This window comes from Salinibacterium sp. ZJ450 (assembly GCF_011751885.2).
Lineage (GTDB): Bacteria > Actinomycetota > Actinomycetes > Actinomycetales > Microbacteriaceae > Ruicaihuangia.
The window spans coordinates 2,683,218-2,739,686 of the sequence record NZ_CP061771.1 but is presented as its reverse complement, the minus strand read 5'-3'; the positions used below and the strand labels follow the sequence as shown (position 1 = coordinate 2,739,686).

At 65.5% G+C, this 56,469-nt stretch carries 59 protein-coding genes and 1 pseudogene (1 of these 60 cut by a window edge); 28 read left to right on the top strand and 32 right to left on the bottom strand.

Annotated features, from left to right (window positions below):
- Positions 1-378 precede the first annotated feature (378 nt).
- The gene (locus tag HCT51_RS13190) at positions 379-1,131 is read right to left on the bottom strand and encodes a hypothetical protein (RefSeq protein ID WP_166878782.1); all 753 of its coding nucleotides are present in this window, start codon (positions 1,129-1,131) and stop codon (positions 379-381) included.
- 166 nt (positions 1,132-1,297) lie between these two features.
- On the opposite strand from HCT51_RS13190, the gene HCT51_RS13185 reads away from it, so the two are divergent.
- Both HCT51_RS13185 and HCT51_RS13180 read left to right on the top strand, forming a co-directional pair.
- Complete coding sequence (locus tag HCT51_RS13185; RefSeq protein WP_166878778.1) at positions 1,298-2,335, top strand: alpha/beta fold hydrolase; 1,038 nt, start codon at positions 1,298-1,300, stop codon at positions 2,333-2,335.
- A 239-nt stretch (positions 2,336-2,574) separates the two neighbouring features.
- Entirely contained in the window at positions 2,575-3,348 is a 774-nt protein-coding gene (locus HCT51_RS13180) for a hypothetical protein (protein WP_166878773.1), read from the top strand.
- A 305-nt stretch (positions 3,349-3,653) separates the two neighbouring features.
- Here HCT51_RS13180 and HCT51_RS13175 read toward each other — a convergent pair whose 3' ends face one another.
- The 9 genes and pseudogenes from HCT51_RS13175 to HCT51_RS13135 form a co-directional block, all read right to left on the bottom strand.
- On the bottom strand, positions 3,654-3,893 hold the full coding sequence (locus tag HCT51_RS13175; protein ID WP_191413624.1) for a putative acetyltransferase: 240 nt from the start codon (positions 3,891-3,893) through the stop codon (positions 3,654-3,656).
- Between the two features lie 216 nt (positions 3,894-4,109).
- Positions 4,110-5,118, bottom strand: a pseudogene (locus HCT51_RS13170) (LLM class flavin-dependent oxidoreductase).
- 271 nt (positions 5,119-5,389) lie between these two features.
- Complete coding sequence (locus HCT51_RS13165) at positions 5,390-5,821, bottom strand: alpha-hydroxy-acid oxidizing protein (RefSeq protein WP_370626832.1); 432 nt, start codon at positions 5,819-5,821, stop codon at positions 5,390-5,392.
- 132 nt (positions 5,822-5,953) lie between these two features.
- Positions 5,954-7,315: a chloride channel protein gene (locus tag HCT51_RS13160; RefSeq protein WP_166878769.1), complete on the bottom strand. Its 1,362-nt coding sequence runs from the start codon at positions 7,313-7,315 to the stop codon at positions 5,954-5,956.
- A 632-nt stretch (positions 7,316-7,947) separates the two neighbouring features.
- Entirely contained in the window at positions 7,948-8,775 is an 828-nt protein-coding gene (locus tag HCT51_RS13155) for a DMT family protein (protein ID WP_224760489.1), read from the bottom strand.
- A gap of 257 nt (positions 8,776-9,032) precedes the next feature.
- Positions 9,033-9,659, bottom strand: coding sequence for an FMN-binding negative transcriptional regulator (locus HCT51_RS13150; protein ID WP_166878762.1), 627 nt, complete (start codon positions 9,657-9,659; stop codon positions 9,033-9,035).
- 13 nt (positions 9,660-9,672) lie between these two features.
- Complete coding sequence (locus tag HCT51_RS13145; protein WP_224760488.1) at positions 9,673-10,569, bottom strand: EamA family transporter; 897 nt, start codon at positions 10,567-10,569, stop codon at positions 9,673-9,675.
- Positions 10,566-11,201: a helix-turn-helix domain-containing protein gene (locus tag HCT51_RS13140; RefSeq protein WP_166878758.1), complete on the bottom strand. Its 636-nt coding sequence runs from the start codon at positions 11,199-11,201 to the stop codon at positions 10,566-10,568. Before HCT51_RS13140 ends, HCT51_RS13145 begins: the two co-directional genes overlap by 4 nt.
- A gap of 55 nt (positions 11,202-11,256) precedes the next feature.
- The gene (locus tag HCT51_RS13135; protein WP_166878754.1) at positions 11,257-12,114 is read right to left on the bottom strand and encodes a PhzF family phenazine biosynthesis protein; all 858 of its coding nucleotides are present in this window, start codon (positions 12,112-12,114) and stop codon (positions 11,257-11,259) included.
- Between the two features lie 354 nt (positions 12,115-12,468).
- On the opposite strand from HCT51_RS13135, the gene HCT51_RS13130 reads away from it, so the two are divergent.
- The 4 genes from HCT51_RS13130 (at position 12,469) to HCT51_RS13115 (ending at position 17,210) form a co-directional block, all read left to right on the top strand.
- Complete coding sequence (locus HCT51_RS13130) at positions 12,469-13,485, top strand: magnesium and cobalt transport protein CorA (protein WP_166878750.1); 1,017 nt, start codon at positions 12,469-12,471, stop codon at positions 13,483-13,485.
- 585 nt (positions 13,486-14,070) lie between these two features.
- Positions 14,071-14,823, top strand: a complete 753-nt coding sequence (locus HCT51_RS13125) for a CPBP family intramembrane glutamic endopeptidase (protein WP_166878745.1) — start codon at positions 14,071-14,073, stop codon at positions 14,821-14,823.
- 651 nt (positions 14,824-15,474) lie between these two features.
- Positions 15,475-16,623 (top strand): zinc-dependent alcohol dehydrogenase, encoded by a 1,149-nt coding sequence (locus tag HCT51_RS13120; protein WP_166878741.1) that lies wholly within the window; start codon positions 15,475-15,477, stop codon positions 16,621-16,623.
- A gap of 14 nt (positions 16,624-16,637) precedes the next feature.
- Complete coding sequence (locus HCT51_RS13115) at positions 16,638-17,210, top strand: hypothetical protein (RefSeq protein ID WP_166878737.1); 573 nt, start codon at positions 16,638-16,640, stop codon at positions 17,208-17,210.
- 177 nt (positions 17,211-17,387) lie between these two features.
- On the opposite strand, the gene HCT51_RS13110 is transcribed toward HCT51_RS13115, so the two are convergent.
- The 5 genes from HCT51_RS13110 to HCT51_RS13090 form a co-directional block, all read right to left on the bottom strand.
- Positions 17,388-17,681: a hypothetical protein gene (locus tag HCT51_RS13110; protein WP_166878732.1), complete on the bottom strand. Its 294-nt coding sequence runs from the start codon at positions 17,679-17,681 to the stop codon at positions 17,388-17,390.
- Positions 17,682-17,839: 158 nt separating this feature from the next.
- Positions 17,840-18,148 carry a DUF7882 family protein gene (locus HCT51_RS13105; RefSeq protein ID WP_166878728.1) on the bottom strand — a complete coding sequence of 103 codons (309 nt, stop codon included), beginning with the start codon at positions 18,146-18,148 and terminating at the stop codon, positions 17,840-17,842.
- A 754-nt stretch (positions 18,149-18,902) separates the two neighbouring features.
- Complete coding sequence (locus HCT51_RS13100; RefSeq protein ID WP_166878723.1) at positions 18,903-19,094, bottom strand: hypothetical protein; 192 nt, start codon at positions 19,092-19,094, stop codon at positions 18,903-18,905.
- Between the two features lie 294 nt (positions 19,095-19,388).
- Positions 19,389-20,201: a hypothetical protein gene (locus HCT51_RS13095; protein ID WP_166878720.1), complete on the bottom strand. Its 813-nt coding sequence runs from the start codon at positions 20,199-20,201 to the stop codon at positions 19,389-19,391.
- A gap of 296 nt (positions 20,202-20,497) precedes the next feature.
- Positions 20,498-21,082 (bottom strand): TetR/AcrR family transcriptional regulator, encoded by a 585-nt coding sequence (locus HCT51_RS13090; protein WP_166878717.1) that lies wholly within the window; start codon positions 21,080-21,082, stop codon positions 20,498-20,500.
- 154 nt (positions 21,083-21,236) lie between these two features.
- Between HCT51_RS13090 and HCT51_RS13085 the strand changes: the two genes are divergently transcribed.
- The 4 genes from HCT51_RS13085 (at position 21,237) to HCT51_RS13070 (ending at position 23,075) form a co-directional block, all read left to right on the top strand.
- Positions 21,237-21,449: a hypothetical protein gene (locus HCT51_RS13085; protein ID WP_166878714.1), complete on the top strand. Its 213-nt coding sequence runs from the start codon at positions 21,237-21,239 to the stop codon at positions 21,447-21,449.
- A gap of 17 nt (positions 21,450-21,466) precedes the next feature.
- Positions 21,467-21,736 (top strand): hypothetical protein, encoded by a 270-nt coding sequence (locus tag HCT51_RS13080; protein WP_166878711.1) that lies wholly within the window; start codon positions 21,467-21,469, stop codon positions 21,734-21,736.
- 38 nt (positions 21,737-21,774) lie between these two features.
- Positions 21,775-22,005: a hypothetical protein gene (locus HCT51_RS13075; protein ID WP_166878709.1), complete on the top strand. Its 231-nt coding sequence runs from the start codon at positions 21,775-21,777 to the stop codon at positions 22,003-22,005.
- Positions 22,006-22,133: 128 nt separating this feature from the next.
- On the top strand, positions 22,134-23,075 hold the full coding sequence (locus HCT51_RS13070) for a PhzF family phenazine biosynthesis protein (protein WP_370626967.1): 942 nt from the start codon (positions 22,134-22,136) through the stop codon (positions 23,073-23,075).
- Here HCT51_RS13070 and HCT51_RS13065 read toward each other — a convergent pair.
- Both HCT51_RS13065 and HCT51_RS13060 read right to left on the bottom strand, forming a co-directional pair.
- Positions 23,065-24,102: an NAD(P)H-dependent flavin oxidoreductase gene (locus HCT51_RS13065; protein ID WP_166878703.1), complete on the bottom strand. Its 1,038-nt coding sequence runs from the start codon at positions 24,100-24,102 to the stop codon at positions 23,065-23,067. The genes HCT51_RS13070 and HCT51_RS13065 overlap by 11 nt on opposite strands.
- Positions 24,099-24,707, bottom strand: coding sequence for a flavodoxin family protein (locus HCT51_RS13060; RefSeq protein ID WP_166878700.1), 609 nt, complete (start codon positions 24,705-24,707; stop codon positions 24,099-24,101). Before HCT51_RS13060 ends, HCT51_RS13065 begins: the two co-directional genes overlap by 4 nt.
- Before the next feature lie 83 nt (positions 24,708-24,790).
- Here HCT51_RS13060 and HCT51_RS13055 point away from each other — a divergent pair, with 83 nt between their 5' ends.
- Positions 24,791-25,402 (top strand): TetR/AcrR family transcriptional regulator, encoded by a 612-nt coding sequence (locus HCT51_RS13055; RefSeq protein ID WP_166878697.1) that lies wholly within the window; start codon positions 24,791-24,793, stop codon positions 25,400-25,402.
- A gap of 12 nt (positions 25,403-25,414) precedes the next feature.
- On the opposite strand, the gene HCT51_RS13050 is transcribed toward HCT51_RS13055, so the two are convergent.
- From HCT51_RS13050 to HCT51_RS13020, 7 genes are all read right to left on the bottom strand, one after another.
- Positions 25,415-26,023 carry a GH25 family lysozyme gene (locus HCT51_RS13050; RefSeq protein ID WP_224760487.1) on the bottom strand — a complete coding sequence of 203 codons (609 nt, stop codon included), beginning with the start codon at positions 26,021-26,023 and terminating at the stop codon, positions 25,415-25,417.
- Between the two features lie 211 nt (positions 26,024-26,234).
- A complete protein-coding gene (locus HCT51_RS13045; protein WP_166878694.1) occupies positions 26,235-26,972 on the bottom strand; it encodes a hypothetical protein in 738 nt (245 codons plus the stop codon).
- Positions 26,973-27,029: 57 nt separating this feature from the next.
- The gene (locus HCT51_RS13040) at positions 27,030-27,365 is read right to left on the bottom strand and encodes a hypothetical protein (RefSeq protein ID WP_166878691.1); all 336 of its coding nucleotides are present in this window, start codon (positions 27,363-27,365) and stop codon (positions 27,030-27,032) included.
- A gap of 30 nt (positions 27,366-27,395) precedes the next feature.
- Positions 27,396-28,145: a hypothetical protein gene (locus HCT51_RS13035; RefSeq protein WP_166878689.1), complete on the bottom strand. Its 750-nt coding sequence runs from the start codon at positions 28,143-28,145 to the stop codon at positions 27,396-27,398.
- Positions 28,146-28,241: 96 nt separating this feature from the next.
- On the bottom strand, positions 28,242-28,424 hold the full coding sequence (locus HCT51_RS18765) for an SHOCT domain-containing protein (RefSeq protein WP_224760486.1): 183 nt from the start codon (positions 28,422-28,424) through the stop codon (positions 28,242-28,244).
- Between the two features lie 95 nt (positions 28,425-28,519).
- Positions 28,520-29,005 (bottom strand): VOC family protein, encoded by a 486-nt coding sequence (locus tag HCT51_RS13025; protein ID WP_166878686.1) that lies wholly within the window; start codon positions 29,003-29,005, stop codon positions 28,520-28,522.
- A 148-nt stretch (positions 29,006-29,153) separates the two neighbouring features.
- A complete protein-coding gene (locus HCT51_RS13020; protein WP_166878683.1) occupies positions 29,154-29,519 on the bottom strand; it encodes a hypothetical protein in 366 nt (121 codons plus the stop codon).
- A 169-nt stretch (positions 29,520-29,688) separates the two neighbouring features.
- Here HCT51_RS13020 and HCT51_RS13015 point away from each other — a divergent pair, with 169 nt between their 5' ends.
- On the top strand, positions 29,689-30,396 hold the full coding sequence (locus HCT51_RS13015; protein WP_208322550.1) for a DUF4386 domain-containing protein: 708 nt from the start codon (positions 29,689-29,691) through the stop codon (positions 30,394-30,396).
- Here HCT51_RS13015 and lepB read toward each other — a convergent pair.
- From lepB to HCT51_RS13000, 3 genes are all read right to left on the bottom strand, one after another.
- The gene (gene lepB / locus HCT51_RS13010; RefSeq protein WP_166878680.1) at positions 30,383-31,105 is read right to left on the bottom strand and encodes a signal peptidase I; all 723 of its coding nucleotides are present in this window, start codon (positions 31,103-31,105) and stop codon (positions 30,383-30,385) included. The two genes, HCT51_RS13015 and lepB, sit on opposite strands and share 14 nt — an antisense overlap.
- 90 nt (positions 31,106-31,195) lie before the next feature.
- Positions 31,196-31,414 (bottom strand): hypothetical protein, encoded by a 219-nt coding sequence (locus HCT51_RS13005; RefSeq protein ID WP_166878677.1) that lies wholly within the window; start codon positions 31,412-31,414, stop codon positions 31,196-31,198.
- Positions 31,415-31,533: 119 nt separating this feature from the next.
- Positions 31,534-32,220 (bottom strand): TetR/AcrR family transcriptional regulator C-terminal domain-containing protein, encoded by a 687-nt coding sequence (locus HCT51_RS13000; RefSeq protein WP_224760485.1) that lies wholly within the window; start codon positions 32,218-32,220, stop codon positions 31,534-31,536.
- Positions 32,221-32,369: 149 nt separating this feature from the next.
- Between HCT51_RS13000 and HCT51_RS12995 the strand changes: the two genes are divergently transcribed.
- On the top strand, positions 32,370-33,314 hold the full coding sequence (locus tag HCT51_RS12995) for an oxidoreductase (RefSeq protein ID WP_166878674.1): 945 nt from the start codon (positions 32,370-32,372) through the stop codon (positions 33,312-33,314).
- On the opposite strand, the gene HCT51_RS12990 is transcribed toward HCT51_RS12995, so the two are convergent.
- A complete protein-coding gene (locus HCT51_RS12990; RefSeq protein WP_166878671.1) occupies positions 33,290-33,856 on the bottom strand; it encodes a dihydrofolate reductase family protein in 567 nt (188 codons plus the stop codon). The two genes, HCT51_RS12995 and HCT51_RS12990, sit on opposite strands and share 25 nt — an antisense overlap.
- A gap of 181 nt (positions 33,857-34,037) precedes the next feature.
- Here HCT51_RS12990 and HCT51_RS12985 point away from each other — a divergent pair, with 181 nt between their 5' ends.
- From HCT51_RS12985 to HCT51_RS12940, 10 genes are all read left to right on the top strand, one after another.
- Positions 34,038-34,472 (top strand): sensor domain-containing protein, encoded by a 435-nt coding sequence (locus HCT51_RS12985; RefSeq protein ID WP_166878668.1) that lies wholly within the window; start codon positions 34,038-34,040, stop codon positions 34,470-34,472.
- A 121-nt stretch (positions 34,473-34,593) separates the two neighbouring features.
- The gene (locus HCT51_RS12980) at positions 34,594-35,241 is read left to right on the top strand and encodes a response regulator transcription factor (protein WP_166878665.1); all 648 of its coding nucleotides are present in this window, start codon (positions 34,594-34,596) and stop codon (positions 35,239-35,241) included.
- A 23-nt stretch (positions 35,242-35,264) separates the two neighbouring features.
- Positions 35,265-36,227 carry a GmrSD restriction endonuclease domain-containing protein gene (locus HCT51_RS12975; RefSeq protein ID WP_370626830.1) on the top strand — a complete coding sequence of 321 codons (963 nt, stop codon included), beginning with the start codon at positions 35,265-35,267 and terminating at the stop codon, positions 36,225-36,227.
- Between the two features lie 68 nt (positions 36,228-36,295).
- Positions 36,296-37,015: an NUDIX hydrolase gene (locus HCT51_RS12970; protein WP_166878662.1), complete on the top strand. Its 720-nt coding sequence runs from the start codon at positions 36,296-36,298 to the stop codon at positions 37,013-37,015.
- A 151-nt stretch (positions 37,016-37,166) separates the two neighbouring features.
- Positions 37,167-38,900 carry an ABC transporter ATP-binding protein gene (locus HCT51_RS12965; RefSeq protein ID WP_166878659.1) on the top strand — a complete coding sequence of 578 codons (1,734 nt, stop codon included), beginning with the start codon at positions 37,167-37,169 and terminating at the stop codon, positions 38,898-38,900.
- Between the two features lie 2 nt (positions 38,901-38,902).
- Positions 38,903-40,948 carry an ABC transporter ATP-binding protein gene (locus HCT51_RS12960; RefSeq protein WP_166878655.1) on the top strand — a complete coding sequence of 682 codons (2,046 nt, stop codon included), beginning with the start codon at positions 38,903-38,905 and terminating at the stop codon, positions 40,946-40,948.
- A gap of 338 nt (positions 40,949-41,286) precedes the next feature.
- Positions 41,287-42,183, top strand: coding sequence for an ABC transporter substrate-binding protein (locus HCT51_RS12955; protein ID WP_166878652.1), 897 nt, complete (start codon positions 41,287-41,289; stop codon positions 42,181-42,183).
- A gap of 5 nt (positions 42,184-42,188) precedes the next feature.
- Entirely contained in the window at positions 42,189-43,118 is a 930-nt protein-coding gene (locus HCT51_RS12950; RefSeq protein WP_166878648.1) for an amino acid ABC transporter permease, read from the top strand.
- On the top strand, positions 43,115-43,882 hold the full coding sequence (locus tag HCT51_RS12945) for an amino acid ABC transporter ATP-binding protein (protein ID WP_166878644.1): 768 nt from the start codon (positions 43,115-43,117) through the stop codon (positions 43,880-43,882). The genes HCT51_RS12950 and HCT51_RS12945 overlap by 4 nt, the downstream gene beginning before the upstream one ends.
- Positions 43,883-43,973: 91 nt before the next feature.
- Complete coding sequence (locus HCT51_RS12940) at positions 43,974-45,815, top strand: glycoside hydrolase family 15 protein (RefSeq protein WP_166878640.1); 1,842 nt, start codon at positions 43,974-43,976, stop codon at positions 45,813-45,815.
- A 6-nt stretch (positions 45,816-45,821) separates the two neighbouring features.
- Here the strand turns inward: HCT51_RS12940 and HCT51_RS12935 are convergent, their stop codons facing one another.
- On the bottom strand, positions 45,822-47,219 hold the full coding sequence (locus tag HCT51_RS12935; RefSeq protein WP_166878637.1) for an MFS transporter: 1,398 nt from the start codon (positions 47,217-47,219) through the stop codon (positions 45,822-45,824).
- A 187-nt stretch (positions 47,220-47,406) separates the two neighbouring features.
- On the opposite strand from HCT51_RS12935, the gene HCT51_RS12930 reads away from it, so the two are divergent.
- The 3 genes from HCT51_RS12930 (at position 47,407) to HCT51_RS12920 (ending at position 48,717) form a co-directional block, all read left to right on the top strand.
- Positions 47,407-47,850 (top strand): DUF7144 family membrane protein, encoded by a 444-nt coding sequence (locus tag HCT51_RS12930; RefSeq protein WP_208322551.1) that lies wholly within the window; start codon positions 47,407-47,409, stop codon positions 47,848-47,850.
- A 119-nt stretch (positions 47,851-47,969) separates the two neighbouring features.
- Positions 47,970-48,413, top strand: a complete 444-nt coding sequence (locus HCT51_RS12925) for a DUF6325 family protein (RefSeq protein WP_166878634.1) — start codon at positions 47,970-47,972, stop codon at positions 48,411-48,413.
- 70 nt (positions 48,414-48,483) lie between these two features.
- Positions 48,484-48,717, top strand: coding sequence for an SHOCT domain-containing protein (locus HCT51_RS12920; protein ID WP_370626828.1), 234 nt, complete (start codon positions 48,484-48,486; stop codon positions 48,715-48,717).
- Between the two features lie 79 nt (positions 48,718-48,796).
- Here the strand turns inward: HCT51_RS12920 and HCT51_RS12915 are convergent, their stop codons facing one another.
- Positions 48,797-50,488: an FAD-dependent oxidoreductase gene (locus HCT51_RS12915; RefSeq protein WP_166878628.1), complete on the bottom strand. Its 1,692-nt coding sequence runs from the start codon at positions 50,486-50,488 to the stop codon at positions 48,797-48,799.
- Between the two features lie 151 nt (positions 50,489-50,639).
- On the opposite strand from HCT51_RS12915, the gene HCT51_RS12910 reads away from it, so the two are divergent.
- Both HCT51_RS12910 and HCT51_RS12905 read left to right on the top strand, forming a co-directional pair.
- Positions 50,640-53,249: a DUF4062 domain-containing protein gene (locus HCT51_RS12910; RefSeq protein ID WP_166878623.1), complete on the top strand. Its 2,610-nt coding sequence runs from the start codon at positions 50,640-50,642 to the stop codon at positions 53,247-53,249.
- Positions 53,246-54,100, top strand: a complete 855-nt coding sequence (locus HCT51_RS12905; protein ID WP_166878620.1) for a hypothetical protein — start codon at positions 53,246-53,248, stop codon at positions 54,098-54,100. The genes HCT51_RS12910 and HCT51_RS12905 overlap by 4 nt, the downstream gene beginning before the upstream one ends.
- Positions 54,101-54,122: 22 nt before the next feature.
- On the opposite strand, the gene HCT51_RS12900 is transcribed toward HCT51_RS12905, so the two are convergent.
- Together HCT51_RS12900 and hrpA are read right to left on the bottom strand one after the other, a co-directional pair.
- Positions 54,123-54,779 carry a Pr6Pr family membrane protein gene (locus HCT51_RS12900; RefSeq protein ID WP_166878617.1) on the bottom strand — a complete coding sequence of 219 codons (657 nt, stop codon included), beginning with the start codon at positions 54,777-54,779 and terminating at the stop codon, positions 54,123-54,125.
- Between the two features lie 55 nt (positions 54,780-54,834).
- Positions 54,835-56,469, bottom strand: partial view of an ATP-dependent RNA helicase HrpA gene (hrpA, locus tag HCT51_RS12895; RefSeq protein WP_191413621.1) — the end only. It continues 2,154 nt past the right edge of the window; only the last 1,635 of its 3,789 coding nucleotides appear in the window; its start codon lies beyond the right edge, outside the window; its stop codon occupies positions 54,835-54,837.

Sequence of the window (56,469 nt, the reverse complement as noted above, 5' to 3'; positions counted from 1 at the left end):
GCAGAACGATGTTGCTCAGGAAGATCTCCGGAGGACAGTGCCTGAACGGCGCCCGGAGAACCGGGTCCGGTCAGAACTTCTGAGATTCTGGACTGTCCGAGTTGGTCGGCGCGACCGCACGACCGAAGAGGCGACAGCGGACCGCATCGTCGAGAAGGTTTAGCGGCAGGAGAGACAGGTAGGCCTCGCCCTCGGGCGAGGCCTACCTGAACCATACGCAACTCATGAGACTGGAGCGCGGACCTGTAGAAGACCCGCGAAGGGACCGCCGGCTAGTGCTGCGATCCCCACTGGTTCAACGGGAACGGAATTGGTGCCCGTTCATGGTCCGGCGGGGCACACGGCGAGTCCTGAGCGTGGGCGCTGACTAGGGAAGGATCAGTGAAATCGGCCCACGAGCCGCACCAACCACTGGCGCCTGAGCTCGATCCAGACTGCGCGAGCGGAGGCGACCACGTCGCCGCGCTCGTCGAGGAGAGCGCTGGCCGTCTGGGTCGATCGACCGTGGTGTTCGACGGTCCACCCGACAGCAACGAGACGTTCACCGAGGAACACATCGCGGTTCCGGTGTGCTGTCAGGGTGCCGAGCAGACCGACCCGATGCTCAAGCAAAGACGTCGCCGGGTAGCTGGGGCAGTCGAGAGCGCCCCAGACGGCTTCGGGATGCACGACGCCGTCCGTGGCGTCCCGCTCGAGTGGCACGAACGGGGCCGCGAGCACATCGCTCCGGTTCGCTAGCGGCCCGGGTGTGACTGCCAGTCCGTCCCGACGCTCGGGCCCGCACACCACGCAATTCGACAATAAGTGGCGGGCGCCCTGGAGGGGACTTGCGGCACGCGCCGCCTCAGCATCAGCGAAACTGGGCCTAACGGGCGGGATCATCGTGAACGGATCGACTCGTCTGACCTCCGCGACGCGTTGGTGGTCCGAGTCGGTGACCGAGGCGGTGAGTCCGTCGGTATCCATCTCCACCTCCAGTGGGCTCTCGAGGGGTATCGGCCGGATCAGGCGGACGCTTGCCGTGCCCCCCAGGGTTTCGGCGATCGTGCCGGCGGCGAATCCGCCGTTGGCGCTCTTGGGTGGGCCGTTGAGACGAGCGTCGAGACGCAGCGTGCTGGTCGTTGTTCTCATACCGATAGCAAACAGCGGCAGGTCCGCTCGCCTCATCCCCGGAACCGGCCAACCTGACATGGCCGGATCCGGCCATGTGAACGGCGCCCAGGACGCCCGGGTCAGGTCAGGCCTGTGGTGCGACGACCATGCTTGACATCGAGCATCCGCTCTCTAAGATCCGGGTATGACGGCGGATGATCAGGTCGTACGGCACACCCAGGTCGATGACCGTACCGTGGCGTGGTCTTCCATCGGTTCCGGAACGCCACTCGTGATCGGGGGTTGGTGGGCCAGCCACCTGGCGCTGAACTGGGAGGATCGCGCGTTCCGGATGTTCGTGCATGCCCTGGCTCGCCGGCACACCGTCATCCGCTACGACCGTCCCGGCACCGGCCTGTCCGATCGCGACGGACCGCCTCCGGTCAGTCTCAGCGATGAGCTGGCGGCCCTGGCCGGTCTCCTCGAGAAAATCGATTATCCCCGCCTGTCCTTGTTGGGCGCTTCGGCAGGATCCGCGGTCGCCTCGGCTTACGCCGCACAGAATCCTGAGCGTGTGGACCGACTGGTGCTTTACGGCAGCTATCCACGCGGTGCGGACATCGCCTCTCCGTCCGCGCGAGAGCTAATGGTGTCGATCGTCGAAAAGCAATGGGGGCTCGGGGCGCGCGTCCTGGCCGACGTGTTCCTCCCGAACGCGACAGCCAATGACCGGGAAGAGTTTGCCCGGTTCCAGCGACGGTCCGCCTCACGTGAGGCAGCGTCGACGGCGCTGCGCGCTGTGTATGAGATGGACTCGACCGCGTACCTCTCGCGCGTGCGCGTACCGACCCTAGTGCTGCATCGGCGAGACGACCGGGCCATCCCGTTTGCACTCGGCCGCGAAGTCGCCGACACCGTGCCCGGCGCGACGTTCGTGGAGCTGAACGGCGAGGACCACTTCCCGTGGTTAGGCGACAGTCTCGCCGTGGTCGATGCGATCGAACGCTTCCTCGGCGGCCTGCCGCAGCGCTCACCGGCCGAACAGCACACCCCGGCTACCCTCACCATTCGTGAGCGCGAAGTGCTGACGCTGGTCGCCCAAGGCTTGACCGACGCTCAGATCGCCGACCGGTTGGTCCTCAGCGCGCACACGGTCCATCGGCACGTCGCCAACGCGCGCACCAAGCTCGGCGTCCCATCTCGCGCCGCCGCAGCGGCCTGGGTGCTGACCCACCCGCGTTGAATTCGCCGTCGGCCAGCCGCGTATCCGCCCGTTGGTCAGCCACGGGCAATGCAACCGATCGGGCGCATTGAGCCTCCGGCTCTCGAGCATGGCAAATGAAGGTGCACTGTGCGCCGCCTGGTGTGGCTCCGCGCTGAAGGAGGTTCCCTGTTATCGTCCGGCTATGACGAGCGAGCTGTTTGGCCGGGCACCCGCCGAGGTGCCGGGCCAGCCGCCAGCCGCCGGCCGCTAAGTGGCAGTTGGCGGCGATCGCCGGGCTCGTCATCGGAGTGATCACCGGGATCCTCATCATGGGAGACATCATCCTCGACACCCTGCTCCCCACCCCACCCATCATCGAGTCCATGGAGGGGCTCGGACGCTACACGGAGGAGCTGATCACTTTCCATATCGAGCGGAACGGCATGCTGGACGGCGGCCCCCGCGTCGTCGGCATCTTCACACTCGAACCCAACCTCACAACTGACGAGGAGCAACGTGTCGTCGACGCCGTCGAAAAATGGTCCGAGTGGCAGAGCTTCCGCTACGCGTTCGGTGACTTCGCTGTCGTCGTCAAGAACTCACAGGGCATCGCTCTGTACCGCGGGAGCGAGCGCGGCGAACGCATCGAACCCAAGCGGTTTAGGAACCCAGTTCGTAATCGCAGGGTTGCCGCGGCAGATGGGGCTCCAGCCCGTAACGCACCACGATCTGCGCAATCATGCCTGGGTCACTCCGTGCCCGGTCCGGCCTGCGGTCGGCAGCTGTCGAAATGCTCGCCCGGCGACACCCCCCCATCGGGGGGCAGCCTGCGGAATCGCCTACGTGGTCTAATTCAAACCACCCAGGAAATAGCACCCCGCTCGGTCAAGGAGGACTGCGCATGTGCCTCTTCACCCGTTCGGAGCGACTTCGCCGCCTCCTCGCTGGTGCCAAGCCAGATGGCCCAACGTGGGAGGTTCGCGACGAGGTCGCTTTCGGATATGTTCACCTCGCAGGTGTCGTCTACGTTGCGCTTGTCGGCAGAACACTGAATCTTGCGGTGGAGGTAGGGCAGTCGTTGTCGTTCGCGCGCGCCATTCGGCTGGTTGTCTCGCATCGAGAAGGCGGCGGCCGTGGAAGCCCGACCACTTTGGAAGTGATTGCTCCTGCAGGCGCCGCCAGGGCGCAGCAGTGATCCATTGATCCCGCCGATCGATGCCCGTGGAGCGTCCCGCTCCCGGCAACATGTCCGGCGGCCTCAGCTTCAGTCGGACCTACGGTGCGGTGGTGGTGATGGTGATGGTGATGGTGATGGTGATGGTGGCGGCGGTGGTCGTGCTGGCGGCGGAAGGGCCGGTCAGCCCAGCGGCGGGTACCGCGGCGCGCGGCGCGGCGAAGGGGGCGGCACCGCTTTCGCGGCGGTCACATCGTCTAGCAGGATGGCGACCAGCCCGCGCGGCGTTTCCACCACGCATTCACCGTCGCTGCACTCCCGCAGGTAGCCGACAGCGTCGGTGAAGCCGCCGGGAATCCGCTTGCGCACGGTCATCCGCGTTCCCAGAGGTGCATTGCGGATGAACTCGATGGCGTCAGGCATGGCCTCAGCCTAAGCGCGTCCATCGCGCTCGGCGAAGGGCGCTCAGCGGGGCTCGACGTCGACCCACTCGTCGCCGATCGGCACGGCAACACCACCATCGTCAATGGCCCAATGAGTGCCCGTTCAGGCCTCCGTCTTTCGGGCGGCCCGCATTTCTCAGTCCAACTTCCGGTGAGCACTTCAATTCTCAGGAGCGTTCCGTATTTAGAGCCAGTTCTAAAGCGCTCGGGCTGGCGTCGTCCCAACCAGGCCCGCCGCCTGCGCCAGCAGTTCTACCGAGCGCAGCTGCTCGGCCACGCCCTGAGTCTGGTGCGCCACAATCAGCTCATCCGCACCGGCATGCGCTGTGAACGTCGTCAGGTAATCAATCACCGCGTCCGGCGTCCCAACAGCCGAGTACTTCATCATCTGGGCTATCTGCTGGCCTTGCGGGGAGTCCAGAATCAGATCGGCCTCGTCATCGGTGAACGTCCGGCCCCTGCCCAGCATCAGGATTACCCGCGCACGCAGCGTCGCGCGGAACATGTCCTGCGCTTCGCCGTCGGTCTCGGCCGCCACGACGTTTCACGCCGACCATAACGTGGGGTTTGTCGAGCTGGGCGGATGGCTCGAACTCGCGCCGGTAGGCGGCGACCGCGTCGTGCAGCGCATTGGGCGCGAAGTGTGAGGCAAAGGCATAGGGCAGGCCCAGTGCGGCGGCGAGCTTGGCGCCGAACAACGATGAACCCAAGATGTATAGCGGAACATTGGTGCCCTTGCCCGGGATCGCCTCCACACCGGGCACCCGGCTCGGGCCGGTCAGGTAGCCCTGCAGCTCGAGAACGTCCTGAGGGAAACCGTCCGACGACCGCGGATCGCGGCGCAGCGCCCGCATCGTGTCCTGGTCACTGCCGGGCGCACGCCCCAACCCCAGATCGATCCGCCCGGGGTGCAGGGTCTCCAGTGTTCCGAACTGTTCGGCAATGGTCAGCGGCGAATGGTTAGGCAGCATCACTCCGCCCGCGCCAAGACGGATGGTTTCGGTGTGTGCTGCCACATGCGCGATCAGCACGCTGGTGGCCGAGGAAGCGATCGAAGACATGTTGTGGTGCTCGGCGTACCAGATCCGGTGGTAGCCCAGTTCCTCTGCCCGCTTCGCCATCGCGACGCTGCCCGCGAAACTCTGTGCAGCGCTCTGCCCAGGTCCTATCGTCGCCAGGTCAAGAATGGAAAGCGGAACAGTCAAGATATACCGGTCTTTCATCGAGGGTTGCGCCGAGTAGACGCGGGGCAGGTGTCCCTAGACAGGTAACCCCAGTTGTTGATCGGATATTCCGGCCGCGAGGGTAGCCGAAACCGCAACCGGGTTGTTGCCAGTCTCAGCAGCAGACGAGTACTCAAAACCGCATTTCTTGGTGATTGGCCGATGGTGGGCACCGCGCTTGTCAGCACCCACCATCGAACCGGAAATCAAGCCTTGATGAAGAACCCCTCCGGCGCTGTGATGTCGTCCGGGCTCAAATCCTTGACTGACTTGTGCCTAGGCCGACAAGTGTCCGCTCCAGACCGCTTTCCATCATCCGAAGGATGTCGAGGACACCCTGCTCGCCGCCTGCAGCGAGCCCCCACAGCCATGCGCGGCCGAGCAGCACGGTGTCTGCGCCCAGCGCGAGGGCCTTGGCGACATCCATGCCGCGGCGGATTCCGCCGTCGAACCAGACTTCTGCCTGGTCGCCGATCGCTTCCGCGATCGCGGGGAGCACCCGGATCGACGCGTACGTGCTGTCGAGGTTGTTCCCGCCGTGGTTGGAGACGACGATAGCGTCTGCTCCGATGTCGATGGCGCGTCGTGCCTCGTCGGAGCGGAAGAGGCCCTTCACGACAAACTTCCCGCCCCATTCCTCGCGGAGCCATTGCACGTCGTCCCAAGTCGGGACCTGCGTCTGCATCAGCCCACCGTAGATCTCCCCGAAGCTGGGATCCCGTCCGGGTCCGTTGGCTGAGTTGGGAACCGTCAGGTTCGGGATGCCGCCCCCGAAGACGAACCGCGCGAGCCATCCTGGTCGGGAGAGACCCTGAGTTCAAACGTCGGGAGTGATGGCGGGCGAAGCCGTTCGACGCAGGCGCGTCCCCGGGGGCTCGGGAAGCCGGCTAGTCACAACGTGCGCGACGACGACCGCCACGATGACTAGCGGCATCACCTGGAGAGCGTCGCTGGTGAGCAGCAGGGTGGCGAGCAGGACACTAGTGAAGGGAAGTTTCAGCATCGACACTGACATGGCGCCGATACCGATTCCGACCGCCGGCACGAGCGCCATGCCTGGGAGATGGGAGGCCATCACTCCGATCGCGCCCCCGATGAACATGGCGGGGAAGACGGGCCCGCCGCGGAACGCGCTCAGGGAGAAGCCATAGGCGAGCGCCTTGCAGGCGATGAGCAGTGCGAGTGCGCCGATCGACCAGGTTGCGGCACCGGAAATGAGCGATGGCAGGGCGGACTGGCCAGAAAAGAGCACCTCCGTGGCATCCTTGCCCGTGGATTGCGAGAACACGATTGCCAAGGCAGCGACCATCAGGCCGAGCAACGGCGTTAAGGCGAGGCGATGGGCGTCGACGTACGGCCGCACCAAACGGGCGACCGCGTAGATGCCCCAGGCCAGCAGCGGGCAGACTAGCCCCAGCACCACGGCCCAGAAAAACATCGCCACGGTGGGGCTGGTGAACGCCGGCAGGTCGGCAATGGCGAGGCTGAACGTGCCCAGACCGGTCCACGCATCCAGTCCCACGAACACCAAGGAGCCGATTCCGGCGGCGAGCAGTCCCGGCAGCAACCCCACCCCGAGCATCGCTCCGCCAAGCCCGGAGGCCTCAATCAGCAGGAAGGCGCCGAGCAGGGGTGAACCGAGAAGGGTGCTGATGGCGGCGAAGCTGCCCGCGGACGCGATCACTGCGACGGCGGACGGCGGCGCATCCTTCTTGACCAGTTTGATCGTGAGCGCGCCCAGCCCAGCACCGATGGCAATCAGGGGTGCCTCGGGACCCAGAACAACACCAAGGGACAGCGTGAAAAGCGCGGCCAGGATTATGCCGGGCAGTTCCACAGGCAGCGGCGCAACTCCGGCCTTGAAGCCCTCAGACGGCGAGTGGCCGCTGGTGCCCGGCAGATACCGGATGCACAACGCGACCAGCAATCCCGAAAGCCCCAGCAGCGGAAGCGGCCACCATACCGGCACAGTGGCGAAGCCGAGTGCGCCGGGAAGTTCGGTGAACAGGAACGTCTGCAGCCAGTCGAGAAGGGCCAGGACCCCGTAGGCGACCGCCGACACGGGCAGTCCGATAAGTCCGGCCAACAGCAGCACCCGAACGTACTCGCGAGACCGGATGACGGCCAGTGGATCAATCGCTGCCGGTGAGGGACCCGGCTGATCGGGGTGCGGGTCCATGACGCGGTCCTCCTTGGAAGACATAACGGACACGCCCCACTGTGCCCTGCCGACGTGGCCTCCACAAGGGCACAGCAACGTCATCCAGCGGGCGAGTTCCAGATGCGCCGGATTGTTCTGTGTGCGGTTGGGGTTCGGCTTGCGGGCATCTCACCTCGGGCGTCGACGTGAGCGGTATCACGCCTTTATGTGCCCGCTAAGCGTCCGACTTGCGGATCGGGGCGCGCGCTGCTTCTCTTCATCTCGGGCAAAAGCGCCAGCCGGCAGGGGGAGGTTGTCGCCCTACGGATTGCCAGAGTCAGGCCGCCGAGCCCTGCGGCTGGGGCGTTAGCGAGCACAACCAGATATTCGTCACCGGTGAGGTTCGCGGTTATTAACCATTTGCCGTCGCAAGATGGTGGGCGCTGAATGATGGACGTCGTCGGAGCCAGGTCTGCCGAGCAATCAGTGTTAGCGCCCGTGTGGACATGCATTAGTCGATCGAGGTCGGAACGTGAAGAATGCGGCGGACTTGGCCAATGATCCTGCCGGGTTAAGCACCGAACTCGTGGCGCCCGGTGGCTGGATCGTCGGGACGCCGTCCGCTCAGGCTGTTCAACTGCTCACGCCGCGCAATGTATCCTGCGGCGTTTCTATTTCCGCGGGTCTGTCAGCTGTGGCTGGTTTCGACGGGACAGTTGGAAAACCCCGAAAACAGCGGACGCGCCCGCGAGAACGAACACGACGCCAGCCCACCAGGGCGCGGCGGTGGCTTCGCCGAGAACGACGATTCCGATGGTGACTCCGACCATAGGGTCGATCACGGTTAAGCCCGCGACGACCAGGTCCGGGGGCCCGCTTGAGTACGCGGTCTGCACGAGGTACGAGCCGGAGAGTGCCGCGACGATAATCGCGACGAGCGCAACGATCGTGAGTCCGTCCCCCGGCACGAGTTTGAACCCGTGCAGCGCGATGGTTTGCACCCGGACGATGACGACCTTCGCGAGGGACGCGACGAACCCGAAGAGAACTCCGCCGGCGATAATGTAGAAGACCGTCGGCGACCGCTTCCGTAATAGGACGAAGCCGACGGCAAGGATGGCGAGCACGCACGTCAGGATGATTAGCACGATGACCAACTGCTGTGTCTCGATGGGCACGGAGGTTGTCGTGACGGCGGCCACCCCGACGAACACCCCGATCCCGCCGACGCACATCAGGATCGCGCGGATCGCCGTCGTCTCGAGCCGTGTCCCGGTCGCCCGGGCGTTGAGGTAGGCGGTGATGACGAGGGCCAGGGCGCCCAGCGGCTGCACGACAGTCAACGGGGCAAGAAACAAACTGATGAGCTGCAGCACGATCGCAACGCCCAGCATCAGGGTGCCAACCAACCAGGATGGGCGGCGGACCAGGGCCAGCAACTGCCCGATACCGAGTCCGGTTTTCGCGCTGTCGCGGCTGGCAGCGTCGACTTTGTTCACGCCGCGATGCTGGAACCCTGCACCGAACGCCAGAAACACAGCGCCAAGGAGCGCAACCGGAATGCCAAGCGCCTGAAGCGGCGACAACGTGACGAATCCGCCCACCATGCCGCCAACCTACTCGCGAGCGAATACCAATGCCATCCGAGCTTCCGAGCCACCAGCGCTAGTGCGATCCATCAGGCAAACGAAATGTGGTCGCGGGTAGTCGGTTATTAGCCGATCCAGCGGGCCGAGGGCTCGGGGTGCGCCGATCCTCAGTCTTGTAACGTGGCAGCGATCTGCTCGGCGACGACCAGGGCGTCGGGGAAGGGCTCGCGGGCAAGGCCGTCGACTGCGCCGCGTCGGTCGGCCGCGGGGTAGTTCTGGTTGAGTTTCGCCTTGCCCTCGATCCGGGTGACGGTGACCTCGATGCCGACGATGCCGCTGAGCTCGAAGTCGATGTGGTCTGCTGGCGCGTCCGAGACCGCCCAGGGGTGCTCGCGCCCCGTCTCGTGGGCGTCGGTGAGCTCGGTGACCGCGGTGCGTAGCCATTCGGGGTCCTCGTGGACGGTGGCGGTGCCGATGAGGTGGACGGCTGTGTAGTCCCAGGTCGGCACGACGCGCCCGTCGATGCGCTTCTGCTCGTACCAGCTCGGTGAGATGTAGGCGTCCGGGCCGGTCACGATCAGCAGCGCCGGGCTGCCGGGCGCCAGGTTCCGCCAGTGCCGGTTGGCCCGTGCCACGTGCATGACCACGGCGTTCTCGCGCCAGATGATCGGCAGGAACGTCGCTTGCGGGATCCCGTCCGCGTCGGCGGTGACGAACCAAGCGGTGCGGACGGCGGCGACCATTTTACGGATAACGGCCTCGTCCTGGATGAGGTTATGTCGCGGGGTATACACAGCATTCTCCTTCTCAGGCCAGCCCGGTCTGGGTGACGGGGTCATGGTGGGTGGGCTCGGTGCGTCGTCCGCCGCGTTGTGCGGCGGCGCCCGCGAGGACGACGAGCAGGATACCGATGACCTGCACGATCGTGGGGAGCTGGCCAAGCACGAGCAGGCCAAGCAGCAGGCCGAGGGCCGGCTCGACCGCCATCAAGGTGCCGAACGCGGTCGCCGTCATGCGGCGCAGCGCGAGCATTTCCAGGGCGAACGGCAGAACGGGCAGAAGCAGGGCAAGACCAGCGGCCGCGGCGATGATCCCGAGGTTGAGCTGGCCGACGGCTTGCGGGATCCCCACGATCGCAGCGGTCACGGCGGCGATCGGGATGGTGATCGAGAGCGACTGGATGCCCGTGAAGCGATCACCGGCGCGCTGGGTGAGCAGGATGTAGCCGCCCCAGCAGGCACCCGCAAGGGCGGCGAACCCGATCCCGACGAGATCGACGGTGCCCTGCCACGGCTCGGTGAGGAGCACGACTCCGAGAAGAGCCAAGGCGGGCCAGGCCAGCGCTCTGCCGTTGCGGCTGCGTGCGGCGGCGACCGTGAGCGGGCCAAGGAACTCGATGGCGACCGCGGTACCAAGCGGGATGCGTTCGATCGCGGCGAGGAAGGAGATGGTCATCACACCCGTGGCGATCCCGAGGCCCAGTAGCGTAGGCACGTCCGAGCGCCGGATGGACCGCACTGGTGGGCGGGCGAGGATCAAGAACATGATCGCGCCAATGCTGAGTCTGAGCCACGCCGTCCCGGCCGGCCCCACGATGTCGATCAGCCCGACCGACATTGCCGAGCCGAGCTGGACGGAGAGCATTGCCGCCACCGCCAGCGACCACGGCGGAACCGGCAGAGTCAGCGGCGCCCGGGAGCTCATGACTGCTCCGAGCCCGAGGCGGTGGTCGAACGGATCATGCGGGTCGGGGCCGAGGGGCGAGAGCCGATCGGGTCGTAGACGGTCAAGGAGAACTGCGCCGGCTCGGCGCCCTCGTTGCCGTAGGCGTGCGGCACATCGCCGGGGAACATGATCGCGTCGCCGGCAGCGAGCTCGTGGCGGTCGCCCCCCACGTTGAGCGTCACCACACCGGCGCTAACATGCAGCAGCTCACGGGCACCCGGGTGGTGCGGTTTGCTTTCGTGACGGTCGCCGGGGTTCATCCGCCAGTCCCACAGCTCCACCACCTCGGGAGGCTGTGTGCTGACGAGCAGTACGCCGCGGCCCCCGTGTTCTCCAGTCCACAGTTGTGCGCCCTCGCCCGCGCGGGAGATTCTCACGACGCGTGACGATGGCGGTTCGACGAGAGCGGACAGTGCGATCCCGAGAGCGTCGCTCATGCTCAACAGCGTCCCAATGCTTGGGTTCGCTTCGCCCTGCTCGATGTTGACTAGTTGGCGGCGGCTGACGCCGGCTGCTTCCGCGAGGTGATCAAGTGTCCACTCTCGCGCTAGCCGCTCCCGGCGGATTCGCGCGCCGATAGTCGACGCAAGGGTAACCGTATCCACATGCATGAGTGCCCCTAGTGGTTTTTCTCCGTGCCACTGAGAGGGCGCGGGTACTTGATGTTCATGACGCGTGTGCTCGCAGCGCAGCGGACCCGGACAGGACCACAGTGGCCCGTCCTCCGACCCACAGGCTGCCTTTATCGCTGCTGATATGTATGCGTCCGCGACGCCCCATCGCCGTGCCCTGCGCAGCCAGATATGGTGCCTGGGCACGACCTGTGGCGATGAGCCATTCGGCGGCTGCGGCGTTCAGGCTCCCGGTGACCGGATCTTCGCGCAGAGGCTCGTCCCCGTCTGTGAAAAACGCGCGAAGCTCGAACGCCGCCTCAGAACCTGGGTCGTGGGCACCGATCACACCAATGTCCCACCGGCCCGGATACGCTGAGGCGTCCGGACGGAGTTCAAGGACGGTCCGGGCGCTGTCCAGCAGCAGACCTACCCAGCCGGGCCCGTTGTCCAGCCATGCAGCATCCACAACGCGCTCGCGCCCGACACCAAGAATGTTGACCAACGTGTCCACGATTTCCGGGTCGACTGGACCGGACCGGAGAAGTGGCGGTGCGGTGAACGCGAGGCGATCCTCTTCAATGCGGACCGATACCAGTCCTCCACCGCATTCCTGAACCACTACGCCCGGGGTCGCGGGCACACCACCGGCGTCCAGCCACGCTCGCGCCGTGCCAAGCGTCGGGTGGCCTGCGAACGGCAGCTCGGTGCTCAGACTGAAGATACGGACTCGATAGTCCGCGCCCGCCGCGGTCGAAGGCAGAACGAACGCGCATTCTGAGAGGTTCGACCACACCGAAAAAGCTCGCATAGCCTCGTCGTCGAGGTCCTGCGCGTCGAGCAGCACAGCCACCGGGTTTCCGGTGCATACGTCTTCGCCGAACACGTCGACCTGACTGAACTTGCGGCTCATTCTGAGACGCTAACACATGTGCACTTGTAGTGCATTGCGTTGCACTACCGCCTGTGACGTTGTGCGAGTCCGAATGGCGCGGCTGGGCGACATTCGGAGTGCCCCAGACGCCGCAGCGACACCTATAGCCCTGTTCATGGATGTATCGGCCCCCAGGGCTTCCTGAACGAATCGTCACCCGCTGAGGTTAAGAACCTCAGTTGTGCTTCGCGTTCATCCATGATGTTCGACTGGCGTATCGTCCACCGGGGTACCTTGCGCCGTGCTTCCCGGGTGGGAACCCCGGGCGGGGCGTGACCCGCCTGCATTCCGCGGTGCGAAGCGGTGGAGTAATTGAGTAGAAGAGGAACAGACATGGCACTCATTGACAACGGTGTCTACGTGGATGGTGTGCGCACCGAGAACCCGACGAGCCTCGATGAGACATACGAGGTCATGCGCGAACGCGGCGGCATGGCTTGGATCGGCCTATACCGCCCGAGCGCGGATGAGGTGCACTCCGTTGCGAAAGAGTTCGATTTGCACCCCCTCGCCGTCGAGGACGCACTCAAGGGGCACCAGCGAGCCAAGTTCGAGCGTTACGGCGACACGTTGATCGTCGTGTTGCGTCCGGCCCGTTACGTCGACGAACAGGAGACCGTCGAATTCGGTGAACTTCACGTCTTCGTTGGGCCAGATTTCGTGATCACGGTGCGTCATGCCGAGGCGCCCAATGTTGCGGTGGTGCGGAGGCGGATGGAAGCCAACCCCGAGCTCCTCAGCAAAGGCCCGGAAGCTGTGCTTTACGCCTTGTTCGATGAGGTCGTCGATGAGTACGGGCCGGTGATCGCTGGATTGGAAAACGATATCGACGAGATCGAGGATCAGCTCTTCGGCGGGCACCCGGATGTCTCCCGTCGCATATACGCGCTCCTCAGCGAGGTAATCAGTTTCCAGCGCGCTGTTCATCCCTTGGTGGGGATACTCCAAGACCTCGGCGAAGGGTCCGTGAAGTACAAAGTCGACGTCGAACTGCAGCGGTCCCTCCGCGATGTCTTGGATCATGTGCTGCGTATTTCCGAGCAGGCGGATGCGTTCCGCGCGCTGCTCCAGAATGCGTTGACGGTTCAAGCCGCGCTCATCTCTCAGCGCCAGAACGAGGAAACCCGGCTGCTCTCGGAAGCGAGCCTTGCGCAGAGTGAGGAGGTCAAGAAGATTTCGTCATGGGCTGCGATCCTGTTCGCACCTACCTTGATCGGGACGGTGTACGGCATGAACTTCGATTTCATGCCTGAACTCCGTTGGTCGTGGGGTTACCCCATGGCCGTCGCCGCCATGGTGATCATGGGCGCGACCCTGTGGGGAGTGTTCAAGAAGAACAAGTGGCTCTAGGCGGTTCGGCGTAAAAGCGCGGCACCCAGGTTGGCGGAACGCCGAGCTCGACAGCGTGTTGCAACCACAACGACGTACACGCCAACGAGTCTCGGCGCGAATGCAGCTCGAAGCACACCACGCACTGACGGAGCTAGGTGCCGTCGAAACTTGGTCATCCATGGCAGTTCCGAGGTCACCGTACAGCGCACGGACGATGCGGACGGCATAACGCCCCTGGTCCGCCGAGTGTGCAACTCGCGAACCAGGCCGTTGATGGTTCCCCTCCGACCCATCAGCGCGATGCACCAGCAATAATCCAAGGTGCCCGCTGAGGGTCCCCTGCCGGGGTTTGTTCCAAAGCAGATGCCGAAATCACCTACATGCAGGATTTGGTCTTCGCTGCCCATGGGTAATTGCCAAGCGGCAGCGCGACGAGCCGCAGCCGACGGAATCCGACGATTCAGCCTTGGGAGTGCACGGCCGAACAGTCTGTGGCGGGCCGGCAGTACCCGGACGACATCGGTATGGCTATGGGCCCTCAGATCGGACACGCGCCTATCGCAGAACCGAATTCATCTCACTAGCGGCTCTATGCTTACGCCTGTGACCCTGACCGTCCGTGCCCCGTTCCGCTCGATGCTCGCGTTGACACCGCGCACCGGCGTCCTGTTGCTGGTGGTGTTCGGCGTGGTGCGGGTGGCCCTGGTGCTGCAAGCGAACGTCACTGGCAGCTACCAGCTCGTGAGTTTCGTGTTCGTGGCGATGATCGTGCTGCCGTGGCTGCTGCTCACCCGGGACGGCCGCCGGCGAATCGGCATGGTGGGACCGTCGCGCTGGCGCTGGGTACTTCCGGCGGCGCTCGCCGGAGTCGCATCCGCGCTGGTCGTCTACGCCGCAGCCGCCGTGCTGTGGGGCCATACGGTGTCCCACCCGTTCGCCTACATTGCGCTTTCATACTCGAACGTGCCGTCGGCCCCCTCGGACAGCGACCGGCTCGTGTACTTCATCATCTACGCGGTGATCGGGATGCTGTTCAGCCCCATCGGTGAGGAGGTGTTGTACCGCGGCCTCGCCCACGAGAGCATCGCCACGCGCTGGGGTGACCGGCGCGCGGTGCTGACTGACGCGACCGCGTTCGCCGTCACGCACTTGGCGCACTTCGGCCTGGTGTTCGTGGCCGGCGTGTGGGCGTTCCTGCCGCTGCCCGCGCTGCTTTGGGTGACGGCCATGTTCCTGGTGTCGCTCGTGTTCTACGGATTTCGCCGGCTCACAGGGTCGCTGATCGGGGCAATCGTCGCGCACGCGGGGTTCAACTTGGCGATGAACTGGGTGATCTTCTATCTGATCCTCGGGTAGGGCTCCGGTGGGGAGAACAGGGTGTCGAACCAGATCGACCAGCGAGCACGGTGATCGGCTCAACTGGCCACTATGGGTTGGTTCGCGCTGAGCTGCTGTTTCGTCTCCGCATCGTGAACCGAATCACAAAGGTCGCGATATCTACCGCAATGCCAATGGCAATGGTTTGCCCGCGCGGTCGTTGGACGCTCAACAGCGCCGCAAGAATAATGCCGGCGGCAATAGCAGCCCCGCCGGGGCCGCGTATGCGTACGTCGTGAGTCACAGAGCGCGCTGACCGTGCCGTTCGCCGCCAACTCTTCGCCAGAAGGAACAGTGGTCCGACGATCAGGCTGGTGGTTTGGATAGGACTGGCGGTCATCCCCGACCGGCCTGCGGATACATTTGACATTTCACCGTCCACGCGAACTCCGCCAGATGACCCAGAAAGCAGAGGTTCGGCTAGCCGGCTCGATCGCCGCTGACCCGCTCACGCCTTAACGCTTGCGAATGGGTTTGCGGGGGAGTCCTCGCGCAGCCGGTGGTGTCCCAATTGAAAGACCGCTCTCCGGCCCCTTTAGCTCAAAACCTTCTGCGCTCTCAGAATGGCCCCCTTGACTCTCCCCGAAGCGAGGGTGACGCTGGCGGCAACGATCTGTTGGGGAGGCGTCGATGCGAGCGATGGTGTACCGCGGGCCGTACAAGGTCCGTGTCGAAGAGAAGGACATTCCGCCGATCGAGCACCCGAACGACGCCGTCGTCAAAGTGACGATGGCAGCGATCTGCGGGTCGGACCTGCATCTCTACCACGGCATGATGCCGGACACCCGCGTCGGAATGACGTTCGGGCACGAATTCATCGGCGTGGTCGAGCAGGTCGGATCATCCGTGGAGCACTTGAAACCCGGCGACCGGGTGATGGTGCCCTTCAACATCTTCTGCGGGTCGTGCTACTTCTGCGTGCGCGGTTTGTACTCCAACTGCCACAACGTGAACGCGAACGCCACCGCCATCGGCGGCATTTACGGCTATTCCCACACGTGCGGCGGATATGACGGCGGGCAAGCAGAGTACGTGCGGGTGCCCTTCGCCGACGTCGGGCCCAGCATCATCCCGGATTGGATGGACGATGAGGACGCTCTGCTGCTGACCGACGCTTTACCGACTGGGTACTTCGGGGCGCAACTCGGCGACATCGACGAAGGCGACACCGTCGTCGTGTTCGGCGCCGGCCCGGTGGGTCTGTTCGCCGCGAAGTCGTCCTGGCTGATGGGCGCCGGCCGGGTCATCGTGATCGATCACCTCGACTATCGCCTGGAGAAGGCGCGCAGCTTCGCGCAGGCGGAGGCGTTCAACTTCACGGAATTCGACGACATCGTCGTGCACCTGAAGAAGGCCACCGACTACCTGGGAGCGGATGTCGCCATCGACGCCGTCGGCGCCGAGGCGGATGGCAACTTCACCCAGCACGTCACGTCCGCGAAGCTCAAGCTGCAGGGCGGCTCACCGGTCGCCCTGAACTGGGCGATTGATTCGGTGCGGAAGGGCGGCACCGTTTCGGTGATGGGTGCGTACGGGCCGCTGTTCAGCGCGGTCAAGTTCGGGGACGCCATGAACAAGGGGCTCACGTTGCGGATGAACCAGTGCCCCGTGAAGCGTCAATGGCCGCGACTGTTCGAGCACATTCAGAATGGGTACCTCAAGCCGAACGACATCGTGACGCACCGGCTGCCCCTTGAGCACATCGGCGAGGGTTACCACATGTTCTCAGCGAAGCTCGACGACTGTATCAAGCCGATTGTCGTTCCGGGCGCTGTCTGAAAGGACTATCGACCATGCCATACACCGCAGGTGAACCTGGGCGCACGGTTCCCGAGGAGGTCCGTGCGCGTATCCCGGGTTGGGGAGTGGACCTGGATCCCAAGAACCCTCCGGCCTTCCCGCGCGAGAGGTTTGACCCCGACGCCACGGGCGCTCACTGGGACTTCCCGGAACGCCAAGAGGAGAAGTGGCCGCGTGAGCGCTCAATCGAGCACAAGTTCCTCACCCCGGTGTTCGGTACCGCGACTCCGCTGCACGGGTTGTCCGGCGCCATCCGGCGGCTCGCCTATCGGCGGTACAGCGAGGGCCGCGCCGCACACTGGCTGCTGCTCATCGCCGGTGACCGCGTCGACGCGGTGGAGAGCCACCTGCGTTCCCTGGCCAGTGCTCGACCGGATGACCCCATCACCGAGAGCGGCGTGCTGAGTGAACGCCGGCATCGTCCGATCCGCTCTCGATTCGGACGTGGACGGGCGGATGTCTCACACATGTGGATGGACCCCGTGATCATCGTCGGGCCGTGGCTGCTGGCCGGATGGCTCGCGTTCTCGCTGGTGAAGCGCGTCGTCGGGCGCCGCCCTGCCTGAGCGCGCGGTTTGCCTACTCGCGGCGCTCGACAGGTGCGCGGCGGCGAACTCTGACGAGGTGGGATGCGCCGATGTCAGCAGGGGGTGAGCCGCCCCGCAGAGGTAATCCGTAGCGGGGCGGCTCTACTTGACTCCCGCTGAATATGGAACCCCAGCCGAGTCGGGTCCGGTGCTGGCCTATCGGCCGCTGACGTCGCGGGTGTCGTCGTGGGGCTTGCTCACGCCGGCCTTGGCGATACCGCGGCTCACGATGTACGCAGCCGTCACGATTGCGACATACAGCCAGGCGTTGTCAGCGCCAAAGCCCTGATTGTCCTCACCGTTGTCGACCACTGCGGAGGCGATCAGAATCGCCAGCGACACGACGATCCAGGCGTAGAACTCGGTCGTCTTCAGCGCGGACTTCGTCTCACTCCCGGTTCGGCCGATCACCGGGTCGCGTCGTGCGGGGGTTCCTGGCGTGTTTGACATAGCGTCTCCCTTTTTTGGCCTTGCTAATTAGCAGCGTGCCACTATGCCACCAAGCTGTCCACGGGTCGGCCTACCGAAAGTTTTGACCGGTGACACGGGTGCGGCAAGAGAAGAAGCGGTAGTTTCAGCCGCGCCATCGACCGGCGTTGCGGTAATGGTCAAGGTGCCAACTCTGGCTCTGGTACGAGATAAAGCCCGTGGGCGCTGTAGCCGCTGACGATCAGGGCTTCCACCCATCGGCGGTTGAATTCCGGCTGCTCACTCTCGTCGAAAACGAACTGCAACGGGATTGCGGGATGCAGCCAGAGCGTTCTGCGACCGCCACCCTGTGCCTTATCCTCCTGCCAGGAGATCGCAAACGACTCACCCCGGCGAAGCTGTGCGATGATCGCACGTTGAAGGTGAGCAAGCAGGCGGTCTTCAAACTCGATCTCCGTTTCGGGAGATCCATAGACAAGTTTCCCCACGATCACACGTCCTTCGGGTGACAGTGACGTTCACGCCGCAACTGGGCGTTGCTGCCGATCCTACCGACGGGGCGCTCGGGGGTGATAGATGTCGCGAGGATCCACAGCGCTCTACTCATCCAAAGGCTCGTGCTCTGCTGCGGCGGGCGCAACTCCAAGAGCTGGCCACTGATTAGGGCCTGAACTCGTTCTTGTGGGACGAGCAAATATGATTTGTACCCTTTATGCTCGTGGGGGCGCCTACCCCCCTGCGGGCGTTACGCACGTCATGCGGGTCTCCGGGTAGAGACCTAGTGGATCGTGCCCGCTTCGCCTCCGGGACTGCATTCGGGTTGTACCCCGGAGGCGAAGCCATCTGCATCACCGCTTACCGGAGAGGACATCCCATGGACCTCTCGTGCCCGAACTGCGGAGCATCGGTCAGGGCAACTCGGAACCCTTACTTCGGTACGGGTCTTTCGGTCCACGAGTTCCTGCTCGACTGCCGCCAATGCAGGAAAGTTAGCTTGATCGTCGGCCACAGGGAGAAACCCGCAACCGTGGAAACACCGCCGCCGCCTACTTCGGCGATTCGACGGTGGTTGGGCAGGGTCTTCGGGCGGTAACGGGTAGCGTCATCCCCACCTTCGAGGGGTGGGGACGACGCGCGGCACACCAGGGGGAAAATGCGCCAGCGTCGAGCGTAGGGATCCCGCGGTGTGCGAGCGACCCCCATTCCGCGGGTGCACAGATCGGTTGCACTTGGTTCCGTCTGTCACCGAGGCCGCCAGGGCTGCGTATCCTCCGGGAAACCGTCGCCACCCGGCGATCGCTGCGACGACAGGGCCGCAACTCGACATCGCGGGCACCACCAGTACCGGTGCTCCTCCGTGCCCGCGATGTCGAGCGGCTGAAGACACGTGGCGCAGTTCGGGCTCTGCAGCACGTTCTCCAGGTCGTCGGCCATGCGCCCGATGCTACGCGCACGACCGCGACCGCACTAGAAGCTTGCGTGCGCGCGTGGGCGTTGTCGTTGCCTCATTCGACGGGAAATGAAGGGCACCCTCTCGGCCGCAGGTGGCGAACCACACCGCTAGCCTCGGGCGCCATGAGCAGCATTGGACAGGTGCTCGTCGAAGGTCCGGCAAGTGACCCGAGCCGTTCCGTTGCGAATGTTGCAACCTCGTCACTCTGTCCGATCACGCGCCGCTTGCCGGTCAGTTGAGAGACCGAGCGGCGGCGTCGACTTCCCCCGCGCACGCTACGGTTCGGTTTTTCGGCCGCGAAGGCTCCTCTCAACGAGGAAATGGTCCGAGAAGTACGCCCAGATCACGTCGACGGTGCGCTCCAAGTCGCTGATTTCGGTGTTCATTCCGCTGAGCTCGGTCAGCAATGCGTCGCGTGTTGGCACCACCGGACGGGCGAAGTCCTGAAGGTCATACTCAAGGCCGGGTTTCGCGAATGCTTCCCGAGTCTGCCGGTAGATGAACGGTGCACCGACCAGAGACCGATTCCAGTCGAACCAGCCGAAGAACAAGCGGGCGCCCGGTGCCTGTGCGAAGTCGACGATCCAGCACATGTCGACGGAGTCGAGGTCGTAGTTGGGGAATCCCGCCCTAGCGAGTCCGCCCGAAGCATCCCGGAGCGGCTTCACGAGCACGAAGGCGAACTCGTCCTCGTCGAAGGAGGAACCGGCGAACGATTCATCTCTGACCGAGATTTCGTAGGTGTACCCTCCGATCTTCCGACACATCGAGATGGCTCGGTTTGCGAAAGCGGGGTCAGTGAGCTTTGCCAGCTCGCCCAGCAGGCCCCGATCAGTGCCGGTGAGAGGGGCCGGTACCGAATCCTCGCCGAGGACAGCGACCAGCAACGCACCCTGAGTCTTCGTCCACCGGAAACGGACATAGCGCGCGCCGTTCCAGTTGCTCCGAGCCTCGGTAACAACTCCAGCGATCGCCTTCCGCATCCTGTCGCGCTCGTAGAGTCTCATGAAAAGAGCATGCAGGGACGGAATCAGCACCGGTAGACGGTAGCCAAAACGTTGCTCGGCAGCTAATACGTCGCTTTGCACCCTCCTGCACGCACACTCACTTTCCCAAGCCCGCTCAGGGTCGGGCTTGGCTACGCAGTCGCAATTGCACCGCTTCGGGCCAGTTCCGCCTATGCTCGCCGAGCGACGAAGATCGCCCGTTGGATGATGATTTGGCATGCTTCGGCCCAGGCCGATCTGTACGACTGTCCCTCCATTGCCGATCCCGTCAACTGCTTCGGCCGCGGTTGCGGCGAATCCGCGCAGTCAGCGGATGGTGTCGTGGATTTTCTCGTTGACTTCTGCGACATGGACTTCGGCAAGGAGCACGGCGCTACCTATGCCGAGTGCTGGTCGATCAGCCAGGCACCCATCTTCTTGGCCCGCAGCGCCGCATCCTTGTCGCCCTCTTCGGCAGCGACGATGGCGCCCTTCATCAGAATGTGCCAAGACCAGTCGAAGTCGTCGACGCCCTGCAGCCCGGCCTCGGTGGCGAACATCCTCACGACCTGGCGAATGCGGCCGAGGTTGTCGATGCTCGCCCTGCCGAGCGGGTGTTCGGACCCCATCTCGAACAGCACGTGCATGAACGAGCAGGCCTCGTAGTCGTCGCGGCGGAACCATTCGTCATAGATGTCGAAGATCGCCAGCAGCTGTTCCCGCGCGGTGGTTCCACGGCGCCGCGCCTCGGCCTCGACGGTGCCGTAGGTCCAGACGGTCTCACGCCGTTCGAGGAACGCAATAACCACGTCATCCTTCGACGGGAAGTGACGATAGAACGTAGATGTCGCGACGCCAGCCGACTGGATCAGCTCGTCGACCCCGACATCGCGAATAGCGCGATGAGAGAACAACTCGTACGCGCTGCGGATGATCCGCTCGCGCGCGGTTGTTTGCGGGGGAGCAACGGTAGTTCCGTTCACGGCAAACAGGGTACACCGGGCCAGCTGAGAACGCTCGATCTGCTGGTAGTTGACAGAGAACGTTCGTTCTCGCTAGAAATGAGAACGAGCGTTCTCTCTGACCCCGATACGGGGGACAGCGCAGCAATTACTACTCAAGAGCGGAGAGCAGTGCATGACTACCACCACGACGTGGCCTAACAACACCGCGTTCGACCGTCCGCTCAGCCCGGAGCGCGTCACCGGGGAGCAGGACTTCACCTGGCGGCCAAAAGCAGCGGCCGGAAGCAGCGAGCAGCTCGTTGTCACCGAAGCGAACCGGCGGGTGCTCCGGCGCTGGCTGAGGAGCAGATTCGCTGGCATCCTTCTCCACCGTTCTCACCGCTGATCGGACACGGTGACACGATGCAACCCATCACTTCCACCCAGATCGAACTGCCCTCCGTGGCGCCAACGGTCGTCGACCTCGACGTGCTCGCCCTCTCTGCCACCGAATGGCGGATCTTCGACAACCGTGTCTCGCCCGACAACGCCCTCGGGCTGCTCGGGTTCGTCGAGGAGAAGCGCAACCGATTTGAGGTACTGCAGATCGGCCGCCCCGGGGAGATCACGCGCTACGGCACACTCAGCCAGGCCCTCGATCACTTCGTACGCAATCCAGTAGCCCCCTTCTGACCGCATCCTTCCCTTCAACCTCAACCCGGGAGAACAAGGTGATCAAGACAGCACCAACGCCAGCCGACCCAAAAATGCGCGTGAGCCCTGTCGACAACCGTCTCTGGCGAGTCTACGGCGACGCCCCCGAGCCGAATCAAGCGCCGCTTCTGCTCGGCTTCATCGAGCGGACCGCCGACGCGTACCGGGTGATCCGCCCCGGCAGCACCTCGCCCAGTGGCCGCGAGAGTCTAGAACTGGCTCAGGCGGACTTCCTGTCGATGGCCTGAGTCACTCCGCACGCGTTCCTCCTAGTACGAAAGTAGCTGCCCGTTTAGCGTCCCACTTGCGGCGGCGCCATGTGAGCGCTCAAGGTGGGAACGAGGCTCACCAAGCCACTGTCTCGGAATTGGCCCTCGTGCGACTGATAGGCGCACGCCACCATGGGGATGTGAACATACTTAGATTTCGCGCCTTCACCTCTGAGCAACCAAACGCTGCGTCGGGCAACCCCGCGGGTGTGGTTATTGATGCGGAAGGCCTGATCGATGCTGAGATGCTGCGCATCGCCGCCGAACTCGGTTTCAGCGAGACCGCTTTCCTCACGTCGATAACGCATGACTCCGCCCGCATCCGCTACTTCACGCCCCGTGCCGAGATTGCCTTCTGTGGGCACGCGACAATCGCCTCCGGGGTGGCCCTTTCTCGTCGCGGCGCCGGACCGTTGATTCGCCTGGCCACGAATGCTGGGGAAGTTCCCGTTGAAGTTTCAGACCAGAAAGCCACCCTGGTCGCCGTCGACACTGCCGTCGAACCGCTCGACGACGATCTGCTCGACGAGCTGCTGGCAACACTCCGGCTCGCGCGCGACGATCTCGACCCGGCACTGTCACCCGCCCTCGTGCGCGGAGGTAACCCACACCCGCTCGTACCGGTGCGCGGAGGAGTACTCGCGAGGCTGGACCATGACGCCGAAGCGGTGTTGCGGTTACAGGACCGGCAAGGATGGGACGGCACAATCCCCGTCGTCCATCGCATCGACGCGACGCGCTTCGCATCACGCAACCCGTTCCCTCGCGGTGGTATCCGCGAAGATCCTGCCACCGGGTCCGCCGCCGCGGGGCTCGGGGCGTACCTGCGGGCCGGCCGGCACATCACGTTGCCCGCGGTGCTGACGGTGGAACAGGGCGCGGAAGTGGGCCGGCCCTCGCTGATCATGGTTGAAGTGCCCAGGGAAGGCCGCGTGCGGGTTACCGGCGGCGCGGACGAGATGCTACAGCGGCCTCGCGTCCAACATCTCTTGCAACGAGCGGTCCCGGTGGTCTTGCCCGCGGACCGCTCGTCATCGGTCAACGCGTAGGTACGGTGAGTGAGGCGACGTATTCGGCCGCCGACCGCGGCCGGGTGAGCGGAGCAGCCTGTCCAGCCCAAAGGTTGAGGTAGTCGCCATTGCCGAGGCGGGCCGCTGCTTGCCTGAGCGGTTGCATTAGTGCGTTCTGGACAGGGTAGTGGGGCACGGCGTCCTCCTCGGAAGCGAGCTCTCTTACGAGGGCGTTGACGATCCCGCGGGCGTGCCTGCCGGAGAACAGCCGAGTGAGAACGGTGATCTCGGCATCCGCGCTTGCCAGCTTTTCTCGGTGCACATCGCTCGCTCCGGATTCGGCGGTCACGAGGAATCCTGTGCCGATTTGGACCCCGTCAGCCCCGAGTGCGTGCGCGGCCGCGATGCCGCGCCTATCTGCGATACCACCGGCGGCGATCACCGGGATGCCGACCGAATCCACAACCTGTGGCACAAGCGAGAACGTACCGACCAGTGACTCGCCAACCGGGCGGAGGAATGCACCGCGGTGACCTCCGGCGTCGCTGCCCGAAGCGACGACTGCGTCGAGGCCGGCGGCCTCGATCGACCGAGCCTCGGCGACGGTCGTGGCAGTGCCGATCAGGATGATGCCGGCGTTCCGCGCCCGATCAACAGCCCATTGGGGCGGCAGGCCCATGACGAAACTAATGATGGGAGGGGCAGCAGCGAGGAGGGAATCGAGTTGCTCGTCGAAGTCCGGAGCCTCGGCCGGCGACCCGTTCCATTCCACCCCTAGTCGGGCGTAGAGCGGCGCGAGTCGCTGAATGTGTGGCTCGAGATTGACAGCGTCGCCCTCGCCCGGCTGTGGGACCCACAAATTCACCGAGAACGGCAGGGGCGTGCGCTCGCGAATCCCTTCCACTACCGCCCGGATCCCATCGGCATGCAGGATGTGTGCACCGAACGATCCCAGTCCGCCCGCGTTTGAGACGGCGGCCGCGAGTTCGACGGTGGACAGCCCGCCGCCGAACGGACCCTGCACGATCGCATGTCGAATCCCAAACAGGTCTACGATCCGGTTCATACCAGAGCCGCCTCTCGAAGCCCGGCGCGCAGCTGGAGAGTGACTGCGGCCACGCGGCGACCCAGGTGCTCAGCCGTGCGAAGGTCCGCGTCCGACGGGGCGACCGCTGCCGCGGCATCCGATGGAGACTGGGCCATGGCGCCGATGAAACCGCCGAGCCGGTTGAGGTCGTCGACCGTGCCATTGGACGAGTACAGCCACCCTGGCGGCAGGCCGAGCGATACCCAGTGCATCCCATGCTGGGCCGCGAGGAGAGCGATTGAGGTCAGCGTGTTCAGCTTGTCGCCGTTCACTCCCGCGGAATTGGTGAAGCCAGCCGCAACTTTGTCCTTCCACCCCTGTGCAGCCCACACTGACGCGCTGGCTTCCGCAAACTGTTGGAATACGGAGGACTGGCTGCCCATGTAGGTCGGTGAGCCGAAGATGATCGCGTCCGCCTGCTCGAGCCCCTCCCAAAGCTGGTCAGAGAGATCGGCCACGTCGTATACGACAGCCGAACAGCCCTCGGACTGCTGTGCGCCGGCGGCGACGGCTTGGGCGAGACGCGCGGTGTGCCCACACCCGCTGTGATAGGCGATCGCAATAATCGCGTGATCCGAGTGCATTGTGTCTCCTTTTATGGGGTGTGCTCTGACCATAGACGACTGGTCAACTATGCGCAATACTTGACCGGTCGTATACTCGATAGATGGGCAGGACGAGCATGGCACGAGAGCAGCTGATCGACGCGGCCCGCACCCTGATGCACGCGCGCGGATACGGCGCGATTGGGGTGGCGGAGATTTGTGAACGCGCCGACGTGCGCAAGGGGAGCTTCTACTATTTCTTCGATTCCAAGCAGGCACTGACCGTCGCGGCACTGCAATCGGCGTGGGCAGCGGAACGCGGTCGGTGGCTTGAGGCGCTTGGCGGCGGACCGGGCATCCGCGGTCTTGAGCACCTGGTCCAGCAGCAGATTGCGATTCAGCAGGATTGGCGTGAGTCGTCCGGGACGGTCATCGGCTGCCTCTACGGAAACCTCGCGCTCGAGGCGGGCGCCGACGAGCCTGAGCTGCGTGAATTCCTTCGGGAACTGTTCGAAGACCAGACCGAACTCATCCGTGCCGTGCTAGACGCGGCCGCCGCCGAAGGCGTCATCCCCGGTGAACGCGCGAGCGCGGCGAGTGCGCGCGCCATCCTCGCACAACTGGAAGGAGCGGTGATGTTCGCGAAGTTGTACGACGATCCGTCCGAGCTCGATAACCTCTGGCAACAGATTCGTGCACTTCTCGGCACCTTTCCACAGCCGCCGGTCAACTGACACGAAGCGAGATCATCTCGCCGATTGAGCCGCGAGCGCGCGCATTTCGTCAAGTGTGCCGGCAAAGACGTTCATGTCGATGTATTGCTCGTCCCCGTTGTAACCGCGGAGACGATCGCGGTGAGAGTACTGCCAGATGGTCCAGTCGCGCTCGTCCGACAACCTCGGCGGGAGCGCAACCGACCGAATCCAGATCGGGTTGTCTGGGTAGTCGTCGCGGACGTAACGGTCGTACGCGTCTGGCGTCGCATAGATGATGGGCGGCGTGCCGTAGTGGTCTTCAAGCGCGGCGAGCAGCGGGTCGAGGATGTTCCGAACATGCGTGCGCGTCGGAGGGTTGTCGAAGAAGTCGCCATAGAACTCGAGGTCGACGGTCACGGGCAGTGAGCCGGGGGCATCCGGCACCGTGTCGATCACGTTTTGAGCCTGAGTGGCGCCTTCACTCTCGAAGCTAATGAAATGGTAGGCGCCGACCAACAGGTCGGTTTCGTGTGCATCGGACCAGTTCTTCGCGAATCGCGAGTCCTGGGCGCCGGATCCCTCCGTCGCCTTGATGATGGCGAAGTCGATGTCTTCTGAGCTGAGCACGGTCCAGTCGATCGCACCCTGGTACGAGGACACGTCGATGCCGCGGGTGGTGTGGCTGCTTGCGAAGAGTCGGTTTGGCCACAGTAGCCCGGATCAGCGCTGCGCATGCTCCGAGGATGAGCAGCGTCACCGAAGCCGTGATGGCAGCGCCACGCCAGCTGATGCGGCGTCTGCGGGGCTTCGACGGGTCGGCGGTCACCAGCTAACCGTCTCACGGATGCCGTGCCCAGACCCCGGCATCGCTTCAGTTTGTTCGACGATGCGGCGGCGGTGGCGCGGCCTTCTGCAAGTCTTCCTCGGTGATGGTCACTGGCAACGGAGGCTCGCTAGTCATGTTCAACGCCGGCAGCGCCGCGTATAGGGCGTGCAGGCCTAGTCCCGCGTCGATGACCGCACGTGCGGGAACATTCACGTGAACCCGGGCGTATTCGCCGGGGTCGAGGACGAACGTGATCGGTTGCCCGCTCACATAGGCATACGAGTATCCACTTGGCATTCCAGTGGTGGCGCCTGCCTCAACCAGCACGCCGACCGTATGGAAGTGGTCCACAGGAGTTGGAATCCAACGCTCGGTGGACGTGTTGAGTACATCGATGAACACCTGATCCACGGGCACGTCAGCAGCTGCCTGCGGCCACCGCAACTGCAGGCCGGCGCTACGTTCTGCCTTGGACGGATGCCGCGCAATCGGGCCATGGAAGGTGAAGTTCCAGCGGCCGCCACGCTCGATCAATTGCCCCAGGAACCACTGACCGTCCTCGGTTGGAGCACCAACCACGATCAGCTCCTCGCGCAACTGCTCGCGGTTTAGCGAGGTGGGCAGGACCCGCCACCCAAGTGTTGGTGCACCGAAGGCCGCAACGTCAGGCGGCATGTCGACTCGCCGTGGTTCCAGAAAGCTCGCCAAGGGAGCCCCGCGGCCATCCAATGCCACGATCGGAATCTCGAAGACGCCCAGTTGCGCCAAACGCTTATCGCTCACAAACCCCACCGTCCCACATCGAGCCGGGCCTGCGCAGGATGGCTGGCGAACCGTCGGTCAGCCGACGGCCGAACCGGTTCCCCACAGCGGGTGGGTCGCCATCACAACCGCGATGAGCGCGAGAGAGACGGCGACAAGCACAGCTTCCGAACGGGACACCGGCCGCCGAGAAAGCCGCCGCAGGCCAAGCAGAACGGCATATCCTCCGCCGATGATCGCGGCCCACGCGAGAAGCACCCAGCCCAGCAGCCAGGTTACGACGAACACGCCCTCCGCGGCGTCGCTGAGGAACCCGACTGCATCGCCTACAGCGAAGGAAACAGCGGCGCCGGTCGCCAGCGCGATCGCGGAAACCGGTACCGCCACCGACGCACGCGTCTGAAGTCGCTCCATGCGGCAAACCTAATGCCAGTAGGTGAGGTATTACAACGAAAAGGTTTCAGTCGCCCTGCGACGCGCCGCCATCCACGCCGCGACGATCATCGCTACCCCCGCCGCGGCGGGCGACGCGGCGAAGACGGTCTCGCTCCACGGGGCCGTGTCGTGCGACGAGCCGCCAATGATGGGCGCGATTACGTAGGTGGCTCCGATCCAACCCAGCGGCCAAGTAGAGCCGATCAGGAACACGCATGCGATCGCCGGGGCCGCCCGCGAAATCCGCCCCCACAGCACGCTGAGGCCAATCAGCCCGATGAGCCCAACCCAGCCCAGCGCCCAAAAGTGTCGCAGCGGAGAAGGAGCACCAGCGAGCCCTGAGATGAGGGCATGCACTCCAAAGATCCCGAACGAGCCGGCGACGAGGATGGCGAGCACGATCCCGACGCCGACTGCCACGCCGCGACGTGCGGCGGTACGCGCCACAACCGACACGCTGAGCGGCATCACTAACACACCGAGCGCGAGGAGCAGAGTGCCCGCGCCAAAGAGCTCAGCAGCGGTCCCGATGGGCTCCCAAGGAGGCCACGGCAGGGAGTAATCAAAGACATGGTCTTCTACCGAGAGTTCGTCGTCCGTCCGTGAGCCCCGGAAGACGACCCACCGCTGGAGCGAAGCCATCACTTGCAGCACCGCTGAGCCGAGAAACAGAGCGGCCGCGATGAGCGATCCAGTGATCGAAACCCAGCGGAAGCGAACGGTCCGCGTACGGTGATCGGTAACCTCGATGGCCGACATGCGCTCACCTTAGCGGGCGGCGCCCGGATCATTCCACTGGCAACCTGAACCCGCGATGCGACCCCGCGCAACCCAGCGACGGGAAGAGTCAGCGCGCTACTCGCCGAGCACTCGCAGATGCTCACGGTATTGGTCGGCATCCAGCTCACCGCGTGCGAACCGTTCATCGAGGATTCGCCGTGCCGGGCTTCGCTCGCCAACCCCGGACTGTTCGCCGGGCAGGCGCGGGGTTGACGCCATCTGGGGCGTCATCCGGCCAGTGATGGCGAGAATAGCCACGACCACGAGCACAATCCGAACATCATGCGAGCACTTCCCCTCGGATTCAGGCTCAGAGTACGCCGCGGCGTCGGCCGACACCAGCCGCGAATGGGCTAAGCGGAGGCGTACGCTTCCTCGATCGTCGCGATGTCGAGCTTTCTCATCGTCAGGTAGGCGGCCGTCGCGGCCTCGACCTTCTTCTGGTCGGGGTCGGCCATGATCTCGCCCAGCCGCCTCGGAACGACCTGCCAGGACAGGCCGAAGCGGTCCTTCAGCCAGCCACACATCGACTCCTCGCCGCCGTTCTCCGTGAGCTTCGACCAGTAGTAGTCGACTTCCTCCTGGTCTTCGCAGGGGATCTCGAACGACACGGACTCGTTGAACCTGAAGTCGGGGCCGCCATTGAGGGCCAGGAAGGGATTGCCATCGAGCTCGAACTCGACTGTCAAGACGGAGCCCGCGGGCTTGCCGGAGAACTCGGTTGCTGCCTCCGGGTACTTGGTGACGGAGGTGATTCTCGAGTTCTTAAAGATGGAGGTGTACAGCTTCGCTGCGTCTTCTGCTGCGTTGTCGAACCACAGGTTAGGGACGATCTTCATGATGCCGCCTTTCGTTGAGTAGTTCAGCAGTAATCCAGTAGTCCACACGAAGCTCAGTGCGCTGTCCAGCGCTCGAACGCTGCAGAAGAAAAGGGGACCGCGCATTTCTGCGCAGTCCCAGCCTGTTTGCTCTGGATGTCGCTAAAACTCAGTCCTCCTCGCAGTGATCGTCGTACCAGTGCTCAAGGAACCGCCACGTGTCGCTAGACCAACGGTCGTTGGAGTCATGGTGGTTGCGGTCGTTGTCGAAGTAACGGTCGAGGAAGTTACACAGCGCTTCGGTGCGCCGGTCGCTTCTGCGGTCGTGGTCACGACTGCGGTCGTGGTCACGACGGTCGTGGTCGCGGCGGTCATTGTTGCGGCCGTCGTGGTCGCGGTGTGGATCGTTGTTGGTCGCCACCGATTGTGAAACCGTTCCGGCAGCCTGCGCCGGAATCGCAACGGCGAGAGATCCGCCGGCCAATGCGAACGCCACGACCGAGCTGCTCAGCCATTTCGTAGCCGTCTTGTTCAATTTCAACTCCTTCGGGTAAGGGACGACGGTCTGCCGCCCACGTTCCACGCTAAGGACCACTGCATGAGATCAAGATGAGACGCCGCAGCCGCAATCACCGCATGTGGTGATGCGCAGTCATCACATTCGCTTCTACCGTGCGATCAATCAATCCACGGAGGAGAACAAGATGACCGCCACACTGAAGTCCCTGCCCACAGAACGAGTCCGGATGGATTCGCTGCGCAAGACCGCGCTCGTCGCGGGCGTGCTCTACCTGATCACCTTCGTATCCATCCCGACGCTCGCGCTCTACGGCGAGGTGCGAAACGACCCCAACTTCATCGCCGGCGCCGGACCGGACACGCCAATCATCCTGGGGGGTGTGCTCGAGGTCATCGTCGCCCTCGCCTGCATCGGCACTGGCGTCGCGCTCTACCAGGTGGTCAAGCGGCAGAACGAGGGCATCGCGCTCGGCTTCGTCGGGGCACGGATTCTGGAGGCTGCCGCGATCTTCGCGGGAGTCGTCAGCCTGCTGGCCATCGTGACCGTGCGACAGGGCGGTTGGGGAGAAGACGCGGTGATCACCGGACAGGCCCTGCTGGCCCTGCACACCTGGACCACCCTGCTCGGGCAGGGCTTCCTGCCGGCCGTGAACGCCCTGCTCCTGGGCTGGCTGCTGTACAAGGCCCGTCTGGTGCCGCGAGTCCTGCCGCTGATCGGATTCATCGGCGCACCCCTGCTCGTGGCATCCGTCGCCGGGTCGCTCTTCGGCCTGTGGGCACCGCTGAACCCGATCGGCGGAATCGGCGCCCTGCTGCTCGCGGTCTGGGAGTTCTCGCTCGGTGTCTGGCTGGTGGTGAAGGGGTTCAAGCCGTCACCTGTCACCGGAAGGTGAACTCGTGGTTATCGAGCCAGCTCCAGCGGTCGATCGGCCACGTGATCAGGATGGCGCGACCGACGACGTTCTCGTACGGCACAAAACCGCCGCCCGGCTTGTCGGTGTGGAAGCGCGAGTCGGCGGAGGCATAGCGGTTGTCGCCGAGCACCCACAGCGAGTCCTGCGGTACCGTCACTGCGAAGTCCGTCTCGGAGACGCGACCGGTGCCCGACCGCACCACCACGTACGGCTCGTCCACCGGGTTGCCATTGATTGTCAGTTCACCGAACTCGTTACAGCAGGCAACCACGTCGCCCGGCAGCCCGATCGCCCGCTTGATGAGGTGATCGTTGCTGTCGGGTGCGGAGAGCCCGACGAACGAGAAGAACCAGTCGAATGCCGCGATCACGGGGTTCTGCGGTTCGGGTGGCCGCGGATCCAGCCATCCGCCCGGGTCCTTGAACACGACCACGTCGCCGCGCTGGACCGGTGTCAGGTCGGGGGTGAGCTGGTTCACGATGACGCGGTCGTCCCGGTGCAGCGTGTCCATCATCGACTCGGATGGGATATAGAAGGACCGGACGAGGAAGGTCTTGACGAGGAACGAGATGAGGATCGCGGCCAGGAGGATGACCAGCACGTCGCGAACGAAGACCTTGACGCTCTTGCCCTGAGATTGTCGTTCCGCGACAACCGACGCGACACGGGTCGGTTGTGCGTCGTCCATTCAGCCCCCGAGCTCGTTGCCACCGTAAGCGGATACTAGCAACTGATGAGCGATCTTCACTCGCCCGGGCGGGTGAACTCTAGGAGAACGTCAGGCCGGGTCGAGCAGCGAGGCAAGGCTGGGGACCGGGATGGATGGCATGTACTCGTTCCAGCCCAGGAAGAACGCGAAGACGCTGTGGATGAGGGGCGCGGACAGCGCGCTCAGCACCAGATAGCCGAGTGTTCTCCACCGGCTCAGCCGGAACACGAGCGGCGGCAGTAGAACGGTCACGAGCGCGGGCACCGGGTAATAGATCCACCAGGGCAAGGCGAAGGTCGTGCCGGAGCAGCCCGAGAAACAGCGCCAACGACGCGACGACCATGGCGGGCAAGTGCCACTCGGTGCTGATGGCTGCTCCTTTGCGACATCCGTTTCACTGCGTTCGATCAGCTTATTGAGTCACCGTCAGATTCGAGTGCGCTCTCGAGGCCATTCAGGATGAGTCGGATGCCGAAGTCGAACTCGTTGCCGTAGGCGTACCCCGGCTGCAGCACCAGGGTCACCGCCATCTCGGCCAGGTTCGGGAAGTCCTCCATCATCCGCTGCTGTGACGCCATGATGTCTTCGGTGACCGCGCTGATGTCGCCGGTCTCATCGAACGGCAGGGATGCCTCCTGCAGGGCGAACCCGTGCACGTAGCTATCGAGCACGGACATGGCGTGGCCGCTCATCGCCATCGAGAAACCGGACTGGCGCAGGCATCCGATGACGGCATCGTGGTGTTTCAGGGTCGCCTGCGTGGTGCGCGAGTCCATCATGCTGATGGCCCACGGATGCCGCCCCAGCACGGTGCGCGCGGAGTCGGCGCGTTCCCGCATCGCCGTCTTCCACTCGGCGTCGACCGTCGGCAGCGTGATCTCGCCGACCACGGCCTCGATCATGCCGTCGAGCAGGTCGTCCTTGCTCTTCACGTGGTAGTAGAGCGACATGGCCTCGATGCCCAGCTCCCCGGCGAGCTTGCGCATGCTCAGAGACTCGATCCCTCCGGCATCCGCCAGTGTGATCGCCACGCGCACGGCCCGCTCACGCGTCACCGGAATCCGCGCGGTCGCCGTTGTCTTCACCCCTGCCACGATGCCTCCCGTCCGGCCCTGCTGCCGAGCCGCTCTCAGTACCTTACGCTGTACGAGAATTCTTGCGCCAGTCCTAGACAAGCCTTACGCCCTACGGTAGCGTCGTCCCCATCGACCTTACACCGTATGGTCGGGATGGGAACGAAGCCATGAAGAACTCGACAGCAGCAGCAGCAGCAGCTCCGGTCTGGTCCGCCGACCGCATGCCCAGCCTCACCGGCAAGACGATCATCGTCACCGGCGCCAGCAGCGGCATCGGCCTCGAGGCGGCGCGCGCGTTCGCGGCACGTGGCGCGCATGTCGTGATGGCGGTGCGCAATGAGGCCAAGGCACGGGATGTCGCGGCCACGGTCGCCGGATCCACCGAGGTGCGCCGCCTCGACCTCGCCGACCTGTCCTCGGTGCGCGCGTTCGCGGCGAACTGGAGCGGCGACATCCACGCGCTCATCAACAACGCCGGAATCCTGGTGCCGCCGCTCGGCCGCACCACCGACGGGTTCGAGCTGCAGTTCGGCACCAACCACCTGGGCCACTTCGCCCTGACGAACCTGCTGCTGCCGCAGATCAGCGGCCGAGTGGTCACCGTCGCGAGCAGCACGCATCGCTCCGCCCATATCGACTTCGACGACCTCAACTGGCGTACCCGGCCGTACCGCGGCGGCCAGGCCGCCTACGGGCAGTCCAAGCTGGCGAACCTGCTCTTCACCCTTGAGCTGCAGCGGCGCCTCGAGGCATCCGGTTCCGCCGTCATCGCCACGGCGGCGCATCCCGGCATGGCCACCACGAACCTCGGCTCGAGCATGCAGAGCCCGGTGCTCAAGGCGGTGGCGGCCGTCGCTCTCTGGCTATTCGCGCAGGATGCCGCAAGCGGCGCTGCGCCCACGCTGTTCGCCGCGACGGCGCCGATCGCCGGCGCGAGCTACGCCGGGCCCGCGAACCGTCACGAAATGGCCGGGCCGCCCGTGCTGGTCGGCCGCTCCGCCGCGGCATCCGATCTGGCGGTCGCCCGGCGGCTGTGGACCGTGTCAGAGGAGCTCACCGGCGTGCGCTACCCGCTCGCGCTGAGTGCTCAGCCGCGATCCGCCGTGCGGTAGCGCAGGTACACCACCCCGTTGCCGAACCGGCGTTCGTCGACCAGGTCCAGGTCCAGCCGCACGTCGTCGGGCAGGAAACGCTTGCCGCCGCCGACCACCGCGGGAGAGATGAACAGGTGGTATTCGTCGACCAGGCCCGCTCGGATGGCGGGGGCGGCGAGGTCCGGACCGCCGACGGTGAGGTCGCGGTTGGCCGTCGAATTCAGCTGCCACACCTCGTCCACATTGAAGACCCGCTCGATGCGGGTCTTCGCGCTCGAGACCGAGTCGAGCGTGGTGGAGTAGACGACCTTATCTGCGGCCCGCCAGATGCTGGCGAAGTCCTGAATGACGGATGTCGCGCCGTCCACCATCTGCGGAGACTCCCACGCCACCATCACCTCGTAGAGCCGACGGCCATAGAGATAAGTACCCACCGGCCGTTGCAGGTCATTGACGAAGCGGTGCACCTCGTCATCGGGTTCACCCCAGTCGAAGCGTCCCGCGGTGTCGGCGATGTACCCGTCGAGGGAGAGAATGCTTGAGTAGATCAGGTTGGCCATTGTCGCTCCATCACGATATTTCACCCGATCGGCGTCGTGATCGCCAGTAGGCTCCTACCCGAATTCGGGTTAACCCCACCCGGCATTCGTATGGTCACCGGGTGCCCGCCTGACACCGCGCCCGCGAAGCTGGTTGCGGCGGCGAATACCGCCACCCACCACCTTCGGAAGGAAAGAATCAATGACCGCAGCAACCGTGACGCGTGAGCGTGTGAGCGAGCGGACCGGTCTGCGCGCCGGCTGGCGCTCGGTGCCCCGCGAGCTGGGATTCTTGCTGTCCACCCTCCCGATCGTTGTGGTCGGCTTCTCGGTGTTGATCACCCTATTCGCGACCGGCGTCGGCACGGCCATCATCTACATCGGCGTCTTCATCCTGATCGCAACGCTGTATGCCGCCCGCGCCTTCGGCACCCTCGAGCTCGTGCGTCTGCAGGCGGCTGGCATGCCCGAGATCGAGCGCCCGAGATGGGAAGCCGCCACGCCGAGGACCGGGTTGTCTCGGGTTCTCGCCCCGCTCGCCGACGGTCGTTCCTGGATTTACCTGCTGCACGGCACGGTGGTGAACTTCACGATCGGTGTCGCAAGCTGGACCCGGACACGGTATCGCGGGCATTGAAGAGCGCGTGCGCGGCCTCGGTGGTGTGCTCGAGCTGTCGAGCCCGGCCGGGGACCGACGGTCGCCACGGTGCGCCTCCCGATCACCAATTAGAAGCTGAGTCTGCCTCTAGAGTGGTGGGGTGGGTTCTCTTCGGGTCGTTGTCGCAGATGATTCGGTGCTCCTTCGCGAGGGCCTGGTTCGGGTGCTCGGCGAAGCGGGTGTCGACGTCGTCGCGGCGTTCGGCGACGGCGACGAGCTGATCGCAAGCCTGCCGGAGCTGCAGCCGGATCTCGCCGTGCTGGACGTGCGGATGCCTCCGACCTTCCGTGATGAGGGAGTGCGGGCGGCGATCCGGGCCCGCGAACTGCAACCGGAACTTGGCATCCTGCTGCTGTCGCAATACGTTGAGGTGGCGTACGCGAGTGAGCTGCTGGCCTCCGGCAGCGGCGGCATCGGCTACCTGCTGAAGGACCGCGTGGCGAGCCTGGCCGCGCTGCAGGATGCCGTGCAGCGCATCGCCGGCGGTGGCACGGTGCTCGACCCGGAGGTCGTCACCCAACTGCTCGGCCGCCGGCACGACCCGCTCGAGAGCCTCACCCCGCGTGAGCGTGAGGTGATCAGCCTGATGACCGAGGGCCGCACCAACGCGGCCATCGCCGCCACGCTGTTCATCGGCACCGGTGCGGTCGAGAAGAACATCAGCTCGATCTTCCAGAAGCTCGGCCTCGAGGACTCCGGCAGCGACCACCGTCGTGTGCTGGCGGTGCTCGCCTGGCTGCAGCGTTGATCCTGAACACGAACGAGGAGAACTTGGTTTCATCACGCACCATCGGCGCGATTTTTCTGGCGGCTGGTCTGATGGTGTCGGCCGTCGCCTGCGCGCCGATCAGCGCGAATGGCACAGACGACCGGCCGGTCGAATTCACCGAGGAGGCGCCCGCGGCGCCGGACATCGTCACCGCGCCCGACGAACAGCCGTCGATCGTGGCGGACGGGTCGGCCACCGGAACGCTTGCGGTCGACGTGCTCGCCAGCCTGCCGGTCAAGGGCAAGGCGCCGCAGACCGGTTACGACCGCGAGGGGCAGTTCGGCAGCGCCTGGCTCGACGTCGACCGCAACGGCTGCGACACCCGCAACGACATGCTGGCCCGCGACCTGACGAACATCGAGCGCGAGGGGCCGTGCAAGGTGATGAGCGGCGACCTGGACTCGCCATACTCCGGCGAGCCCGTCGACTTCGTGCGCGGCAACACCACTTCCACACTCGTGCAGATCGACCACGTGGTCGCCCTCGCGAACGGCTGGCAGACCGGGGCGCAGCAGCTGAGCGCCGCGCAACGGCTCAGCTTCGCGAACGACCCGATGAACCTGCTGGCGGTCGACGGCTTCTCCAACCAGCAGAAGGGCGCAGGCGACGCGGCCACCTGGCTGCCGGCATCCAAACCGTTCCGCTGCGAATACGTCGCCAGACAGGTGTCGGTGAAGGCCACCTACGGACTCTGGGTTACCCAGGCCGAATACGACGCGATCGCGAGAGTGCTCGCGTCCTGCCCGCAGCAGCCCGCCTTCGCGTCGGCGTTCGCCGCACCGCCTGACCCGGCAGCGGCGCAGCCCGCGCCGGCTCCGGCTCCGGTGCCCGCTCCGGCGGCCGCCCAGCAGGAGTATGCCAACTGCACTGCGGTGCGCGCGGCCGGCGCAGCGCCGATTCACGCGGCCGACCCGGGCTACGGGCTGCATCTCGACCGCGATGGAGACGGCACCGGCTGCGAGTAACGTCAGGCGCTACGAGTAACGTCAGGCGCTACTGTGGTCGCAACAGCACGCCAGGTAACGGAGCCGCAATGACGCATAAGACACCGGATGTCGCCGGCTACCGCCTGGCCGCAACCGTGGTTCTGCTGCGGGATGCCGCGCACGGGCCCGAGGTGCTCATGCTGGAGCGGCCCCACGACCGGGGCAGCTTCGCCGGCAACTGGGTCTTCCCCGGCGGAACCGTCGATCCGGAAGACGAGCTGCCCCACGACGCTAACGCCGCCGACCCGGACTCTGGTGACCCGGAGGAGTCGGCCGCGCGGCGCGCAGCCGTGCGCGAGGTGCGCGAGGAGACCGCCCTCGAGCTTCGGCCCGACAATCTGGTGCCGACGGCGCGATGGACTCCGCCGAGTTCGACGCCGGTCCGGTTCCGCACTTGGTTCTACGTCGCCGAGGCGCCGGCGGGGGAGCTGCGGCTCTCCGCCCAGGAGGCGGTCGACGCGGGATGGTTCACCCCCGCCGCGGCGCTGGAACGGCACGCCGCCGGCATCCTGAATCTGGTTCCGCCCACCTGGGTGACGCTGCACCGCCTGATCGGCCACGACTCGGTGCTGGCTGTGCTGACCGCAGCGCGGCGGGCACCGCTACAGCAGCACCACACCCGTCGGGTCAGCACGGCACGCGGCGACGTGCTGCTGTGGGAGCCGGATGTCGCATACCTCGACGACACGCTGATCGACACGGCCGGGGCCCGGCACCGACTCGAACTCGGAACGCTGCCTTGGGTCTACACCCGGTCCGCGGGGTAGCGAGCGCCGGTAGCCAGCGCCGAGCACACACCACCTCTGAATGTCGTGGGCTCGCGATAGAGTTATGCCGCTCGAATCAGAGCACCACCCAGCATTTTTCGCGCATCCTGTGTGCGCCATTCCGGTTCGCCGAACAAAAGGAAACCCCCCTTTGGCCCTCCTGACACTGAGCCTGCGATACGCCAAGCCTTACAAGGCCTGGATCGCAAGCGTCGTCATCCTGCAGCTCATCTCCACGGTGGCGGCGCTCTACCTGCCGAGCCTGAACGCCCAGATCATCGATGAGGGCGTGTCGCGCGGCGACACCGACTTCATCTGGAACACCGGCATGACCATGCTGCTGGTGTGCCTGGTGCAGGCGGCATCCGCCATCGCAGGCGTCTACTTCGGCGCCCGCACCGCGATGGCGGTCGGCCGCGACCTGCGCCGTGACGTCTACCGCAAGGTGGACACGCTGAGCGGCCTGGAGATCGGCAAGTTCGGTGCGGCCACGCTGATCACCCGCGGCACCAACGACGTGCAGCAGGTGCAGATGCTGGTGCTGATGACCCTCAACTTCATGGTGTCGACCCCGATCATGTGCATCGGCGGCATCATCATGGCGCTGCGTGAAGACGCCGGGCTGTCCTGGCTGGTCTGGGTGTCGGTGCCGGTGCTGTTCGTGATCGTCGGCTTCCTGGTCTACCTGCTGCTGCCGCTGTTCCGGCTGATGCAGGACCGCATCGACGGCATCAACAGCGTGCTGCGCGAGCAGATCACCGGCATCCGCGTGGTGCGCGCCTTCGTGCGTGAGCCGTTCGAGTCTGAGCGCTACAGTCGCGCCAACCAGGCCATCACCACGGTGTCGGTGAAGGTCGGCAACATCTTCGTGCTGATGTTCCCGGTGATCATGATGATCCTGCACCTCGCGACGGCTGCTGTTCTGTGGTTCGGCGGCTTCCGGGTGGAGGCCGGCGAGATGCAGGTCGGCTCGTTGACCGCGTTCCTGCAGTACCTGCTGCAGATCCTGATGGCCGTGATGATGGGCGTCTTCATGGTGATGATGATTCCGCGCGCCGTGGTGTGCGCCGAGCGCATCGTCGAGGTACTCGGCACCGAGACCAGCCAGACCATTCCGCGCGACGCCCACGTGAGCGTCCCGACTCGCGGCGTGGTGCAGTTCGGCGACGTGACCTTCGGCTACCCGGGCGCTGAGCGGCCGGTTCTTGACGCGCTGTCGTTCACCGCCGAGCCGGGCAAGACCACGGCGATCGTCGGATCGACCGGGTCAGGCAAGAGCACCCTGGTCAACCTGATCCCGCGGCTGTTCGATGCCCAGCAGGGCAGCGTGACCATCGACGGCGTTTCCGTCACCGAACTCACCCGCGAACAGCTCGCCCGGGTGGTGGGCATCGTGCCGCAGAAGCCGTACCTCTTCTCCGGCACCATCGCCTCGAACCTGCGGTTCGGCAACGCCGACGCCACCGACGACGAGCTGTGGGATGCGCTGCGCGTTGCCCAGGGCGAGGACTTCGTGCGGGAGATGCCCAAGCAGCTCGACGAGCGGATCGCCCAGGGCGGGTCCAACGTCTCCGGCGGGCAGCGTCAGCGCCTGTGCATCGCCCGTGCGCTGCTCGCGAAGCCGCGCGTGTACCTGTTCGATGACTCGTTCTCGGCGCTCGACGTGGCCACCGATGCGCGTCTGCGCGCGGCCCTCGGCGGCGCGATTCAGGATGCCACGGTGATCATCGTGGCGCAGCGGGTGTCGACCATCACCGACGCCGACCAGATCATCGTGCTCGACGGCGGCAAGGTTGTCGGCCGTGGCACGCATGAGGAACTGCTGGCAGGCAGCGAGACGTATCAAGAAATTGTCGAATCCCAGTTGAGCGTGGAGGCGGCATAACCATGGCCAAGCGAACCAAGAACACGGCCCCCGCGGCATCCGCGGCATCCGCCGCATCCGCCACTCCGACCGGCGACGAGTCGGAGTACGAATACACGCCCACCGAAGCCGACGGCGACATGTTCGGCGGCACGCCGGCGAAGAAGGCGCAGCACTTCTGGCCGTCGGCCAAGCGGCTGTTCGGGCTGCTGAGCCCGGAACGCGGTCGCATGCTGGTGGTCGTGGCGCTGGTGGTGGTCTCGGTGGTGCTCACCGTGCTCGCCCCGAAGATTCTCGGCCAGGCGATGGACGCCATCTTCAACGGCGTGATCGGCTCCCAGCTGCCGGCGGGCGTGCCGCTCGACCAGGTGATCGCTGACGCGCGTGCGGCAGGGAACGACGACTTCGCCAACTTCCTGCAGGGCACCGCGGTGGTGCCAGGCCAGGGCATCGACTTCGTGGTGCTCGGCCGACTGATCCTCATCGTGCTCGGCATGTACACGATCGCGTCGGTGCTGATGTGGGCGCAGGGCTACATCCTCAACGGCCTGGTGATGCGCGTGGTGTACACGCTGCGCCAGGACATCGAGGTCAAGCTCAACCGCCTGCCGCTTAGCTACTTCGACACCCGACAGCGCGGCGACCTGATGTCGCGAGTCACCAACGACGTCGACAACATCCAGGCGGCGCTGCAGCAGGCGTTCTCGCAGCTGGTGCAGTCGCTGCTGACCGTGATCGGCATCGCCGCGATGATGTTCATCGTGTCGTGGCAGCTGGCGCTGATCGCGCTGATCTCCCTGCCGCTGTCGGCCATCATCGCCGGCGTGATCGGCGTGCGCTCGCAGAAGCTGTTCGCCGCCCAGTGGAAGAACACCGGTGCGCTGAACGGGCACATCGAGGAGTCCTTCGCCGGGCAGGAGATCGTGCGCGTGTTCGGCCGCGACCGCGAGATGCTCGAGGAGTTCGACAAGCGCAACGATGCCCTGTTCAAGGCCTCGTTCGGCGCGCAGTTCGTGTCGGGCATGATCATGCCCGCCATGATGTTCGTGTCCTACCTGTCGTACGTGCTGATCGCCGTCGTCGGTGGGTTGCGCGTGGCATCCGGGCAGATGACGCTCGGTGACGCGACCGCGTTCATTCAGTACTCCCGCGAGTTCTCACAGCCGATCGGTCAGATGGCGGGCATGGCCAACATGCTGCAGTCCGGCGTCGCCTCGGCGGAGCGCACCTTCGAGCTGCTGGACGCCGACGAGCAGGACCCGGAGACCGCCACCGAACACCTGCCGGAGCGCACCGACGGCCGCGTCGAGTTCGAGAACGTGTCGTTCTCGTACAGCCCCGACAAGCCGCTGATCGAAGAGCTCTCCTTCCAGGCCGAGCCCGGGCACACCGTCGCCATCGTCGGACCGACCGGGGCCGGCAAGACCACCCTGGTCAACCTGGTGATGCGGTTCTACGAGCTGACCGGCGGGCGCATCCTGCTCGACGGTGTCGACATCACGCACCTGTCGCGCAGCGAGCTGCGGTCGCAGGTGGGCATGGTGCTGCAGGACGCCTGGCTATTCGGCGGCACGATCCGCGAGAACATCCGCTACGGCCAGCTGGACGCCACCGACGAGCAGGTGGTCGCCGCCGCGGAGGCCACCATGGTGGACCGCTTCGTGCGGCAGCTGCCCGACGGCTACGACACGGTGCTCGACTCCGACGGCGGCAGCGTCTCCGCCGGCGAGCGCCAGCTGATCACCATCGCCCGGGCGTTCCTGGCGAACCCGTCGCTGCTCATCCTCGACGAGGCGACATCGTCGGTGGACACCCGAACCGAGCTGCTGGTACAGCACGCCATGGCGGCGTTGCGCACCGACCGCACCTCGTTCGTGATCGCCCACCGCCTGTCCACCATCCGCGATGCTGACACCATCCTGGTGATGGAGGCCGGGCGGATCGTCGAGCAGGGCAACCACGAGACCCTCCTGGCGCGGCGCGGGGCGTACTACTCGCTCTACATGTCGCAGTTCATGGGTGGCGAAGAAGACGCGGAGCAGGTGGTGGAGCCGGCGGTCGCCGAGTAGCCGCGTCGCGGGCAAGTTCTGGGCCCCGCGAAGTTGAGCGGGCAACTCCGTCGGTAAGCCCCCGAGTCCCGCGCCTCTCAGTTGCTGTCGCGTCTGAACAATAGCCAGCGCGTGCGACTGCGGGCAGCGGGCGTCTCCCGTCCGCGCGCGGCTGCAACTGCGGCCCGCGCGCGCGGGCCGAAGTTGCGGCGGCGGGGGCATCCCCGCGTCGCGGACGCGCAAATGTTGACGGTTCCGTGACCGGGGACGGTCGGCCAGCGGGAGGGGTGCGCGCTAGGCTCGCGAGTGCAAGAGTGATTCCGTGCGACATTGCAGTCGCCACACGTGAAGGATTGAAGATGCGTACAAAATCTGGACTTGTGGCCGTTATGGCCGTAATCGCCTTGACCCTCGCGGGCTGCGCCAACACCACCCCGACCGAGGAACCGGCCGGCTCACCGGGTGCCGGAGTCGACGTCGAGGTGGATCAGGCCGCTGCGGATCTGCTTCCCGCCGATATCGCCGATGCTGGCAAGCTGGTCATTGGCATCGACCCGAATTATGCGCCGAACGAGTACAAGGACGATGCCGGAAACCCGATTGGCTGGGCGGTCGAGCTGACCAACGCCATGGCAGCGAAGCTGGGCGTCACCACCGACTACCGCCCCTCCGGCTTTGACAAGATCATCCCGAGCATCACCGGCGGCAGCTACGACGTGGGCATGTCGTCGTTCACCGACAACGAAGAGCGCGAGAAGGTCGTCGACTTCGTGAACTACTACGAGGCCGGCATCCAGTGGGCGCAGCAGATCGGCAAGAGCGTCGACCCGGCGAACGCCTGTGGTCTCACCGTGTCAGTGCAGGCCACGACCTACGAGGAGACCGAGGAGTTGCCGGCGAAGTCCGAGGAGTGCGTCGCGGCAGGCAAAGAGCCGATCAACATTCTGAAGTTCGAGACTCAGGATGAGGCCACCAACGCGCTGGCACTCGGTCGCTCCGACGCGATGAGCGCCGACTCACCGATCACCCAGTACGCGGTGTCCCAGGTGGACGACAAGATCGAGCTCGCCGGTGAGGCATTCGATGTGGCCCCGTACGGCATGGCCGTCGACAAGGGCTCACCGTTGGCTGAGGCGCTGCAGGCGGCCCTGCAGTCGCTGGTCGACGATGGCACCTACCAGCAGATCCTCGACGAGTGGGGCGTCGCCGACGGCGGCATCGACGAGATCACGATCAACGCCGCCACGGCGGGCTAACGGTCATGGAGGAGCAAACGCAGCCGGAGGCCATCAAGGCCATCAGGCTGCGTCATCCCTGGCGGAACGTCTTCGCGGTCATCCTCGTCCTCGGGCTGTTGCTGTTCATCCTCGACGCGGCGTCGCGCGAGGCGTACGGCTGGGCGACCTTCGCGGAGTTCCTGTTCGATCCCCGGATCATCCAGGCGGCGCTCAACACGCTGCTGCTGACGATCTACTCGATGGTGATCGCCATCGTGCTCGGCGTCATCCTCGCGGTGATGCGGTTGTCTGACAACCCCGTGGTGAAGTACGTCGCATGGCTGTACCTCTGGGTGTTCCGCGGCACCCCTGTGTACGTGCAGCTGGTCTTCTGGGGTCTGGTCGCCACCATTTACAGCACGATCGACATCGGAATCCCCTTCACAGCACCATGGGTGTCGTTCGAGACCTCCGAGACGATCCCCGTGTTCTGGCTGGCGGTCATCGGGCTGGCGTTGAACGAGGCGGCGTACATGGCGGAGATCGTGCGCGCCGGCATCCTGTCGGTCGACACTGGCCAGAACGAGGCCGCAACCGCGCTCGGAATGTCGTGGCTGCAGACCATGCGACGTGTGGTGATCCCGCAGGCGATGCGCATCATCATCCCGCCCACCGGCAACGAGGTGATCTCGATGCTGAAGACCACGTCGCTGGTGGCGGCGATCCCGTTCAGTTTCGACCTGTACGGACGCTCGCGGGACATCTCCGCCGCGATCTTCGACCCGATCCCGCTGCTGCTGGTGGCATCCGCCTGGTACCTGTTCTTCACCTCGATCCTGATGGTGGGCCAGTACTTCCTCGAGAAGCGGTTCTCGCGCGGGGTCGGGCAGGAGCGACAAGACAAGAAGGCGGCGCCGACCGTGACGACCGGACCGATCGCGCCCATCGGTGAGAACCCGGGAGGCAAGGGATGACCGACACACCCATGGTGCAGGCCGAGGCGGTTTCGAAGAGCTTCGGCACCAACCAGGTGCTCAAGGGCATCACTCTCACCGTGAACAAGGGCGAGGTGATGTGCATCATCGGTCCGTCGGGATCGGGCAAGTCGACGTTCCTGCGCTGCATCAACCACTTGGAGCGGGTGGATGCCGGTCGCCTGCGTGTCGACGGCGTGCTGGTCGGCTACGAAGAGCGCGGCGACAAGCTGTACGAGCTGAAACCGAAAGTCGCTGCCCGGCAGCGCCGCGACATCGGCATGGTGTTCCAGCGGTTCAATCTCTTCCCGCACATGACGGCGCTGGAGAATGTGATCGAGGCGCCGACCCAGGTGAAAAACGTGCACAAGGCAGTGGCGGTTGCCCGCGCACGTGAGCTGCTCGACCGGGTGGGACTCGCCGACAAGGCCGACTCGTATCCGGCTCACCTGAGCGGTGGTCAGCAGCAGCGCGTGGCGATCGCTCGCGCATTGGCCATGGACCCGAAGCTGATGCTCTTCGACGAGCCCACCTCTGCGCTCGACCCCGAGCTGGTCGGCGAAGTGCTCGACGTGATGCAGGGCCTCGCGAAGTCGGGCATGACGATGATCGTGGTCACACACGAGATCGGCTTCGCCCGGGAGGTCGCTGACTCGCTGGTGTTCATGGACGGCGGCTACGTGGTTGAGGCAGGCGACCCGCGCGAGATGCTGGCGAACCCGAAGCATCAGCGCACGCAGGCGTTCCTGTCGAAGGTGCTCTAAGAAGGTGCTCTAACCAGAGTCATCCGATCAGGATGATGACGCGTCGTCACGGCCCGCCCAAGAATCGGGGGGATAGCTGAGGAGGCGCGTCATGAAAGACGGATACCCGCTCATCGAGGACCACGGGCTGATCGGAGACCTCCAGACATCAGCTCTCGTGTCAACGGATGGGTCCATCGACTGGTTCTGCGCTCCGCGATTTGATTCGCCCAGTGTGTTCGGCGCCCTCCTTGACCGCGAGAAGGGCGGGTTCTGCCGCATCCGGCCGACCGCGGAAGCATTCACCACGAAGCAGCTCTACTTTCCCGACACCGCGGTTCTGGTCACCCGGTACCTGACGGAGGACGGTGTCGGTGAGGTGGTCGACTTCATGCCGGTGACAAGTTCGAGCGCGCCCGCCGAACATCACCGGATTGTGCGGATGCTGCGATGCATCCGAGGCCGGATGACCTTCGAGGTCGATATCGCCCCCCGCTTCGACTACGGCCGCGACGGGCACAAGACAGAGATCAGCGACGACGGGGCGGTGTTCCGGGGAAATCGCACCACCATGTCGGTCAGCGTGGTGCGCGAACCCGACGACGAGCCGCTGGGCCGCGGCGCGGCTAACGAGGCCGGCGATGTCCACGGCGAAATCACCCTGGCGGCGGGGGAGATGCGCGGGTTGATCCTGGACGTCGGCTCGACAGCGGCGCGAGAGACCAGCGTCGACGAGGTCTGGGGCCTCTTCAACAACACCGTGACGTTCTGGACCAATTGGCTCGAGCAGTCCACCTACACCGGTCGCTGGCGGGAGATGGTGAATCGTTCGGCAATCACCCTGAAGCTGATGACCTACGCGCCGACCGGAGGACTGGTCGCCGCCCCCACCGCCGCGTTGCCGGAGCAGGTCGGTGGCGAACGCAACTGGGACTACCGGTTCACCTGGGTGCGGGATTCGTCGTTCTCGGTGTATGCCCTGCTGGCACTGGGCTTCATGGAGGAGGCGACGGCGTTCGGCGCCTGGTTACGCGAGCGGGTCGCCGACACGCACATCGACGGTGGGACCCCGCTGAACATCATGTACCGCATCGACGGGTCCAGCGATCTGAGCGAGGAAACCCTCGAGCATTGGGAAGGGTACCGGGGGTCATTCCCGGTTCGAATCGGCAATGGCGCGGCCGATCAGCTGCAGCTGGACATCTATGGCGAGATGATGGACAGCCTGTACTCAGCCGACGAACGCGGCTTCCTGATGGCTCACGCGGGCTGGCTCAAGGTGTGCGACGTGCTCGACTGGCTCGTCGATCACTGGGACCAGCCGGAGGAAGGCATCTGGGAAACCCGCGGCGGACGGCAGGACTTCACCTACGGCAGGCTGATGTGCTGGGTGGCCTTCGACCGCGGCATCCGCCTCGCCACCAAGCATGGGCGACCGGCATCCGTCGACAATTGGATGGCAGCCAGGGATGCGGTGTTCCAGCAGATCATGGAGAAAGGCTGGAGCGCCGAGCGTCAGGCATTCGTGCAGCACTACAAGACGCAGGTTCTGGATGCCTCGCTCCTCCGCATGGCGGCGCTGGGGTTCATCAGCCCAACCGACCCGATGTGGCAGTCCACCCTGGAAGCGATGGGCGGCGAACTGGTCACCGACAGTCTCGTGTACCGGTACGACCCCAGCGCTTCGCCGGATGGGTTGCGCGGTTCTGAGGGCACGTTCTCGCTGTGCACGTTCACGTACGTGGAGGCGTTGGCGGGGGCCGGTCAGATCGACAAGGCGCGCATCACCTTCGAGAAGATGCTGACCTACGCCAACCACCTGGGTCTGTACTCCGAGGAGATCGCGTTGACCGGTGAGCAGATCGGCAACTTTCCGCAGGCGTTCACCCACCTGGCGCTGATCAACGCGGCCATCACGCTGGACGGCGCACTGACCCGCCGGGCGGCGCGCTGACCGAGGTCAGTCCGCCGGATCCTTCACAGGCGTGATCTTGCGAGGCAGGAACGCTGCCGCGGCAAAGCCGATCAGGCCGACGGCAGCTAGCACGATCGTGGCGATTGCGTAGTTCTGGCCGGGAGTCGACGCGATACCGGCGACCAGGATGGTGCCGGCGATCGCCGTGCCCATCGACGATCCCAGGTTGGAAATGCTTCGGGACAGGCCTGAGATCTCGCCCTGCTTGGACTCGGGAAAACTCGACTGCACCACGTTCACCGAGGGGGTGAGCATCAACCCGACACCGAGCCCGGTGAGCAACAGGCCGGGCGCAAATGCCCATGCGGTCTGCGTCCCCTGCACGATCACGAGCCCGAGCAGCATTCCGATGACGGTGAGGGCAAAGCCGGTGAGAATGAGCGTCCGCTGTGCAAACTTCCTCGACAGAGGCCCGGCTGCTATTGAGGACGCCAGCAGGCCGACCGTTGCCGCAGTGAAGATCACGCCGGTCTCGATGGCGTTGTACCCGCGCACCACCTGCAGGAAGCTCGCAACAATAAACGAGAATCCCAGCAGCATCAACCATTGCGCGTTCTGTGTAATCAGGCCCAGGTTCGACGTGCGGTTGCGGAACAGGCTCGTTGACAGCAGGGGTTCCTTGCCCGCGCGTTCCTTCGCCCGTACCGACAGGAAGAAGCCCACCAGCACCAGGACGCCGGACGCGATCAGGACCAGCATCAGCATCAGGCTGTTGTCTGCTGCGAGGATACCCAGAACGATCAGAATGAGGCCAGCGGCCGAGAGAATTGCCCCCAGCACGTCGAACTCACGGGTCGGATCGGGGGGGAGAGGATCCTTGATTCTGCGGCTGAGCAGCACGATCACCACGATGATGAGGGCCTGGAACACGAACGCCGCACGCCAGCTGATCGCCGACGTGATCAGCCCGCCGATCAGCGGGCCGGCCGCGGACCCAACGCCTCCCGCGGCGCTGATCGCGCCGAACGCCTTGGCGCGGGAACCCAGGTCGTGGAAAAGCATGGTCGTCAGGATGTAGACCGGCGGGATGAGCAGCGCGGTGCCAATACCCTCGAGGATCGAGTTGCCGAGAATCAGCACGGGAAGCCCGGGCGCCGCCGCACTGATCAGGGCGCCGACGCCATAGATCACGAGACCCAGAAGGAACAGTCGCTTGCGACCGTAGCGGTCCGTGAGCTTGCCGCCCGGGATCATCAGCGCGGCCATGACGAGCAGGAAGATGGTGATCGCGACCTGGATCCCCTGCACCGTGGTGTTGAGGTCCTCGCTCATGTCGTTGATCATCACGTTCATGTTCGAGCCGGCGAAGCTGCAGATGAACTGTGCAAGTGCGAGCGGGAGCAACACGCCCCGCGCCTGAGTCCGGGCTTTCTGCTCAGTCATGTTCGTGTCCCATCGTTACAGGGGATTACGGCCGCTAGCGCCCAAACTACGGCCGACGTCAGTTATCAGGATCACCCAGCGAGGGTGAGGAAGTTGCGTCGTGGCCGGAGTAGGCAGTTAGGGAGGTGGGTCGGCCCCCGGTGACATAACCCAGTCGCCGCCGGCGCACCGCATGAGGGAGGGCACCATGACAAGCACAACGGGGCGCACCACCGACTCGGGGCGATCTGCCGACCGGGACTACAGCGTGGTGGCGGCGGGGAGCATCCTCTTCGCCGGGGTCATCATGATCATGGTCGGCGCCTTTCACATTCTGCAGGCCCTCGTGGCGCTGTTCAACGATGAGTTCTATGTTGCCGGTCCGGAGTACGTCTACCAGTTCGACCTGACCTCGTGGGGTTGGATCCACCTGCTCGGCGGCGTGGTTCTGGTATTCGGTGGAGTCGCCCTGTTCCGCGGAGCCATGTGGGCGCGCATTCTGGCCGTGGTGCTGGCATCGCTGAGCGCGCTCGTGAACTTCATGTGGCTGCCGTACTACCCGCTGTGGGGGACCATCCTGATCGCCCTCGACGTGTTCATTATCTGGGCGGTACTCGCGCACTCCCGCGATCTGATCAGGAGCGGCAAGTAACGTTCTCCGCTGGGCGGGGCAAGATCATCCGACCGGGGTGATGCCTCGGGTGCGGAGCGGAAATGACACTAATCAGGCTTAGTGAGCCAATCAGATTGCAGGGGTGATGTGTCGTGGTAATGACAGATGTGCACGGCCCGGTTGACTTCGTGTTGATCGAGTTTCCGGTGGACGGGACGGGCAGCGGCGAAACCGCTGCAGCACTGATGGACCTGATTCAGCGGAGGGTGATCTGGGTCTATGACCTCATGATCATCGGGAAAGACGTGGATGGATCGGTCGCCGGCATCGAGTTGACCGAGGATGTTGAGGCCGCCTTGGAAGGGTTCGCCTCGCTCGAATCCGTTCGGTCGGGTCTCCTGGACGAGGATGACATTGCCCAAGCAGCCGAGGCCATGAACCCGGGTACCGCGGCTGCGCTCATCGTCTACGAAAACCTGTGGGCGATTCCGTTCATTGCCGCAGCGCGCGAGGCCGGCGGCGACGTCATCGCCAGCGCCCGCATTCCTGCGCAGGACATCATGGCCGCGCTCGACGCGGTGGAATCCGAGTCGACGGTCTGAGGAGGAAACAGACATGGGACTGTTACGAGGAATAGGACGCACGGCGGTAGTCGCCGGCACCGCGACAGCCGTGAGCGGTCGCGTTCAGCGCCGCCAACAGGCGAAATTTGCCGCCAAAGATCAAGCAGCCCAGGCGCAGCAGGAACCCGCCCAACCGGCCTACGAAGAAGCTTCGGCAGCCCAGGCGGCACCAGCCGCTGATCCGATGGAGCAGCTCAAGAGCTTGGGAGAGTTGAAAGCGCAGGGAGTGCTGACCGAGGCGGAGTTCGAGGCTCAGAAGGCGAAGATCCTCTCGACCATCTGAACTCGGGCGACTGAACAATTCATCACCCCACCCGTGCCCTGCCGACCTCAGTCGGCAGGGCACGACGGCGTTCGGGCACTTACGCGGTACCCGCCAAGAAAGCGTGCACTGACGAGACCACGACCGACCCCTCACCAACCGCTGATGCCACCCGTTTCACCGAACCGCGTCGCACATCGCCGACCGCGAAACATCCCGGAACGGATGTCTCAAGCGGATGCGGCTGCCGCTCACTGGGCCACGCCCGGCGCCCGCCCTCGGCGAGCACGTCGCCGCCGGTGATCACATAGCCCCACTGGTCACGCAGCACCTCATCGGCGATCCAGTCGGTGTGCGGACGGGCGCCGATGGTGATGAACACGGCCTCGCTCGGCACGGTCGACTCCGCGCCGGTGTGCAGGTTCTGCAGCACGATATGGTCGAGCCGGTCGCCGGTGCTGCTGCCGCCGCCGGCAAGCTTCACGCCCATCTCAATCTGCACCCCCGCGGCATCCAATTGGTCGATCAGGTACTTCGACATGCTTTCGGCGAGACTGCGGCGCACGACCAGAGTCACCGATTGCGCATACCGTGCCAGGTGCAGCGCGGCCTGCCCGGCCGAGTTGCCGCCTCCCACCACATGCACCGTGCGGCCCTTCTGCGCTCGCGCTTCCACCGCCGACGCCCCATAGAACACCGCCGAGCCCACGTACGGGGTGAGATCACCGAGCGGCAGCGTGCGGTACGTCACCCCGGACGCCAGCAGCACCGACCTCGCCTGCACCTGCTGCTCCCCGGCGACCTCGAGCTGGAATCCGGACTCGGTCACGGTCATGCCGACCGCCTCACGGCTGTGCGCGAACTGGGCCCCGAACACCCACGCCTGTTGGTAAGCCCGCTGCGACAGCTCTGCGCCGGAGATCCCGCGGGAGAAACCCAGGTAGTTGCGGATCAGGGAACTGGTTCCGCATTGCCCGCCGATGGCGTCACGTTCCAAGACCAGAACGCTGAGACCTTCGGATGCCGCGTAGACCGCCGCCGCCAGACCGCTGGGGCCTGCCCCGACCACGGCCAGGTCGACGGGGCCATCGGGTAGGTCGGTATTCAGCCCGAACGCGCGCAGCAGCTCGGCGTTGTCGGGGTCGCGTAGCACCTCGCCGTCCGCCAATCGCACCAGCGGCACCCCGTCGTACCGCACGGCGGCCCCGGCCAGCACGTCGCGGCCGGCATCCGATTCCGGTTCGGCCGTGGCAAACGGCACGCTGCCGCGAGCCAGCAGCCGCGCGATCTCGTGCGTGCGCAGCTGTGCGTCCTCGCCGACCACGGTGATGTCGCGGGAACGTTTGCCGACCGCCACCTGCCAATCTCGTAGGTACTCGGTCACGGCGCGGTGGAAGCTCTCATCGGGGGAGCGGCCCGGCCGCAGCACGTAGTAATCGATGTGGCCGGCAGCCATCAGCTCGAACAGCAGGTGCGCCGTCGCCGGCTCCGCCCACTCGCCCCAGCCGATCAGCAGGCTCCGCTTACCCTCGGGAAACAGTCGCCGCGCCTCGGCGAAGATCGATTGCTTGTCGGCGGAAGTCGGGCTCTCGGCGAGCACCAGAGCCACCTGACTCTGCGCCGCGGCGGCGCGCTTCAGTCGATCAACCGCGTCGGCAGTGCTGACCACCGTTATCTCATAGTCGCGGGAGTACCGGTGTTCGAGTTCGCTGACGACCGGCTCGCGGGTCTCGTCTGACGCCAACGCGACTAGAATGATCGGACGCTCGGCCGGGTCGGTGACCGCACTCATGTCGCTCCCTCTTCTTGGGGGCGGGGCCTGATGTGGGGGCGGGGCGCGATGACGGCCTCGCCGTCTAGCTGGCGAGTGTACTCGCGGCCCGGGCAGGTGTCACCGGGGGGAGGGCTGGACGCGGCCGCCTGGAGCGCTCACACTTTCCGGTATGGACCGATCTTCGGGTGCCATCCGTACGCCCGATCAACGTCTGCGCGTCTTCGTCAGTTCGACGCTGAAGGAACTCGCGGCAGAACGCAAAGCCTCCCGAACGGCGATCGAGCGGCTTCACCTCGCGCCCGTCATGTTCGAGCTGGGCGCCAGGCCGCATCCGCCCCGCGAGCTGTACCGCGCCTACCTGGCGCAGAGCGACATCTTCGTCGGGTTGTACTGGGAGAACTACGGCTGGGTGGCACCCGGCGAGGACGTGTCGGGTTTGGAGGACGAGTACAACCTGGCCCAGGGCGTGCCCAAACTGATCTACATCAAAGACCCGGCCACCGGGCGGGAACCCCGCTTGACCGAGCTGCTGGACCGCATCCGCACCGATGACACCGTCTCGTTCAAGTCGTTCAGCGACCCCAGAGAACTCGGCAGGCTGATTACCGCTGACGTGGCCACGCTACTGGCCGAACGCTTCGACCAGAGCGTGGCGACATCCGCCCCGGGGCAGGCCGCGCCGACGACGACCGACGTGTCCACCGACCAGCCCAGTGCGATCCCGGTCGCCCTGACCGAGCTGATCGGACGTGAGGCTGAGGTGCAGCACATCATGCGCGTGCTGCGAGCCGGCCCGGCGCGCCTGATCACTCTCATCGGGCCGGGAGGCATCGGCAAGAGCCGTCTCGCGATCGACGTCGCCGGCAGGGTCGACGAGGAACCTCATGAGCACGTGGTGTTCATCGACATGTCCTCGGTGCACGACCCGGGCCTGGTGCCCACCGCCATCGCCGACGCGCTCGGTGTGCAGGACACCGGTGACCGACCGCTGGACGACAAGCTGAAGACCGCATTGCGCGACCGTCGGGTGCTGCTGGTGCTCGACAATTTCGAGCAGGTGCTGGATGCCGCACCGCTGCTGACCACCCTGCTGGCGTCGGCGGCGGGGCTGCGTTTTCTCGTCACCAGCCGGACTCGGCTGCGGGTGTCAGCCGAGTACGCGTTCGAGGTGGGCCCGCTCGAGCTGCCCGACGTCACCCGCAGCCCGAGCATCGCCGACGTGCTCACCGTGCCGTCCGTAGCCCTGTTCGTGGAGCGGGCACACGCGGTGAAGCCGGACTTCGAACTGACCGGTGGCAACGTGGAGGCGGTCGCGAAAATCTGTGTCGCCCTCGACGGGGTGCCGCTCGCGCTCGAGCTGGCCGCGGCGCGGGTGCGGGTGCTGCCGCCCACGGCCATGCTGGAGCGGCTCGACCGCCGGCTGGCGCTGCTGAGCGGCGGCGTGCGCAACCTGCCCGAGCGGCAACAGACGCTGCGCGCCACAATCGACTGGAGCACCCAACTGCTGGGCGCCGGTGAACGAGAACTGCTGGCGCAGCTGGGCGTGTTCGAGGGCGGTTTCGCACTGGATGCCGCGGAGCAGGTGACCGGCACCGACACCGGGGTCGACGCACTCACGCTGCTCGGCGGTCTGGTGGACAGCAGCCTGGTGCGCCAGCAAGACCGGGGTGACCGGCCGTACTTCACCATGCTCGCCACGGTGCGCGAATACGCGGTGGAACAGCTGGAAGCCAGCGGACGACTCGGCGAGCTGCGGCGGCGGCACGCGGACTACTTCGTGCAACTGGGGCTCACCGCCGAACCCGGGCTGGAGGGTGCTGGTCAGCGCGACTGGGTCACCCGGCTCGCCGAGGATCGCGACAACCTGCGGGCCACGGCACGGTACCTGCTTGACGAGCACGATTACGACGCGGCCGCGGAGTTCGCCTGGGACCTGTACATGTACTGGTGGGTGGCAGGGCATCTCGGCGACGTGCGGCGCTGGATGGACGAGGTTCTAGCGTCGGGGGAGTCGCTCTCGGATCACACCAGGGCGATCGCCCTGTACTTCACGCGCGCCATCACCTTCTGGCAGGACCCGGACGAGCTGGTGATGCCGGGGCTGGAGGAGAGTGCCGCGCTGTTCCATCGCGAGCAGCAGGTGGCAAGCGAGGCCCTTGCCCTGGTGTCGCTTGCGCTGTCGATGCTGGCCTCCGCCGAGCCGAACCCGGCGAAGGCCCAGCAGACTCTGGAGAGAAGCCTCGGGCTGTTCCGCGGCATCCATGATCGATGGGGTGAAGCGATGGCGCTGGTGACGCTCGGCCGGGTGTCGCTGCTGCAGCAGGACGTGCCGGCGGCCCTCTCCCAGTTCGAGCAGAGCCTTGCCCTCACCCGGCAGCAGCAGGACGAACTCGGCGAGTCGATTGCCCTGCACCATCTGGCGTGGTCGCACCTGCTGCTCGGTGAACTCGACAAGGCGCGTGGCGAGTTCGAGTCGAGCCTGGCGCTCTCTGAACACCTCGGCCACGCCGAGGGAGTGGCATACGGATTGGAGGGCCTGGTGGCCATTGCAGCATCCGATCGAGAGCCGGAGCGGGCGGGCCGGTTATTCGGCGCCGCACAGTGCTTGCGGGAACGCAGCGGGCTGTACGACGCGCCGACGTTCACCTTTCACCAGCGATTCGTCGACTCCATCCTGGCCGGCGAAAACGCCGGAGAGTTCGAGCGGTCGCGGCTGGCGGGCCGCACCCTCGCGGTCGACGACGCTGTGCAGTACGCCCTGTCGGTGCGTGCCCGATGACCGCCGCCGGCACCGCCCAGCGCACCGACCGGGTGCTGCCGCTTACCCGGTGGGTGTCGATTGTGGTGATCCCGTTTCTGATTGCCGCCGTCATCCTCCTCTACATCCTGGCCAGCCAGACCGAGCAACTGTTCGCCTGGACCATAGATCCGCCGCTCACCGCGATGTTCCTGGCGTCGGCATACGTCGGCGGCATCTGGTTCTTCGCGCAGGTGCTGCGGCTGCGCATGTGGCACCGGGTGGCGTACGGCTTCCCGGCCGTGGTGGTGTTCGCGGCGCTGCTCGCGGCGTCCACCCTGCTGCACTGGGAGCGTTTCCATCACGGGCATCCGTCGTTCATCGCCTGGCTGACGCTGTACCTGACCACACCGGTTGTGGCGCTCGTGGCGTACCTGATGAACCGGCGTGAGGACACCGGGGCGCCGGAGGCCCGCGACTATGTCATCCCGCTGGTGTGGCGGGTGGTGCTCGGGCTGATCGGGCTGGCGGCGCTCGTCACTGGGCTGCTGATGTTCTTCATCCCGACGCTGCTACAGCCGCTGTGGGCCTGGCCCCTCACCCCGCTCACCACGCGGGTGGTCGGCGCCATCCTCACCCTGCCCGGCATGGTGAACCTGTGGTTGCTGCGGGATACCCGCTGGAGCTCGTTCCGTTGGATGTTCCAGGCGCAGATCGTGAGCCTGCTGTTCCTGACGCTGGCCGTGCTGCTGCGCGCCCAAGACCTCGACTGGACTCGACCCGCCGCGCTGTTGTTCGTCCTGGGCATCGAGCTGTCGCTCGTGATCTACCTGGCCTTCTACCTGTCGTGCGAGACGCAGTTGCGGCGGTTGCGCCGCCCCGCGCCTGCCTAGGTGGGCCTACCGCGCCTCAGCGCTACCTCGTCTGCCGCATCAGCGTCGGCGCACGGCTGGCCAGAACCACCAGGCTTCCCACCGTGAGCATCGCGAGCAGGATGGCCGCACAATACATCGCGAGCACCACGTACCCGGCGGCCGGGTCGAGGAACGGATAGGGCACCCAGCCGTCGGTCGCCCCGCGAATGAGCACGACGACGATCCAGACGAACGGGTAGATCAGCAGCAGCCACAGACGGCGGAACGGGATCCGGCGGCGGTCGGCAGAGACCAGCCATTGCAGTACCGCAAAGATCGGCGTCACGATGTGCAGCACCACATTTGCCCAGGCCGGGGCGATGGAACCGACGCCCAGTGGGGCAAGCAGCGTGGCGTAGACGGACCCGACGATCACCAGATACGTGGTGATCGACGCCCGGGCGACCAGCATCAGATCACCGACCCGTTCGCGACGCGCCTCGATGACGACCGCCGCAACCAGCGCCGCCGCATAGAACAGGTTCGACTGGATCGTGAAGTACCCGAAGAAGTTAAACGGGTTGACCGCACCGTTGTTGGCGGTGTCGATGAACGTCCCGGTCACTGCGACCAGGATCAGCACCGCCATGAGCAACCGCACGGTGAGCCTGAGGACGCGAAATTTTGGACGGATAGCCGCCGGTTGTACGAAAGTCATGCAGAAAGTCTCATTTCACCCGACGGATCGGATTCGATCGTATCGGGTCGACCTGCTACCCGCCGAGCAGCTTCCGGATCCGCTGGCTCGACACCGGCTCCGCGGTGCCGACCTGCTGCGCGAACAGGCTGACCCGGAGTTCCTCCAGCAGCCAGCGCGCGTGCACCAGGTGCGGTGCGGCGCCGGGCGCCAGCGGCAGCGTGCCGCCCGCCGCCTGGTAGCGGGCGGTGGAGCTCTGCACCTCGTTCATCCAGACGCGGTCGCGCGCGACATCCGTCGGCAGCTTCTCCATCCGCGCGGTGACCGCCTGCAGGTAGCGGGGCAGGTGCCGCAGCTGCGCCAGGCCGGTGCGCGACACGAAGCCGGGATAGACGAGTGCGCCCATCTGCTCCCGGGCGTCGGCCACCGCGGGCAGCACGGTCATGCTGGTCGCGGACTTCAAGGCACGCTCGGCGTCGCGCATGGCGGCCAAGGTTTTGGCGACCATTCCCACGGCGGCATATAACGAGTCGACGAGGCTGGCCGAGATGCGTTCGCGCGCCACGTCGAAGTCGGTGCGCCGCCAGAGCAACCCGTCCGCGGCCAGCTGGCGCAGCCCGTCGTCGACGCAGGCCACCAGGCAGTCGTCGAACAGCGCCTGCACGTTCTGGTAGGGGCTGGTGGCGAGCAGCAGCTTCTCGCTCTGGCTGAGGTGCTCTTTCACGTAACTGAGCGGGGACGGGATGCCGGCGAGCAGCAGTCGACGGATTCCGGCGGGTGTTGCGGCGGCCTGGTCCTCTGGCGTGCTCATCAGTCGGATCGCGACCGTGCTGCCCTCATCCACGAGCGCCGGATACGCCCGGATCACATTGCCGCCCTGCCGGATGTCGATCACCTTCGGCAGCTCGTCGAAATCCCAGCCGGTCAGGCCGGAGCGTTCCAAAGCGTGCGGGGTGCGCACCGCGGCCTTCGCCACCGACTCGCGAGCGCGGCTCTTCAGCTTGTGCTGCAGCGATACGAGGTCCTTGCTGCGCGCCTGCAGCTGGCCGCGTTCGTTCGCCACCGCGAAGGTCACCCGCAGGTGCGGCGGCAACCGGTCGGTTTCGAAGTCGTCTGGCGACACCGGGGTGTGCGTCTTGCGCAGAATCTGGGTGGCGAGGAACTCGGTGATCGGGGTTTCGGCTAGATCCGCGTCATCCGGAACCGCCTCGAGCAGGGTGCGAGCCCAGTCGGCCGCCGGCACCACGTTCCGGCGGATCGCCTTCGGCAGGGTCTTGATCAGCGCGGCGACGAGGTCCTCTCGCAGGCCGGGCACCAGCCAGTCGAAGCCCGCGGGGGAGAGCCGCGCCAGCAGCGGCAGCGGGATCTGCACGGTGACGCCGTCGTCGTCGGAGCCCGGCTCGAACCGGTAGCTGAGACTGAGGGTCTGGTCGCCCTGCCGCCAGCTGGTGGGGAACGCGTTGTCGTCGACCCGGGTGTCGCCGGCCAGGGTTTCCGGCGTCATCGTGAGCAGCTCTGGCGTGTCACGGCGGGCGGCGCGCCACCACTTCTCGAACGACCGCGTGGAGGATACGTCTTTCGGGATGCGCCGGTCGTAGAACTCGAAGACGGCTTCGTCGTCGTACAGGATGTCGCGGCGGCGGGTGCGTTCCTCGAGCTCTTCGAGCTCCTTGCGCAGCCGTCGGTTGTCCCGGTCGAAGCCGAACACGCG

Coding starts and splice junctions, on each gene's coding strand:
- HCT51_RS13060 (WP_166878700.1), bottom strand. CDS start 24,707: ATGCACTCGGATCACGCGATTATTGCGATCGCCTATCACAGCGGGTGT.
- HCT51_RS12950 (WP_166878648.1), top strand. CDS start 42,189: ATGGAGGAGCAAACGCAGCCGGAGGCCATCAAGGCCATCAGGCTGCGT.
- HCT51_RS12930 (WP_208322551.1), top strand. CDS start 47,407: ATGACAAGCACAACGGGGCGCACCACCGACTCGGGGCGATCTGCCGAC.
- HCT51_RS12915 (WP_166878628.1), bottom strand. CDS start 50,488: ATGAGTGCGGTCACCGACCCGGCCGAGCGTCCGATCATTCTAGTCGCG.
- HCT51_RS12910 (WP_166878623.1), top strand. CDS start 50,640: ATGGACCGATCTTCGGGTGCCATCCGTACGCCCGATCAACGTCTGCGC.
- HCT51_RS12900 (WP_166878617.1), bottom strand. CDS start 54,779: ATGACTTTCGTACAACCGGCGGCTATCCGTCCAAAATTTCGCGTCCTC.
- HCT51_RS13135 (WP_166878754.1), bottom strand. CDS start 12,114: ATGAGCCGCAAGTTCAGTCAGGTCGACGTGTTCGGCGAAGACGTATGC.
- HCT51_RS13085 (WP_166878714.1), top strand. CDS start 21,237: ATGACTACCACCACGACGTGGCCTAACAACACCGCGTTCGACCGTCCG.
- HCT51_RS12935 (WP_166878637.1), bottom strand. CDS start 47,219: ATGACTGAGCAGAAAGCCCGGACTCAGGCGCGGGGCGTGTTGCTCCCG.
- HCT51_RS13140 (WP_166878758.1), bottom strand. CDS start 11,201: ATGCATGTGGATACGGTTACCCTTGCGTCGACTATCGGCGCGCGAATC.
- HCT51_RS13040 (WP_166878691.1), bottom strand. CDS start 27,365: ATGGAGCGACTTCAGACGCGTGCGTCGGTGGCGGTACCGGTTTCCGCG.
- HCT51_RS13100 (WP_166878723.1), bottom strand. CDS start 19,094: ATGGCCGACGACCTGGAGAACGTGCTGCAGAGCCCGAACTGCGCCACG.
- HCT51_RS12970 (WP_166878662.1), top strand. CDS start 36,296: ATGACGCATAAGACACCGGATGTCGCCGGCTACCGCCTGGCCGCAACC.
- HCT51_RS12985 (WP_166878668.1), top strand. CDS start 34,038: ATGACCGCAGCAACCGTGACGCGTGAGCGTGTGAGCGAGCGGACCGGT.
- HCT51_RS13130 (WP_166878750.1), top strand. CDS start 12,469: ATGGCACTCATTGACAACGGTGTCTACGTGGATGGTGTGCGCACCGAG.
- HCT51_RS13165 (WP_370626832.1), bottom strand. CDS start 5,821: ATGCAGACGCAGGTCCCGACTTGGGACGACGTGCAATGGCTCCGCGAG.
- HCT51_RS12960 (WP_166878655.1), top strand. CDS start 38,903: ATGGCCAAGCGAACCAAGAACACGGCCCCCGCGGCATCCGCGGCATCC.
- HCT51_RS12945 (WP_166878644.1), top strand. CDS start 43,115: ATGACCGACACACCCATGGTGCAGGCCGAGGCGGTTTCGAAGAGCTTC.
- HCT51_RS13190 (WP_166878782.1), bottom strand. CDS start 1,131: ATGAGAACAACGACCAGCACGCTGCGTCTCGACGCTCGTCTCAACGGC.
- HCT51_RS13080 (WP_166878711.1), top strand. CDS start 21,467: ATGCAACCCATCACTTCCACCCAGATCGAACTGCCCTCCGTGGCGCCA.
- HCT51_RS12925 (WP_166878634.1), top strand. CDS start 47,970: ATGACAGATGTGCACGGCCCGGTTGACTTCGTGTTGATCGAGTTTCCG.
- HCT51_RS13175 (WP_191413624.1), bottom strand. CDS start 3,893: ATGCCTGACGCCATCGAGTTCATCCGCAATGCACCTCTGGGAACGCGG.
- HCT51_RS13145 (WP_224760488.1), bottom strand. CDS start 10,569: ATGAGCTCCCGGGCGCCGCTGACTCTGCCGGTTCCGCCGTGGTCGCTG.
- HCT51_RS13110 (WP_166878732.1), bottom strand. CDS start 17,681: ATGTCAAACACGCCAGGAACCCCCGCACGACGCGACCCGGTGATCGGC.
- HCT51_RS12940 (WP_166878640.1), top strand. CDS start 43,974: ATGAAAGACGGATACCCGCTCATCGAGGACCACGGGCTGATCGGAGAC.
- HCT51_RS13055 (WP_166878697.1), top strand. CDS start 24,791: ATGGGCAGGACGAGCATGGCACGAGAGCAGCTGATCGACGCGGCCCGC.
- HCT51_RS13025 (WP_166878686.1), bottom strand. CDS start 29,005: ATGAAGATCGTCCCTAACCTGTGGTTCGACAACGCAGCAGAAGACGCA.
- HCT51_RS12905 (WP_166878620.1), top strand. CDS start 53,246: ATGACCGCCGCCGGCACCGCCCAGCGCACCGACCGGGTGCTGCCGCTT.
- HCT51_RS13115 (WP_166878737.1), top strand. CDS start 16,638: ATGCCATACACCGCAGGTGAACCTGGGCGCACGGTTCCCGAGGAGGTC.
- HCT51_RS13185 (WP_166878778.1), top strand. CDS start 1,298: ATGACGGCGGATGATCAGGTCGTACGGCACACCCAGGTCGATGACCGT.
- HCT51_RS13015 (WP_208322550.1), top strand. CDS start 29,689: ATGACCGCCACACTGAAGTCCCTGCCCACAGAACGAGTCCGGATGGAT.
- HCT51_RS12995 (WP_166878674.1), top strand. CDS start 32,370: ATGAAGAACTCGACAGCAGCAGCAGCAGCAGCTCCGGTCTGGTCCGCC.
- HCT51_RS12955 (WP_166878652.1), top strand. CDS start 41,287: ATGCGTACAAAATCTGGACTTGTGGCCGTTATGGCCGTAATCGCCTTG.
- HCT51_RS13065 (WP_166878703.1), bottom strand. CDS start 24,102: ATGAACCGGATCGTAGACCTGTTTGGGATTCGACATGCGATCGTGCAG.
- HCT51_RS13160 (WP_166878769.1), bottom strand. CDS start 7,315: ATGGACCCGCACCCCGATCAGCCGGGTCCCTCACCGGCAGCGATTGAT.
- HCT51_RS12990 (WP_166878671.1), bottom strand. CDS start 33,856: ATGGCCAACCTGATCTACTCAAGCATTCTCTCCCTCGACGGGTACATC.
- lepB (WP_166878680.1), bottom strand. CDS start 31,105: ATGGACGACGCACAACCGACCCGTGTCGCGTCGGTTGTCGCGGAACGA.
- HCT51_RS13035 (WP_166878689.1), bottom strand. CDS start 28,145: ATGTCGGCCATCGAGGTTACCGATCACCGTACGCGGACCGTTCGCTTC.
- HCT51_RS13120 (WP_166878741.1), top strand. CDS start 15,475: ATGCGAGCGATGGTGTACCGCGGGCCGTACAAGGTCCGTGTCGAAGAG.